Annotated in this window: 52 protein-coding genes (1 of these 52 cut by a window edge); 24 read left to right on the forward strand and 28 right to left on the reverse strand. The window is 64.9% G+C overall.

The genetic code is table 11. The features are described from left to right. Window positions 1-317 precede the first annotated feature (317 nt). Entirely contained in the window at window positions 318-1442 is a 1125-nt protein-coding gene (locus AB4Z51_RS11825; protein ID WP_441497439.1) for a lysozyme inhibitor LprI family protein, read from the forward strand. 200 nt (window positions 1443-1642) lie between these two features. Here the strand turns inward: AB4Z51_RS11825 and AB4Z51_RS11830 are convergent, their stop codons facing one another. From AB4Z51_RS11830 to AB4Z51_RS11855, 6 genes are all read right to left on the reverse strand, one after another. Further along, complete coding sequence (locus AB4Z51_RS11830; RefSeq protein WP_085398855.1) at window positions 1643-2842, reverse strand: ABC transporter substrate-binding protein; 1200 nt, start codon at window positions 2840-2842, stop codon at window positions 1643-1645. Between the two features lie 81 nt (window positions 2843-2923). After that, a complete protein-coding gene (locus AB4Z51_RS11835) occupies window positions 2924-4762 on the reverse strand; it encodes an AMP-dependent synthetase/ligase (RefSeq protein ID WP_085398865.1) in 1839 nt (612 codons plus the stop codon). Window positions 4763-4880: 118 nt separating this feature from the next. Beyond that, window positions 4881-5669, reverse strand: coding sequence for an ABC transporter ATP-binding protein (locus AB4Z51_RS11840; RefSeq protein WP_085398854.1), 789 nt, complete (start codon window positions 5667-5669; stop codon window positions 4881-4883). 3 nt (window positions 5670-5672) lie between these two features. Continuing rightward, window positions 5673-6431: an ABC transporter ATP-binding protein gene (locus AB4Z51_RS11845; RefSeq protein WP_085398853.1), complete on the reverse strand. Its 759-nt coding sequence runs from the start codon at window positions 6429-6431 to the stop codon at window positions 5673-5675. After that, window positions 6428-7579, reverse strand: a complete 1152-nt coding sequence (locus AB4Z51_RS11850; RefSeq protein ID WP_441497440.1) for a branched-chain amino acid ABC transporter permease — start codon at window positions 7577-7579, stop codon at window positions 6428-6430. Before AB4Z51_RS11850 ends, AB4Z51_RS11845 begins: the two co-directional genes overlap by 4 nt. 5 nt (window positions 7580-7584) lie before the next feature. Further along, the gene (locus AB4Z51_RS11855; RefSeq protein ID WP_085398851.1) at window positions 7585-8460 is read right to left on the reverse strand and encodes a branched-chain amino acid ABC transporter permease; all 876 of its coding nucleotides are present in this window, start codon (window positions 8458-8460) and stop codon (window positions 7585-7587) included. A 263-nt stretch (window positions 8461-8723) separates the two neighbouring features. On the opposite strand from AB4Z51_RS11855, the gene AB4Z51_RS11860 reads away from it, so the two are divergent. The 5 genes from AB4Z51_RS11860 to AB4Z51_RS11880 all read left to right on the forward strand — a co-directional run bounded on the left by AB4Z51_RS11860 (window position 8724) and on the right by AB4Z51_RS11880 (window position 13669). Continuing rightward, window positions 8724-9473, forward strand: coding sequence for an ABC transporter ATP-binding protein (locus AB4Z51_RS11860; protein WP_085398864.1), 750 nt, complete (start codon window positions 8724-8726; stop codon window positions 9471-9473). After that, entirely contained in the window at window positions 9470-10996 is a 1527-nt protein-coding gene (locus tag AB4Z51_RS11865) for a permease (protein WP_085398850.1), read from the forward strand. Before AB4Z51_RS11860 ends, AB4Z51_RS11865 begins: the two co-directional genes overlap by 4 nt. 105 nt (window positions 10997-11101) lie before the next feature. Further along, a complete protein-coding gene (locus AB4Z51_RS11870; RefSeq protein ID WP_071916860.1) occupies window positions 11102-11917 on the forward strand; it encodes an MBL fold metallo-hydrolase in 816 nt (271 codons plus the stop codon). A 65-nt stretch (window positions 11918-11982) separates the two neighbouring features. Continuing rightward, window positions 11983-12504, forward strand: coding sequence for a hypothetical protein (locus tag AB4Z51_RS11875; protein ID WP_085398863.1), 522 nt, complete (start codon window positions 11983-11985; stop codon window positions 12502-12504). A 112-nt stretch (window positions 12505-12616) separates the two neighbouring features. After that, window positions 12617-13669 (forward strand): amidohydrolase family protein, encoded by a 1053-nt coding sequence (locus tag AB4Z51_RS11880; RefSeq protein WP_085398848.1) that lies wholly within the window; start codon window positions 12617-12619, stop codon window positions 13667-13669. Window positions 13670-13749: 80 nt separating this feature from the next. Here the strand turns inward: AB4Z51_RS11880 and AB4Z51_RS11885 are convergent, their stop codons facing one another. Next, the gene (locus AB4Z51_RS11885; RefSeq protein ID WP_028157215.1) at window positions 13750-14205 is read right to left on the reverse strand and encodes a cupin domain-containing protein; all 456 of its coding nucleotides are present in this window, start codon (window positions 14203-14205) and stop codon (window positions 13750-13752) included. 238 nt (window positions 14206-14443) lie between these two features. Here AB4Z51_RS11885 and AB4Z51_RS11890 point away from each other — a divergent pair, with 238 nt between their 5' ends. After that, a complete protein-coding gene (locus tag AB4Z51_RS11890; RefSeq protein WP_135215603.1) occupies window positions 14444-14998 on the forward strand; it encodes a hypothetical protein in 555 nt (184 codons plus the stop codon). A gap of 13 nt (window positions 14999-15011) precedes the next feature. On the opposite strand, the gene AB4Z51_RS11895 is transcribed toward AB4Z51_RS11890, so the two are convergent. Beyond that, window positions 15012-16268 (reverse strand): aminopeptidase, encoded by a 1257-nt coding sequence (locus AB4Z51_RS11895; protein WP_085398846.1) that lies wholly within the window; start codon window positions 16266-16268, stop codon window positions 15012-15014. 112 nt (window positions 16269-16380) lie between these two features. Next, window positions 16381-17742 (reverse strand): 3-carboxy-cis,cis-muconate cycloisomerase, encoded by a 1362-nt coding sequence (pcaB, locus tag AB4Z51_RS11900; protein ID WP_085398845.1) that lies wholly within the window; start codon window positions 17740-17742, stop codon window positions 16381-16383. Between the two features lie 492 nt (window positions 17743-18234). Here pcaB and AB4Z51_RS11905 point away from each other — a divergent pair, with 492 nt between their 5' ends. Continuing rightward, window positions 18235-19794, forward strand: coding sequence for a winged helix-turn-helix domain-containing protein (locus AB4Z51_RS11905; RefSeq protein WP_085398843.1), 1560 nt, complete (start codon window positions 18235-18237; stop codon window positions 19792-19794). 202 nt (window positions 19795-19996) lie between these two features. Here the strand turns inward: AB4Z51_RS11905 and AB4Z51_RS11910 are convergent, their stop codons facing one another. Together AB4Z51_RS11910 and mddA are read right to left on the reverse strand one after the other, a co-directional pair. Next, a complete protein-coding gene (locus tag AB4Z51_RS11910) occupies window positions 19997-20419 on the reverse strand; it encodes a GFA family protein (RefSeq protein WP_085398345.1) in 423 nt (140 codons plus the stop codon). Window positions 20420-20626: 207 nt separating this feature from the next. Further along, window positions 20627-21415, reverse strand: coding sequence for a methanethiol S-methyltransferase (gene mddA, locus AB4Z51_RS11915; protein ID WP_085398346.1), 789 nt, complete (start codon window positions 21413-21415; stop codon window positions 20627-20629). 133 nt (window positions 21416-21548) lie between these two features. On the opposite strand from mddA, the gene AB4Z51_RS11920 reads away from it, so the two are divergent. After that, window positions 21549-23099: a winged helix-turn-helix domain-containing tetratricopeptide repeat protein gene (locus tag AB4Z51_RS11920; protein ID WP_135215604.1), complete on the forward strand. Its 1551-nt coding sequence runs from the start codon at window positions 21549-21551 to the stop codon at window positions 23097-23099. Window positions 23100-23154: 55 nt separating this feature from the next. On the opposite strand, the gene AB4Z51_RS11925 is transcribed toward AB4Z51_RS11920, so the two are convergent. From AB4Z51_RS11925 to AB4Z51_RS11945, 5 genes are all read right to left on the reverse strand, one after another. Beyond that, window positions 23155-24399 carry an acyl-CoA dehydrogenase family protein gene (locus tag AB4Z51_RS11925; RefSeq protein ID WP_085398347.1) on the reverse strand — a complete coding sequence of 415 codons (1245 nt, stop codon included), beginning with the start codon at window positions 24397-24399 and terminating at the stop codon, window positions 23155-23157. Window positions 24400-24494: 95 nt separating this feature from the next. Continuing rightward, window positions 24495-25427: a helix-turn-helix domain-containing protein gene (locus tag AB4Z51_RS11930; RefSeq protein WP_085398348.1), complete on the reverse strand. Its 933-nt coding sequence runs from the start codon at window positions 25425-25427 to the stop codon at window positions 24495-24497. 193 nt (window positions 25428-25620) lie between these two features. Then, on the reverse strand, window positions 25621-26190 hold the full coding sequence (locus tag AB4Z51_RS11935; RefSeq protein WP_085398352.1) for a DUF2147 domain-containing protein: 570 nt from the start codon (window positions 26188-26190) through the stop codon (window positions 25621-25623). Window positions 26191-26222: 32 nt separating this feature from the next. After that, window positions 26223-26885 carry a DUF3313 domain-containing protein gene (locus AB4Z51_RS11940; RefSeq protein ID WP_441497441.1) on the reverse strand — a complete coding sequence of 221 codons (663 nt, stop codon included), beginning with the start codon at window positions 26883-26885 and terminating at the stop codon, window positions 26223-26225. A gap of 253 nt (window positions 26886-27138) precedes the next feature. Next, window positions 27139-27777, reverse strand: coding sequence for a TetR/AcrR family transcriptional regulator (locus AB4Z51_RS11945; RefSeq protein WP_085398350.1), 639 nt, complete (start codon window positions 27775-27777; stop codon window positions 27139-27141). A 215-nt stretch (window positions 27778-27992) separates the two neighbouring features. Between AB4Z51_RS11945 and AB4Z51_RS11950 the strand changes: the two genes are divergently transcribed. The 4 genes from AB4Z51_RS11950 (at window position 27993) to AB4Z51_RS11965 (ending at window position 33210) form a co-directional block, all read left to right on the forward strand. Then, on the forward strand, window positions 27993-29543 hold the full coding sequence (locus tag AB4Z51_RS11950; RefSeq protein ID WP_085398351.1) for an ABC transporter substrate-binding protein: 1551 nt from the start codon (window positions 27993-27995) through the stop codon (window positions 29541-29543). Between the two features lie 237 nt (window positions 29544-29780). Then, a complete protein-coding gene (locus AB4Z51_RS11955; RefSeq protein ID WP_085402596.1) occupies window positions 29781-30752 on the forward strand; it encodes an ABC transporter permease in 972 nt (323 codons plus the stop codon). Next, window positions 30749-31588: an ABC transporter permease gene (locus tag AB4Z51_RS11960; RefSeq protein WP_028148686.1), complete on the forward strand. Its 840-nt coding sequence runs from the start codon at window positions 30749-30751 to the stop codon at window positions 31586-31588. The genes AB4Z51_RS11955 and AB4Z51_RS11960 overlap by 4 nt, the downstream gene beginning before the upstream one ends. A 2-nt stretch (window positions 31589-31590) precedes the next feature. Next, window positions 31591-33210 carry an ABC transporter ATP-binding protein gene (locus AB4Z51_RS11965; RefSeq protein WP_208089591.1) on the forward strand — a complete coding sequence of 540 codons (1620 nt, stop codon included), beginning with the start codon at window positions 31591-31593 and terminating at the stop codon, window positions 33208-33210. Between the two features lie 18 nt (window positions 33211-33228). Here AB4Z51_RS11965 and AB4Z51_RS11970 read toward each other — a convergent pair whose 3' ends face one another. Then, entirely contained in the window at window positions 33229-33501 is a 273-nt protein-coding gene (locus AB4Z51_RS11970) for a hypothetical protein (protein ID WP_441497442.1), read from the reverse strand. A 448-nt stretch (window positions 33502-33949) separates the two neighbouring features. Here AB4Z51_RS11970 and AB4Z51_RS11975 point away from each other — a divergent pair, with 448 nt between their 5' ends. From AB4Z51_RS11975 to AB4Z51_RS11985, 3 genes are all read left to right on the forward strand, one after another. Further along, window positions 33950-34123, forward strand: a complete 174-nt coding sequence (locus AB4Z51_RS11975) for a hypothetical protein (protein WP_167768152.1) — start codon at window positions 33950-33952, stop codon at window positions 34121-34123. Further along, on the forward strand, window positions 34120-34329 hold the full coding sequence (locus AB4Z51_RS11980) for a hypothetical protein (RefSeq protein ID WP_028148688.1): 210 nt from the start codon (window positions 34120-34122) through the stop codon (window positions 34327-34329). The genes AB4Z51_RS11975 and AB4Z51_RS11980 overlap by 4 nt, the downstream gene beginning before the upstream one ends. Window positions 34330-34432: 103 nt before the next feature. Beyond that, complete coding sequence (locus tag AB4Z51_RS11985) at window positions 34433-35368, forward strand: AEC family transporter (protein ID WP_441497443.1); 936 nt, start codon at window positions 34433-34435, stop codon at window positions 35366-35368. A gap of 30 nt (window positions 35369-35398) precedes the next feature. On the opposite strand, the gene AB4Z51_RS11990 is transcribed toward AB4Z51_RS11985, so the two are convergent. Further along, entirely contained in the window at window positions 35399-35686 is a 288-nt protein-coding gene (locus tag AB4Z51_RS11990; protein ID WP_063986056.1) for a hypothetical protein, read from the reverse strand. 124 nt (window positions 35687-35810) lie between these two features. Continuing rightward, window positions 35811-36152 carry a hypothetical protein gene (locus AB4Z51_RS11995; protein WP_282520443.1) on the reverse strand — a complete coding sequence of 114 codons (342 nt, stop codon included), beginning with the start codon at window positions 36150-36152 and terminating at the stop codon, window positions 35811-35813. Window positions 36153-36272: 120 nt separating this feature from the next. Here AB4Z51_RS11995 and AB4Z51_RS12000 point away from each other — a divergent pair, with 120 nt between their 5' ends. From AB4Z51_RS12000 to AB4Z51_RS12015, 4 genes are all read left to right on the forward strand, one after another. Further along, the gene (locus AB4Z51_RS12000; RefSeq protein ID WP_071916874.1) at window positions 36273-36593 is read left to right on the forward strand and encodes a hypothetical protein; all 321 of its coding nucleotides are present in this window, start codon (window positions 36273-36275) and stop codon (window positions 36591-36593) included. A 224-nt stretch (window positions 36594-36817) separates the two neighbouring features. Further along, window positions 36818-37543 carry an outer membrane protein gene (locus tag AB4Z51_RS12005; RefSeq protein ID WP_441497444.1) on the forward strand — a complete coding sequence of 242 codons (726 nt, stop codon included), beginning with the start codon at window positions 36818-36820 and terminating at the stop codon, window positions 37541-37543. Between the two features lie 167 nt (window positions 37544-37710). Then, window positions 37711-39867, forward strand: a complete 2157-nt coding sequence (locus tag AB4Z51_RS12010) for a methyl-accepting chemotaxis protein (protein ID WP_441497445.1) — start codon at window positions 37711-37713, stop codon at window positions 39865-39867. A gap of 135 nt (window positions 39868-40002) precedes the next feature. Then, window positions 40003-41064 (forward strand): MBL fold metallo-hydrolase, encoded by a 1062-nt coding sequence (locus tag AB4Z51_RS12015; RefSeq protein WP_441497446.1) that lies wholly within the window; start codon window positions 40003-40005, stop codon window positions 41062-41064. A 109-nt stretch (window positions 41065-41173) separates the two neighbouring features. Here AB4Z51_RS12015 and aroQ read toward each other — a convergent pair whose 3' ends face one another. The 4 genes from aroQ to AB4Z51_RS12035 are packed head-to-tail and all read right to left on the reverse strand — an operon-like array spanning window position 41174 to window position 44504. After that, window positions 41174-41605 (reverse strand): type II 3-dehydroquinate dehydratase, encoded by a 432-nt coding sequence (aroQ, locus tag AB4Z51_RS12020; RefSeq protein WP_441497447.1) that lies wholly within the window; start codon window positions 41603-41605, stop codon window positions 41174-41176. Window positions 41606-41624: 19 nt separating this feature from the next. Then, the gene (locus AB4Z51_RS12025; protein WP_441497448.1) at window positions 41625-42905 is read right to left on the reverse strand and encodes a TRAP transporter large permease; all 1281 of its coding nucleotides are present in this window, start codon (window positions 42903-42905) and stop codon (window positions 41625-41627) included. Further along, complete coding sequence (locus AB4Z51_RS12030) at window positions 42902-43450, reverse strand: TRAP transporter small permease (RefSeq protein WP_441497480.1); 549 nt, start codon at window positions 43448-43450, stop codon at window positions 42902-42904. Before AB4Z51_RS12030 ends, AB4Z51_RS12025 begins: the two co-directional genes overlap by 4 nt. Window positions 43451-43475: 25 nt before the next feature. Continuing rightward, window positions 43476-44504: a TRAP transporter substrate-binding protein gene (locus AB4Z51_RS12035; RefSeq protein WP_441497449.1), complete on the reverse strand. Its 1029-nt coding sequence runs from the start codon at window positions 44502-44504 to the stop codon at window positions 43476-43478. A 158-nt stretch (window positions 44505-44662) separates the two neighbouring features. Between AB4Z51_RS12035 and AB4Z51_RS12040 the strand changes: the two genes are divergently transcribed. The 3 genes from AB4Z51_RS12040 (at window position 44663) to AB4Z51_RS12050 (ending at window position 50619) form a co-directional block, all read left to right on the forward strand. Then, on the forward strand, window positions 44663-45397 hold the full coding sequence (locus tag AB4Z51_RS12040) for a GntR family transcriptional regulator (RefSeq protein ID WP_441497450.1): 735 nt from the start codon (window positions 44663-44665) through the stop codon (window positions 45395-45397). Window positions 45398-45595: 198 nt separating this feature from the next. Then, the gene (gene hemA, locus AB4Z51_RS12045; RefSeq protein ID WP_071916882.1) at window positions 45596-46825 is read left to right on the forward strand and encodes a 5-aminolevulinate synthase; all 1230 of its coding nucleotides are present in this window, start codon (window positions 45596-45598) and stop codon (window positions 46823-46825) included. A 284-nt stretch (window positions 46826-47109) separates the two neighbouring features. Beyond that, window positions 47110-50619 (forward strand): PAS domain-containing hybrid sensor histidine kinase/response regulator, encoded by a 3510-nt coding sequence (locus tag AB4Z51_RS12050; RefSeq protein WP_441497451.1) that lies wholly within the window; start codon window positions 47110-47112, stop codon window positions 50617-50619. Window positions 50620-50626: 7 nt separating this feature from the next. Here AB4Z51_RS12050 and AB4Z51_RS12055 read toward each other — a convergent pair whose 3' ends face one another. The 4 genes from AB4Z51_RS12055 to AB4Z51_RS12070 form a co-directional block, all read right to left on the reverse strand. Further along, on the reverse strand, window positions 50627-51451 hold the full coding sequence (locus AB4Z51_RS12055) for an SDR family NAD(P)-dependent oxidoreductase (protein ID WP_441497452.1): 825 nt from the start codon (window positions 51449-51451) through the stop codon (window positions 50627-50629). A 17-nt stretch (window positions 51452-51468) separates the two neighbouring features. Then, on the reverse strand, window positions 51469-52032 hold the full coding sequence (locus tag AB4Z51_RS12060) for a cytochrome P460 family protein (protein WP_247316307.1): 564 nt from the start codon (window positions 52030-52032) through the stop codon (window positions 51469-51471). 72 nt (window positions 52033-52104) lie between these two features. Next, window positions 52105-53133, reverse strand: coding sequence for an alpha/beta fold hydrolase (locus tag AB4Z51_RS12065; RefSeq protein ID WP_441497453.1), 1029 nt, complete (start codon window positions 53131-53133; stop codon window positions 52105-52107). Window positions 53134-53173: 40 nt separating this feature from the next. Continuing rightward, window positions 53174-53593 (reverse strand): organic hydroperoxide resistance protein, encoded by a 420-nt coding sequence (locus tag AB4Z51_RS12070; RefSeq protein ID WP_441497454.1) that lies wholly within the window; start codon window positions 53591-53593, stop codon window positions 53174-53176. A gap of 200 nt (window positions 53594-53793) precedes the next feature. On the opposite strand from AB4Z51_RS12070, the gene AB4Z51_RS12075 reads away from it, so the two are divergent. Then, the gene (locus AB4Z51_RS12075) at window positions 53794-56628 is read left to right on the forward strand and encodes an ATP-binding protein (RefSeq protein ID WP_441497455.1); all 2835 of its coding nucleotides are present in this window, start codon (window positions 53794-53796) and stop codon (window positions 56626-56628) included. A 30-nt stretch (window positions 56629-56658) separates the two neighbouring features. Here AB4Z51_RS12075 and AB4Z51_RS12080 read toward each other — a convergent pair whose 3' ends face one another. Then, window positions 56659-56722: the end of a response regulator gene (locus AB4Z51_RS12080; protein WP_071917775.1), read on the reverse strand. Its footprint extends 608 nt past the window's final position; 64 of the gene's 672 nt are visible here — the last part of the coding sequence; the start codon falls outside the window, past its right edge; it ends in the stop codon at window positions 56659-56661.

Genomic DNA, 56722 nt, shown 5'->3' on the forward strand with positions numbered 1-56722 from the left:
AACGGGCCTCCGCCCCAGCCAACCATGCCCGCCGTACGTCACGCCATCGTCGATCTCATCCTTCGGCCGCCGTCTCAGCAGTGCCCATATTGCCGAAAGCAAATCCTTGAAAAACAGGGGCGCAAACACATTCTGCCAAAGTAGTGCTAACCACTAGCACCGGCCCCGGATTACGCGGAGCCTGTCATCGGGCGGCGCTTTGCGCCGACCCGTTGGCTCCATCCGGGCTACGGGTCTCGCGTAAACCGTCACGCCACAAAGCCGTTTCGCCGCGCGATCCGGGGCGCTAGCATGGCGCCTTTGCGGGGGCGTCTGGAATGCGGTTCATCTTGCTGTCTGTGCTTGCGCTGCTGGTATTGCCGGCGGCACCAGGCTCCGCGCAATCGGGCCCGTCTGACCGCTCCATCGCCGACAGGCTGCCGCTATTTGCCCGAAACAACTGCCAGCAGATCCGCGATCCCGGCAATCAATTGTTCTGCGGTGACGCCGAGCTGGCCGCCGCCGCCGAGAAGCTCGGCACGGCGATCGAGGCGCGGCTCGCCCGCCTGCCCGATCGCCTCCCCGCGATCGAGGAGAATGCGATCTGGATCCGACAGCGCAACCTCGGCTGCGGCATCGTTGGCCAGACCGCGATCCGCGCCGACGATTTCGACCGCGTGAAGGCGTGCCTTCTCAAGGTCACCGAAGAGCGCGCCGCAATAGTGCGTGATCCGGATTTCGATTGTCTCGCGGCCAACACGGCCGCGGGCGCGCTGATCTGCGCGGACCCGTCGCTGGCGCTCGCCGAAACCGAGCTCAACAGCCAGGTACTGGGCCTGATCGGCAGGCTGGACCCGACCGCGGCCCGCTTTGCCTTCGCCGAATACGGCCGATGGACGAGAGAGCGCGATCGCAAGTGCAATCTCGTCGGCAAGGAGAACGTGCCGCTTGCCGAGCTTTCGTCCGCGGAAGATTGTCTCGCCGAGCATCTGAAGCGCAAGACCGAGGAGATCGCCGCCGCCAAGGGCGATCCGAAGAAAGTGTTCGGCCGGCAGGTCGCGGCGCGCTCGCCCGACACCGACGCCGTCGATTTCTGCGCCGCACGGATTCACGCCGCCAATTCGTGCGGCAATTTCCTCCGCATCAACCGCGTCTACGCGCTCGACAGCCAGGTGACCGACCAGGAGGCGCAGGTCACGGGCGAGATCGAGATGGTCGTGCTGGCGCCCTTCACCATGTGCAGCAAGGTCGCTTCCACCTGCACCGGCACCTGCTGGGACCCCAGGACGGGCCGTCCGCAGCCCGGCCTCGGCAGCAAGGAGCGATCCGGCGAAGCCTTCAACGTCACGCGCCGCCTGAGAATCCAGCGGACCTTCGCCTTCGTCAAAGCCGCCGACGGCTGGCGCTGCCGGGAAGACGAGCTCGCGCCGGTGAATTCGGGCRCGGCGGGTGGGGGATCGTAGGTTCTCCCCGTGGCGTGCTTTCTTCCTTCTCCCCTTGTGGGAGAAGGTGGCGCGCACATCGTGCGCGCCGGATGAGGGGTTCTCTCCACTCGCACGACCATTCATGAGGATAGAGACCCCTCACCCGGCTTCGCTCACGCGAAGCCACCCTCTCCCGCAAGGGGAGAGGGTGCACCGTCAGCGCCGCAAGAGCGAAGCCATCAAAACATCAGATTGTCCTTCACCAGCACCCAGCGGCCGTTCTTCACCTGCTGCACCTGGGTGACGGTGGTGGCGAGATGGTTGGTCTTCGAGAACACCGTCGGCGGCGAATTAAAGATATCCTGGAACTTGTCGCCGGACTCCAGCGCGTCGAGCATCTTCTGGCCAGTGAGATCCTTGCCGGCCTTGTTGGCATAATGCGCGAACGTCATCACCGCATTGTAGCCGATGATCGCCTGGGTGTTGGCGTCGGCGTTGAACATCTTCTTGTAATTGACGAGCCAGTCCTTCACCTTTCCCTTCGCGGTGTCTTCGTAGGGAATTTCGAAGTTCGAGGCGGAATACAAGCCTTCCACCACTTCCTTGCCGAGCGCCGGCACTTCGAGCACGTTAACGGGCGTGGCGCCGAGGAAGGTGACGTCCCATCCGAGCTTCTTCGCTTCACCCATCGTGCCGATCGGCTCACGGAGGACCGCGCCGAGCACGACGAGGTCGCAACCGTCGGACTTCATCTTGGCGACCTGCGCGCTGAAATCGGAGGCGCCGCGCTTGTAGCTCGTGATCGAGGCCGGCTGCAGCTTCATGGCGGTGAGCTGCTGGTTGAAGCCGTCGAGCACGTTTTTGCCGTACTCGTCGTCCTGATGCAGGATGCACGGCTTCTTGAAATTCTTTGCCTCTATCATGTATTTGAGCGCTGCGCGTGTGCTCTCGACATAGGGCAGGAGGTTGTTGAACTTCAGCCGCTCCTGCGGCTTGGCCGGATCGAACTTGAAGGTGAACTCGGCCGCCGTCAGCGGGAAGAGCTGAAGCACGCCGGCGTCGAGCAGGATATCCTGCGCAGCGAGCACGGTCGGCGATCCCATTGGTCCCACCATCGCGAAAATCTTGTCGCGCTCGATCAGCTTTTGCGAAGCCAGCACCGCTTTCTTCGGATCGTAGCCCGAGTCCTCGACAACCAGCTTGATCTTGCGGCCCTGGACACCGCCGGCCGCGTTGATCTCCTCGACCGCCATCTTCATGCCGTTGGAGACCGGGACGCCCCAGCCCTTGATCGGCCCCGACAGGTCCTGATGGGTGCCGATGACGATCTCGGATGCCGAGATGCCATCGTTGGTGACCTTGGTTTGCGCCGCGGCCGGCAGACAGGTGAGCACCACGGCGCTCACAGCAAGGCCGAGCGTGCTGAACGATTTCGACATTGACGTCTCCTCTCCTTTGGGCCCGTATGGTGCGAAGGGCGGGGGCCACAGCTCCTTCGCTTTCTCGAACTGGCAGGCTCGTCACGCCACCGCGCGCTGGCGATACATCGCCTCGATCTCGGCAGCGTAACGCTTGTTCACGAAGCCGCGCTTCAGCTTCATGGTCGGCGTCAGCTCCTCGTCCTCCGGGGTCAGCTGGCGCTCGATCAGGTAAAATCTCTTGATGGTCTCGACGCGGGCGAAATTGCCGTTGACGCCTTCGATCTCGCGCCAGATCAGGTCCTGGATCTCCGCCGCGCGGCACAGGCTCGCATAATTGGTGAAGGGGATGTCGTGGTCCTGGGCGAATTTCTCGACATTCTCCTGGTCGATCATCACGAGGCAGGTGAGATAAGGCCGCTTGTCGCCGATCACCACGGCATCCGAGATGTAGGGCGAGAATTTGAGCTGGTTCTCGATCTCGGACGGCGTGACGTTCTTTCCGCCGGAGGTGATGATGATGTCCTTCATCCGGTCGGTGACGCGGACAAAGCCTTCGTTATCGATGGTGCCGACGTCGCCGGTGTGCAGCCAGCCGCGATGGTCGATGGTCTCGGCGGTCTTCTCGGGCTGATTCAGATAGCCCATGAACAGGAAGTCGCCCTTGATCAGGATCTCGCCATCGGGCGACAGCGCGACCTCGCCCCAGGACACGGCAGTGCCGACCGAGCCGAACTTGATGCGTTCCGCCGGCATCATAGTCGCGACGCCGCAGTTCTCGGTCTGGCCATAGACCTCGTGCATGTCGATGCCGAGCGCGAGATACCAGCGGATCAGCTCTGGTGCGATCGGCGCAGCGCCGGTGAACGCGATGCGGCAGCGGTCGAGCCCCATCATGCGGCGGATGTTGCGGAACGCGAGCCGGTAGGCGATGCCGTTGGCGATGCGCAGCGAGAGCGGGGGCGCCCTGCCCTCGATCCGGCAATCGACCATGCGATAGCCGACCTTGATGGCGCGGCGATAGACCCATTGCTGGAGCGGCGTCGCGTCCTTCAGCGCGATCGTGACGGAGGAATAGAACTTCTCCCAGATGCGAGGCACCGCAAAGAAGACGGTCGGCTGCACCTCGCGCAGATTGTCCGGCACCGTCTCCGGGCTCTCGGCGAAATTCATCACCGAGCCGAGTGCGACCGAGATGTAGTAGCCGGCGACCCGCTCGGCGACGTGGCAGAGCGGAAGGAAGATCAGCCGGTCTTCGTCCTCCCGCGCCGAGATGAAATCGTTGGCATGCCGCATCTGGTGCGTCACGCTGCGGTTCGCGTGCATCGCGCCCTTGGGCGGACCGGTGGTGCCCGAGGTGTAGACGAGGATGACAAGGTCGTCCGCGCTGCGGCTGTCGATCATCTCCTGCCACAGCGCCTCGCGGCCGACCATGTGGTTGCGGCCGAGCGCACGGAACTCGTCGAGCGACATCACCATGTCGTCGAAGAAGCCGCTGAGGCCCTCCATGTCGAACACGATGACCTTTTGCAGGGACGGACAGCGCGCGCGGCAGGCGAGCACCTTGTCGAGTTGCTCCTCGTCCTCGGCGAAGATCACCTTGGTCCGGGAATCGTTGACCAGGTATTCGACCTGGGAGGATGCATCGGTCGGATAGATTCCAGAGGAAACACCGCCGGCGCACAAAATCCCCATGTCGGCATGAACCCATTCCGGCACGGCATTGGCGATGACGGAGGCGACGTCGCCGGGCAGAAAGCCGGAGGCGCGAAGCGCGTAGGCGATCTCCTTCGAGATCTCCAGCCACTCGCGCCAGCTGGTCGGCTGCCAGATGCCGAATTTCTTCTCGCGAATAGCCGGCCTGTCGCCCCGCGTCTCGGCGGCGCGCAAGAAGCTCTTCGCGATCGTATCAGCGACCGTCAGCACCGCCGGTCGGGCCATGCGCGTCTCCTCCTTGTCGCTCTCCCCTCCGCTGCCTGCCTTGCCGGCGGTCTGTCGTTGCGGATGGGCCAATCCATTTAACGCCTTCCCCTAGCGCCAAGTCTTCGGCGCCAAATCTTCAGCGCCAGGTCTTCTTCTTTTTCCAGCGGCGCTCGCCTCGCGCGCCCGCCTCCTTGGCGCCGAGGTAGAATTCCTGGATGTCCTGGGAATGCATCAAGCGGTCGCAGGTGTCATTCATCACGACGCGGCCGATCTCGAGCACGTAGCCGTAATGCGCCGTCTCCAGCGCCACCTTGGCGTTCTGCTCGACCAGCAGGATCGACATGCCCTGCTCCTCGTTGACGCGGCGGATGATGGTGAAAATCTCCTTCATCAGCAGCGGCGACAGGCCGAGCGAGGGCTCGTCGAGCAGCAGCAAGGTCGGCCGGTTCATCAGCGCACGCCCGATCGCGAGCATCTGCTGCTCGCCGCCGGAAAGCTGGCCGGCCGGCTGGTTGATGCGCTCCTTCAGACGCGGGAAATAGCCGTAGACGCGCTCCAGATCCTCCGCGACGCCATCACGATCCCGGCGCGGATACGCCCCCATCATCAGGTTCTCACGCACCGAGAGGAACGGGAACACCTCGCGCCCCTCCGGCACATGGCTGAGACCCAGCCGCACGATCCGGTCCGCCTCCATACGCTGGATCGACTTGCCCATGAATTCGATCGTGCCCTTCTGCGGATCCAGAATGCCCGAGATCGTCTTCAGCACCGTCGTCTTGCCGGCGCCGTTGGCGCCGAGCAGGGTGACGATGCGGCCGCGCGGCACCTCCAGCGAGATGCCGCGGATCGCCATGATCGGCCCGTAATAGCTCTCGATGTTGGAGAGCTTCAGGATGATGTCGGGCGTGACGGCGGCATCCATGCGTCAGGCTCCCAGATACGCGGCGACGACATCGGGATGCTGCTGCACCTCGGCAGGCGAGCCCATCGCCAGCACGCGGCCATAGTTCAGCGCGATGACGCGATCGGAGACGCGGTTGACCAGCGACATGTCGTGTTCGACCATCAGCACGGTGACGCCGAGCTCGTTCTTCATGTCGCGGATCCAGAAAGACATGTCGCCGGTCTCCTCGACATTCAGTCCGGAGGACGGCTCGTCGAGCAGGATCAGTTTCGGCTCCGAGCAAAGTGCGCGCGCCAGCTCGATCACCTTGCGCACGCCGTAGGGCAGGCCGGAGATCAGCTTGTCGCGATAGGGTTCGAGATCGAGGAACTCGATCACCTGCTCGACCCTGCGGCGATGCACCTTCTCGTTCGCCCGCACGCTCGGCAGGAACAGCAGCTCCTGCCAGAGCTGGGTGGTCGAGTGACGGTGGCGGCCGACCAGGAGGTTGGCGAGCACGGTCGCGTTCTCGAACAGCTCGATGTTCTGGAAGGTTCGCGCGATGCCGAGCCTGGCGATGTCGTAGGGCGGCTGCTCCGTGATGTCCTGGTCTTCGAAGAAGATGCGGCCCGTGGTCGGCCGGTAGATCCGCGAGATCAGGTTGAAGATCGAGCTCTTGCCGGCACCGTTCGGCCCGATGATCGAGAGGATCTCGCCCTTCTCGACCGCGAAGGATACCGCATCGACCGCCTTCAGCCCTCCGAAATGCAGCGACAGGTTCTCCGCGCGAAAATAGCTCATCGGTTGCGCTCCGACTTCACGTAGATCTTCTGCCGCTTGAAGGTCGCGCGCTTGTAGAGCGGGAACAGCTGGAAGAAGAGCTTGATCTTGAGCCAGCGGCCGTAGAGCCCGAGCGGCTCGAACAGCACGAACAGCACGATGATGATGCCGTAGATCGCGCCCTTCAGCCCGTTGAGCGAGGCGAAGGCCGCGACTTTCGACTGGATATTGCCCGCAGTCGCCGCGCCCGCCCCGAACGTCGCGGCAATGCCGGCGATGATGCCGGGCAAGTCGTCCTTCAGATAGGTCAGGAACGGGTCGATCATCACGATGAAGATCGCGCCCAGCACCGCGCCGTGCAGGCTGAAGGTGCCGCCGATCAGGATCACGATGATGAACTCGATCGAGAGCTGGAGCGTGAACATCTCCGGCGAGATGAAGGAGAGCTTGTGCGCGAACAGCACGCCGGCAAAGCCGGTGATCGCCGCCGAGATCGCAAAGGACTTCACCTTGTACAGCGCGACGTTGACGCCCATGCTGCGCGCCGCGGTCTCGCTGTCGCGGATCGCGACGAACGCGCGCCCTGTCGGCGAGYGCAGCAGATTGAGCGTGCCGACGATGGTCAACACCAGCACGGCCAGGCAGAGGAAATAGAAGGTCGGGCTGTCGCGCGGGACGGTGACGCCGAGCAGCGACAATGTCTTGACCCGCATGCCCTCGTTGCCGTTGGTGACGCTCTCCCAGCGCGCCAGGATCTCCTCGACGATCAGGGCAAAGGAGATGGTGGCGATGACGAGGTAGATGCCGGTCAGGCGCAGGGCGGGAAAGCCGACCATCGCGCCGATCAACCCGGTCAGGGCACCGGCGGCGAGGAAATAGACCGGGAACGGCACGTTGTATTTCTGCAAGTATGCCGCCGTGTAAGCGCCGATCGCGAGGAACGCGGCGTGGCCCAGCGAGGCTTGCCCGGTAAAACCGGTCAGGATCAGAAGGCCGACACCGACCGTCGCGTAGATGCAGACGAAGACGAGCTGGCTCATCAGATAGCTGGAGAGCACATAGGGCGCGATCAGCAGCAGCGCGAGCAGGATGCCGTAGGAGACGACGTAGCCCGAATGCGGGAACAGCTTGATGTCGTCCTCATAGTCGGTCTTGAACAGGAAGCGCATGGCGTTCAGACCTTCTTGCGGACGTGAAGGCCGAACAGGCCTTCAGGCTTGAGCAAGAGCACGGCGAGCAGCACGAGATAGGGCGCGACGTCCTTCCAGCCCTCCGCCAGATAGAAGCCGGCCATGCTCTCGATCACGCCGATCAGCACGCCGCCGACGACCGCGCCGGGGATCGAGCCGAAGCCGCCGAGGACTGCGGCGGGAAACGCCTTGAGGCCGAGCACGAGGCCGACATTGGAATGGATGAACGTGATCGGCGCCAGCAGCACGCCGGCGCAGGTCGCRACCGCCGCGCTGATCGCCCAGACCACCGACACTACGCGCTTGACCGGGATGCCCATGTAATAGGCCGCCAGCATATTCTCGGAACTGGCGCGCATCGCGGTGCCGAGCGTGGTCCTGTTGAAGAACAGCCAGAGCAGCGCGCACAGGATCATCGTCGCGGCGATCACCGAGAGCTTGTCATAGGCCAGCACCAGCGAGCCGACGCGCAGCACGCCATGGCTGAACGGCGTCTCGATCTTCAGATCGTCGGTGCCCCAGATCATCCCGGCGACCGAGCGCAAGAAATAGCCGAGGCCGATGGTGGCCATGATGATGGAGAATTGCGGATAGCCGAGGATCGGCCGCACCACCACGCGCTCTGCCAGCATGCCGAACAACGCCATGGCAGCCACCGCACCGGCAAAGCCGATCCAGTAGTTCAGTCCCATCATGCCGATGAAGGTGAAGGCGAAGAAGCCGCCCAGCATCATCAAATCGCCCTGGGCGAAATTGACGACCTCGGTGGCCTTGTAGACGAGCACGAAGCCGAGCGCGATCAGGCCGTAGACGCAGCCGAGCGCAACACCGCTGACCAGCTGCTGAACGAAATCCAGCATCGCCGCGCTTCCTCCCGATACAACCGGCGGCTCTTCGCGACCGCCTTGCTGCATCTTGTGTCCAGTCGCTACGCGGTCGTTTCGCCGCGTTAGCGCCATTTGTCCCGACGCCAATTCAGCCTGAACCGTCCAGCGCTGTCAACAAACGGTGACTTGCCATTAGTAGCAACCGGATGGCGGAATTTGTGGGCCGTAGATTCACGGTGCCGAAACATCTTGGGATCATGGTCGCGAGCGATGCAAAACCGGATGGTATGGCCGTCATGAAGCCGGACAGATCGGCGCTGGAAGTCCTGGGGTTAACGAAGCGTTTTGACCGTCTGGCGGTCGACAGCCTCGATCTCACTATTCACGCCGGCGAATTCTATGCGCTGGTCGGCCCCAACGGCGCCGGCAAGACCACCACTTTGCGCATGGTTGCGGGCCTGTTGCGGCCCGATGCCGGCGCGGTCACGATCTTCGGCATCGATGCGCTCGCAAATCCCGTCGCCGCCAAGCAGGTGATGGCGTGGGTGTCCGATGAGCCCATGATCTACGACAAGCTGACGCCGCTTGAGTACCTCGAATTCGTCGCCGGGCTCTGGGGCATCGCGCCGTCGGTCTCGGAACCGGTCGCGCAGGACCTCCTGACCTCGCTCGGGCTCGAGCCGCACCGGCACGAACGCTGCGAAGGCTTTTCCAAGGGCATGCGCCAGAAGGTCGCTCTCGCCGGCGCGCTGGTGCACGATCCCCGCCTCATCATCCTCGACGAACCGCTGACCGGCCTCGATGCCGTTTCCGCCCGCCACGTGAAGGGGCTGCTGAGCGAGCGCGTCCGCGCCGGCTGCACGGTCATCATGACCACGCATATTCTCGAGGTGGCCGAACGCATGGCCGACCGCATCGGCGTGATCGCCTCGGGCCGTCTGGTCGCCGAGGGCACGCTGACCGAGCTGCGCCAGCAGAACGGCCATGCCGACACCAGCCTGGAAGATCTCTTCATCGCGCTGGTCACGCTTCCGGAAGCCGCATGAGCTCGGCAACCGCACTGTCCTGGTTTGCCCGCCACGAGCTCCGGCTCGCCTGGCGCGAATGGTTCGCCATGATGACCGGCGGGCGGCGCAAGCGGGCGCGCGCCGCAATGATCGGCCTGCTGTTCTTCGCGGCCCTCCTACACGTACCGGCCTGGGCTGTGATCGGCCGCTTCGCCGACCTGCAGCTGCCGCTCGACAAATCCTCGCTGATCGTGATCTCGGCGACGATCTTTCTCGCCTGGACGCTGATGCTGTCGCAGGCGATCGAATCGGTGACGCGGGTGTTTTACGCCCGCGCCGATCTCGACCTGATCATGTCCTCGCCCGCGATGCTGGCCAATCTGTTCTCGGTGCGCATCGCCGCGATCGCACTGGCCGTCACCGTGATGGCGCTGCTGTTCTCGACGCCGTTCATCGACGTGCTGGTGATCGGCGGCGGCGCGCGCTGGCTCGCGGCGTTCGGCGTCGTCGTCGCCATGGGCCTCTCGGCCGCGGCGATCGCGATCGCCATCACCATCCTGCTGTTCCGCCTGATCGGCCCGGCGCGCACGCGCTTCGTCGCCCAGGTCCTCGCCGCGATGATCGGCGCCGGTTTCGTGATCGCGCTCCAGGTCGCCGCGATCATGTCCTATGGCACGCTGTCGCGCTTCACCATCCTGACCTCGGGCAGCTTCGCCGCCTACGCGCCCGACGTCGACAGCATCTGGTGGTGGCCGGCGCGGGCGGCCATGGGCGACAGCGAGGCGCTGCTGCTGCTCCTGGCGCTCGGGCTCGTGCTGCTCGGCAGCGTGATGGCGGTCTTCTCGCACCGCTTTGCCGATACCGCAATCGATGCCGCCGCTTACGGCGCCTCCGGCAGCAAGGCCGCGAAACAGCGCCCGTTCCGCGGCGGATCGCGGCAACAGGCGCTGCGGCGCAAGGAATTTTCGCTGCTCTGGCGCGATCCCTGGCTGATCTCGCAGACGCTGATGCAGCTGCTCTATTTGGTGCCGCCGGCGCTGCTGCTCTGGCGCAATTTTGCCGACAGCTCCGCGGCGCTGACGCTGATCACACCTGTCATCGTGATGGCGGCGGGACAGCTCGCGGGCGGGCTCGCCTGGCTGACGATCTCGGGCGAGGACGCGCCCGACCTGGTCGCGACCGCGCCGCTGACGCCGTCCAGCGTCATCCGCGCCAAGATCGAGGTGGTGCTGATCGCCATCGCCGCCATCTTCTGCCCGCTGATCGCGGCACTCGCTTTCGCCTCGCCGTTCCAGGCCGCGGTCAGTGCCGGTGCTGTCATCATCAGCGCGGCCTCCGCCACCGCAATCCAGCTCTGGTTCCGCGTGCAGGCCCGGCGCAGCCAATTCCGCCGCCGCCAGACCTCGTCGCGGCTCGCGACCTTCGCCGAAGCCTTCTCCTCGATCGGCTGGGCCGCCAGCGCAGCGCTGCTGCTCGCCCTCCCCATCGCCGGCCTCATCAGCGGCCTGATCACCGCGGGCCTCATCGCCATCACCTGGAAGTTCAGCCCAAGGCGCAACTAAAAGCCGGGAGTAAGGCTGCGACACTGACGCGCTGTTGATCGCTGCCTATTGGCCACGCGCTGCATTGCACGCTAGACTTCTTCCGAAGTCATCGGGGACGGATTCATGCGGCGACTGGTTTCAGCGGCTCTGGCGCTGTTCGGCGCATTCCTCTCTCCTGCTCTCGCCCAGCAGCCACCTCAGCGGAGCGAATGCCTGGCGATGGCAAACGCCATGCCCCGCGCAATGCCGGCCGCCTTCCGGCAGGCCGCAGGCTCGGCTGAAGTCCAGATCACCTATGCCGGCCATTCCACCTATTTCATCGACACGCCCGGCGGCTTGCGCATCGCGACCGACTACAGCGGCGCCTACCAGGTCGGACGTCTGCCCGATGTCGTCACCATGAACCGGGCGCACAGCACCCACTACTCTTTATTTCCCGACAAGCGCATTCCCCATGTGCTGCATGGCTGGGGCGAGGACGGCAAGCCGGCCGTCGTGTCGGAGCGCATCGGCGACACCTTCATCCGCAACGTCACGACCGACATCCGCCGCTATTTCGGTGACGATTCCGGCACCGATATGATCCGCGACGGCAATTCGATCTTCATCTTCGAGGTCGCCGGCCTCTGCATCGGCCATCTCGGCCATCTCCACCACAAGCTCGACGAAACCCATTTCGCCCAGATCGGGCGGCTCGACATCGTGATGGTGCCGATCGACGGCACCTACACCATGTCGCTCGACGGCGTCTCCGAGATCACCAAGCGGCTGCGCGCCTCTGTGGTGCTGCCGATGCACCGCTTCGCCACCCCGCTCGACGAGTTCATGCACCTCATCGGCCGCCAGTTCGAGATCGACCGGCGCAGCGAGCGCTCCTTCCGGATGTCGCGGGACGCGCTGCCGACGACGCCGACAGTGATCATCCTCGACGGCGTCTGACGCGCAATTTTCTCCAAGTCGATTGGCGTTCGTTCGTGCTGATCTCCTCACGACAGGAGATCGACATGACCGACTTTGCCAGACTTTTGCACGCGGACGGACCGAACCCCGAGCACGCGGCAGCGCTCCAGCTTTACGGCCGCTTCGTCGGCGACTGGGATGCCGGGATCACCGCTCATGGCCCCGACGGAACCAAGCACACCGCGCCCGGCGAAATCCATTTCGGCTGGGTGCTGGAAGGCCGCGCCGTTCAGGATGTCTGGATCATCCCTCGCCCAGCGGCTGCGCCGGCGTTTGCGATCGCCGGCAATTGGTACGGCACGACGCTGCGGGTCTACGACCCCTCCATTTCCGCGTGGCGGATTTCCTGGTTCGATCCCGGTCGTAGCGTGTTCCGCCAGCAGGTCGGCCACCCGCGCGGCGCGGACATCGTGCAGGAAGGCACGACCGATGCGGGCGACCTGACACGCTGGAGTTTCACGGAGATTACCGATGATTCCTTCCATTGGCTCGGCGAAGTGAAGCCGGCAGCCGCCGTCGATTGGCGGCTTGTGGTCGATGTGAGGGCGAAGCGGCGCAAGGGCTAACGACGGCGTCGCTGTGCTCGCGATGACGGGTGCGGTTGCGCAGCACGCGCAGCTGGATGCGGAGACGAGGTGCTAGGCTCCCCCCACAAAAAACATAAGGGAGCGAATGCCGATGGCTGCAAGCGGTGTGCCCGCCAACACGAGCGGGCTATTCGTCGAGCCGCGCGAGGACTGGCTCGCGCAATATCAGGAGGAGATCATCGATCCCTTGCGGCCGATCGTCGATCCTCATCACCATCTCTGGAATCGCGGGCATCGCTATCTGATCGAGGAGATGGCGGCCGATATCGCCTCCGGGCACAACATCATCGCCACCGTCTATGTCGACTGCCGTTCGATGTATCGCGCGCACGGGCCCGAGGCATTCCGGCCGGTCGGCGAAGTCGAGTTCGCCAACGGCGTCGCCGCCATGAGCGCAAGCGGCGGCTACGGCACGGCCGCGATCTGCGCCGGCATCGTCAGCCACGTGAACCTGCTGCTGGGCGATGCCGCCAAGCCGGTGCTGGAAGCCGAGATCGCGGCGGGCAACGGCCGCTTCCGCGGCATCAGGCATTCCTCGGCCTGGGACGAAGACCCTGTCGTCGCCGGCATGTATGCCAACCGGCCGAAGGGGTTGTTGCGGGATCCGACTTTCCGCAAAGGCTTTGCCTGCCTCGCACCGCTGAACCTGAGCTTCGATGCCTGGCTGTTTCACCCGCAGATCGGCGAGCTGACCGAGCTCGCGCGCGCCTTTCCCGACACCAAAATCGTGCTCGACCATTGCGGCGGCCCGGCCGGCGTCGGTCGCTTTGCCGGGCGGCGCGAAGAGGTGTTTCCGCAATGGCGCGCCTCGATCCAGGAGATCGCGAAGTGCGGGAACGTCTCGGTGAAACTCGGTGGGCTCGCGATGTGCCTGCTCGGCTATGACTTCCATCTGCGCGCGAAGCCGCCGTCATCCGAGGAGCTTGCCGCGGCCTGGCGGCCCTATGTCGAGACCTGCATCGAGGCGTTCGGCCCCAGGCGCGCGATGTTCGAGAGCAATTTCCCGCCGGACAAGGGCCAGTGCAGCTACCAGGTGATCTTCAACGCGTTCAAGCGTATCGCGGCGCCCTTGAGCGAGGCCGAGAAGACGGCGCTGTTCTCGCAGACGGCGACCGATGTCTACCGGCTCGAACTGCCGTCATGACGAGAAGAGGGGCCGGGATGTCGGTCCCGGCCCCTCTTCCGTCGTGGCCGCTGGGAAGCGTCCTTGGATATRCTTGAACTCTAGCCAGCCCCCAACAGCGAGGCGGGGCGGCGCTCGCCGGCGGAGACGAACATCCGCTTGAGCTTGTTGACGACGCGGATCAGGAATCCGATCATCACGGGATTGGTCTTGCGGCAGAAGGCGATCTTCTTGACGTGGCCTTCGACATGCCATTTGGCATGCGCGCCGTCGCGGAAGAAGATGACGTCGCCGGGCCCATAGCGCTTCGGCGGCATGCCGTCGCTTTCGAGCACGATCGATCCTTCCATGATCATGATCGTCTCGTCGATGTCGTAGTACCAGTTGAAGCGGCCTTCGGTGCACTGCCAGATGATGGTCGAGGCGGTGCCGTCTGCGCTGGTGGACAGGATGTGCGAGCGCGACACCGGATTGCCTTCGATAATCCAGGACGGCTCGATCGGCCGCAGCTCGAGATCCACGTTGCAACTGCTGATTTCAATCAATGACGGCGACATCTGCTTCCCCAGGGAATAAAATATGTATGGCCGGGTCTGGGCCCGGATTGTTTCCAAAGATGTTGGAACGCTAGTAGCCGGTTTTTAATTCTTTCTTACGCAGGCGCCGACAATCAGCCGCAAGTTGCAGTGCGAAGAGGTTAACGTCGGGATTTGCCTGCAAATTCGCGCACATGAACCCATTTTTTCCGGGGTGCGACAAAGTGCGCGAAAGTGACCAGCGAAGGAGCCCACACCGATGCCCCTCACCCCGGAGGTTCTGACAGCCCAAGGCGAGGTCGTCGCGTGGCTCGGCAGCCTCGATGTTTCCTTCGCAACCGAAGATGAGCCCTGGTTCACCATCGACGGCGTCGAAAACCCCCGGCAGATCGGCAGCGACGGCTGCGGCGGCACCTTCGTGCTGCTGCCGTCGCGGAATGTGCTCTACGTCTCATCGGAGGGCCGCGCAGGAATTATCGCCGGCACGTTCGAGGCCTTCATCCAGCTCGTTGTCGCCCGCCCCTACTGGCTGGACATCCTCAAATTCTCCGCCGGCGGCGATCTCGCGGAGATGCGGCGCGCGGCGGATGCGCTGGAGGCGACACTGGACGAGGAGGATGACGTCAACGCGGCCCGCGAGGAAATTCGCGGCGGCCTCGACCTGCCCGAGGCGGACGATCCCATCGGTGCGCTTTACGAGGCGGTCGCCACGTCCGACGCCATCGTGCGGGCCACCGACGGCAGCCCGTTCACGACGCTGTTCAACCGCTTCAGCATCGACAACAACCGGATGCTGCGCAACGCGGCGGCGTAAGAGAACGAACGGACTACTTCGCCCACTCGCCCTTGCGGAACACCGGCACCTTGCTTCCGTCGGCGAGAATGCCGTCGATGTCGGTCTCGGCAGAACCGATCATCCAGTCGATATGGATCAGGCTCTGGTTGCCGCCTTGCGCGGCGATCTGCTGCGGCGTCAGCTGCGCGCCGTTGACGAAGCATTTCGAATAGCACTGGCCGAGCGCGATGTGCGAGGCCGCGTTCTCGTCGAACAGCGTGTTGTAGAACAACAGCCCGCTCTGCGAGATCGGCGAGGAATGCGGCACCAGCGCCACCTCGCCGAGACGCCGCGCGCCTTCGTCGGTGTCGAGCACCTTGTTCAGCACCTCCGCGCCGCGCGATGCCTTTGCGTCGACGATCTTGCCGTCCTCGAAGCGCACCGCGATGTTGTCGATCAGCGTGCCCTGGTAGGACAGCGGCTTCGAGCTCACGACATGGCCAAAGACGCGCCGGCAATGCGGCGTGGTGAAAACCTCTTCGGTCGGGATATTGGCGTTGCAACTGATGCCGTTCTTGGACAGCGAGGCGCCGCCCTCCCACTCGTGTCCGTCGGCAAGCCCGATGGAGAGGTCGATGCCGGGACCTGAATATTGCAGCGCGCGAAAACGCTGGCCGTTGAGCCAGTTGGTACGCTCGCGCAACACCGCGTTGTGGCTCGCCCAATTGCCCATCGCATCCTCGCGGTCGACGCGGGAGGCCGCGAAGATCGCGTCTGCCAGCTTGCCGATCGCAACGTCCTCGGGATCATCTGGGAAGACCTGTTTGGCCCATGACGGGCTCGGATAGGCGATGATGTTCCAGTTGGTGTCGAAATTGACGATTTTTTCCAGCGCCGGCTGATAGGCTATCGAATTGGCCTTGCTGGCGCGCGCCACCTTGGAAGGATCTTCGCCGGACAGCAGCATCGGATTGTCGCCGACGATGGCGAGCCGCGCGGTGTTGTCGGAGAACGCCTTGGCCATGCCCTCATAGAGCCAGTTGGCGGCACGATCGAAGCTGTTGTCCTGGCCGTGGCGGTAGCGCGCCAGCGTCATCTCCTCATCCGACAGGATCGGCGTCACGATACCGGCGCCGGCCTTGTAGGCGTGCACGGCGATCCGCCGCACCAGCGGCAGCGCGATCGCGGGCGCCGTCAAGAGCAGATCCTGTCCCGGCCGCAAGCCCAGGCCCACCTTCACCGCCACCTCGGCCAGCCGGTCGAGTTTCACGGGATCGATGGGAACGGCGGAATTGCGGTGATCAATCATGCGGGGTCCTCTGCCGAAGCTCTCTCGTTCAATCTAAGTCTAGCATCGCAAGGCGCAAGTGCGCGAGCGCCTTGCGACACGGAGAGATACGGAGTTTCGCGCATTTTGGTTTTCAACGCGTTGCCGATTTCAGCACCCGGTCGACCATGGCAGGCGCAAGGCCGAGGTAATTTTTCGGTGAAGTCAGCGCTTCGATCGTGGCACGGTCGATCCTGACGGAGACGCGGGCGTCGGACGAGAGCGCGTCCGCCAATGTCAGACCCTTCTCATTGGCGAGCCGGCAGGCATCATAGACCACGTCATGCGCCTCCTGCCGCCCGATCTGCGGCGCCAGCCCCATCATGACCGCTTCGGCCACGATCAGGCCGCGGCTGATGGAGAGATTGTCGTTCATCTTCCTTTCATCGACGATGAGGCCTGCTAGCGCAAACTTCGCCTGGTGCAGCGCGCCGGCGGTCAGCACGAAGCTTTCCGGGATCGCCATCCATTCGGCATGCCAGGGCCCGGTGGCGCGCTCGAAATCCTGCACCATCGCATCCAGCATCAGACCGGCATGCTGGCGCACCGCCTTGGACGCCGCGAGCATCAGCTCCGAGGAGATCGGGTTGCGCTTCTGCGGCATGGTCGAGGAGGCGCCGCGGCCCTTGACGAAGGGCTCGTAGACCTCGGCGAACTCGGTCGAGGCCATGATCATGATGTCGAGTGCGATCTTGCCGAGCGAGCCTGTGACCAGCGCGAGGAAATTCACGGCCTCGGCAAAGCCGTCGCGCGCGACGTGCCAGGTCGAGGCGGGAACGCCGAGCCCGAGCTCGGCGCAGAGCGCCTCCTGCACCTCGAACCCCTTGCCGCCGAGCGAGGCCAGCGTTCCGGCGGCGCCGGCGAACTGTCCGACCAGCACGCGCGGCTTCAATTGCACGAGCCGCTCGGCGTGGCGGTCGAACATCGCGAGCCAGATCGCGGTCTTGTAGCCGAACGTCACCGGCAGCGCCTGCTGGAGATGGGTACGCCCGGCCATCGGCGTGTCGCGGTAGCGCTTCGAGAGGTCCGCGAGGATGTTTCGCAGCTCGGCGATGTCGCGCTCGACGATCCCGAGCGCGGCGCGCAATTGCAGCACCACCGCGGTATCCATGATGTCCTGCGTGGTCGCGCCCCAATGCACATAGCGGCCGGCCTCGCCGCACTGCTTCACCATCTGATGAACCAGCGGCAGGATCGGATAGCCGACGATGTCGGTCTCCTGTCGCAGCAGATCGAAATCGAATGCGGCGACGTCGGTCAGCGCCGCGATCTGGTCGGCGGCTTCCTGCGGGATCACGCCGCACTTCGCCTCCGCCTTCGCCAGCGCCACCTCGACCTCGGCATAGCGCGCCACCAGCGCGACATCGGAAAACACCTCGCGCATCTCGGGCGTGCCGAAGGCGTCGCGGAACAGCATGGAATCGAGCACGGTCGTCGAGGCGGGAAAAGCGGGCATGGGCGTTTCTTTATGGTTTGCGTTTGTGTGAGAGCAGCTTACGCGGGCCGCGCTGTTCGGCAATGGACATTCATGGCTCGCCACCCATTCGATGCCGTACGACGACATTACGACGGCGCATCGCTCCATCACCCCCGCCATCCTGAGATGCGAAGCGTGCGACGCGCGGCGGCGCACGAAGCGCCTCGAAATGATGAGCGGCCGCGATGCAGCCGGGCCGTCGCCCTTCGACGGCCGTGACAAGGCGGCCACTTCAGGGGAACGGGGATAAATTGTGCGCGCGGCAAGATCGGGCTATGTGCGCAGCCCGCGACAGTCCACCAGACCCGCCACATTCTCATTCAAGTTGCATTCCTATCCGAAAACGGCATAGCAGCCATCACGCGATCGTGGTGAACCCGGCAGGCCGCTCAGCGGACTCACAGTCTTAGAGTCGAAATCCATTCTGATTTCATCATTGCCTGATGTCATTGCGAGGGTTGAGTTTTCGACGTGCAGTTTATGTTCCGGGACCACCTTCTCGACACCGACCGGCGCGAGCTGAGCCGCGAGCAGGTTCCCGTGGCCGTGGAGCCGCAGGTCTTCGACCTCGTCGTCCACCTCATGGAGAACCGCGACCGGGTGGTCAGCAAGGATGAGCTGATCGACAAGATCTGGCACGGGCGCAGCGTCTCCGAATCCACCCTGACCAGCCGGATCAACGCGGCGCGCAAGGCGATCGGCGACAGCGGAGCCAACCAGGCGCTGATCCGCACCATCGCGCGCAAGGGCTTTCGTTTCGTCGGCGCTGTCCAGACGCAGCGCGGCGCGGCCTTGCCGGAGCTGGGCCGTGTCGCCCAGGCGCCGCAGGCGGCGCTCGCGCTGCCCGACCGTCCCGCGATCGCCGTTCTGCCCTTCACCAATATGAGCGGCGACCGCGAGCAGGACTATTTCTCCGACGGCATCAGCGAGGACATCATCACGGCGCTGTCGAAGCTGCGCTGGTTCTTCGTCGTCGCCCGTAACTCTTCCTTCGTCTACAAGGGCCGCGCCGTGCACATGCACGAAGTCGCGCGCGAGCTCGGCGTACGCTATGTGCTCGAAGGCAGCGTGCGGCGCAGCGGCGATCGCCTGCGCATCTCGGCGCAGCTCAACGACGTCTCGACCGGCAGCCATCTCTGGGCCGAGCGTTACGACCGCGAGCTTGCCGACATCTTCGCCGTGCAGGACGAGATCACCGAGGCGATCGTCGCCGCGATCGAGCCGCAGCTCTATACCGCCGAAAGCTTTCGTGCCCAGCAGAAGCCACCGGGCAGCCTCGACGCCTGGGACCTCGTGATGCGTGCGCTGTCGCATTACTGGCGCATCACGCGCGAGGACAACGCCGCCGCGCAAGGACTGCTGGAACAGGCGACCGCGATCGATCCCGCCTATGGCAAGGCGCTGGGCCTGCTCGCGACCAGCCATATCTTCGGCGCGCATATGGGTTGGGCCGACATGGCCATGACCGTGCCGGTCGCCGAACGCGCGGCGCTCGCGGCGGTGGAAGCCGATCGCGAGGACGCCTGGGCCCATCACGGTCTGGCTTACACTTATTTGTTCCGCCGCCGCTTCGACGACGCGCTGGCTGAGTTCGAGCTGACGCTGCAACTCAATCCGAATTTTGCGATGGCGCACGCTTTCTACGGCGTGACGCTGTGCTACGCCGGGAGATGGCGAGACGGCGATGCCGCCGCACGCCGCGCGCTGCGGCTGAGCCCGCGCGATCCGCTCGCGGCGATCTATTGCGGCGTAGCCGCCTATGCCCAGTTCATCGGCCGCAACTATGAGGGAGCCGTGCAGATGGCGCGGGAATCGATGCGACAGCGCGCCGATTTCGTCGGCGCCCATCGCGTGCTGACGGCAGCCGCCGGCATGTTGGGCGATCCTCAGCTCGCGGCGTACGCGTTGCGGGGCCTGCAACGCACCCAGCCCGGCATCTCGCTGGCCTGGCTCACGCGCGAGCTTCCGATGCGGCGGGCAGAGGATCGCGAGCACTATCTGCAGGGGTTTCGGCGCGCGGGAATGAGGTGATGCTGTTTACCCTCCCCTGGAGGGGTCCGGGACGAGCGTAGCTCGCCCGTGGGTCGGCTCGCATCTGAGCGCAGCGAAGATGAGAGACGGGGTGGGGTGACGGTCTCTCCACAACGAACACTGCCTGCGTGGAGAGATCACCCCACCCCGCTCGCGCTTCGCGCGATCGACCCTCCCCCTCCAAGGGAGGGTAAGAGCACCTCTACTCCTGCATCATCTCGCCGCTGCCGCCGAACTCGGCCGGAAAGTCCTTCAGCTTCGGCAGGCCGTCGCGCATCGGCAGCACCGTCTCCGAATAGTTGACGTGGACGCCGGGCGTGAAGGCGAGCGTGGGGATGGTGGCGGTGAAGACGTCGATCAAGTCGAGCGGCGGGTGGTTGGTCATGAGATGACCGCCGCACTTCTTGCAATATTTGCGCTGGCTGAGCGGCGTCTTGGCAAAGGTCTCGACGTTCTGGGCGCCTTCGGTGATGCGCACGGCTTCCGGCTTCCACAGGCTGAAGGCATTCACCGGTCCGCCCGACCACGAGCGGCAGGAGCGGCAATGGCAATAGCCCATCGCCGCCGGCTCGCCTGTGACCTCGATTGTGACCGCGCCACAGAAGCAGTTTCCGACATGTTTCATTGGGTCGTCTCCGTTGGATGAAGGTTGAAATTCCTCTCCCCGCTCCGGCTCGCCGATAAACCGGCAAAGGCGGATGCGGGGAGAGGCGTCGGAGCGGAGGGAATCACCCCGAGGGACGTTGAAGGCTGGAGGCCGGCAACGTCCGTTACGCGCTTCGGTTCCGCCGCGCGTCCTCCTTTCGGTGGACGCGGCGGAAAGATGCTACGGCTATACCGATCTGCGCCAGGGAATAAGCATCGACACCCGTTGTTTGTACTGCCGGTATTCGTCGCCGAAGAGATCGACGAGGTCGTGCTCCTCCAGCGCGATGCCGACGAAGATGTAGAGCGTGGTCACGGCCGCGAACAGCAGATGGCCCGCCGTCATGACCGGCGCCGCCCAGAACGCGATGATGAAGCCGAGATAGATCGGATGACGAACGAACTTGTAGAACAACGGCGTCTTGAAGCGCGGCGGCGCCGCCTCATTGCCCACGAGATGGTTGGTCACCTGGTGCAACCCGAACAATTCGAAGTGATTGATGATGAAGGTCGAGGCGAACACCAGCACCCAGCCCGCGAGGGACAGCGTGACCAGCGTCACGGCGAGATCCGGGTTTCCGACATCCCATACGACCGTAGGCATCGGACGCCACTGCCAGAACAGGAGCAGCAATGACAGGCTCGCGAACAGCACGTAGGTCGAGCGCTCGACCGGCTTGGGGACGAACTGCGTCCACCACGCCTTGAACTGCTTGCGCGCCATCACGCTGTGCTGAAGGGCGAACAGCGTCATCAGCAGTAGATTGATGATGACGGCTTCGGCCGTCGGCGTGTCGGTTCCGGTGTCGATGGTCTTCGGCACCACCAGCCCCATGACGAAGCCGATGGCATAGAGAATGGTGACGAAAAACACGAGATATGCCGCAATTCCGTACAGAAAGCCGATGAATTTGAAAATGCGTGAGCCCGCAACCTCCGGGCCGATGGAATGAAGCTGGTGATCAAGTTGGGTCATAGAACGCTCCGTTGTGCCGAGGCATCGGCACTGTTTAGTGTTCGCACCATGCCGGATCGGACACCCCCTGACTTTCGCGGACGGTTGATTTTCGCCTGAGACCACTTTGATTTTTGCTTGAGACGACAGAAACGTGCGATTTCTCTTTGAAAACAACGTGCTCGACGGCGACCTGCGGGAACTGACCTGCAGCGGCGCGGCCGTGCCGCTGCAGCCGCAGGTGTTCGATCTGCTGCTCTATCTGGTCGCGCAACGCGCCCGTGTGGTCAGCAAGGATGACCTGATCAGCCAGATCTGGAGCGACCGCATCGTCTCGGATTCCGCCCTGAACAGCCGAATCAATGCCGCACGCAAGGCGCTTGGCGACGACGGCGCGACGCAGCGGCTGATCAAGACGATCCCGCGCAAAGGCTTTCGCTTCGTCGGCGACGTCCGGGAAGATGTGGCAGCGACGCTTGCGCCGGTGGAACCCGGCCCTGCCCCGGTGCGCGCCGTGACGGACCGCCCGGCGATCGCGGTGCTCGCCTTCGAGAACATGAGCGGCGATCCCGCGCAGGAATATTTCGGCGACGGGATCAGCGAGGACATTCTCACCGCGCTGTCGAAGCAGCGCTGGTTCATGGTGATCGCCCGCAATTCGTCCTTCACCTACAAGGGGCGCTCGGTTCATATCAGGCAGATCGCCGAAGAGCTCGGCGTCCGCTACATCGTCGAAGGCAGCGTGCGCAAGGTCGACAACCGTGTGCGCATCACCGCGCAGCTCAACGACGCCACCACCGGCAGCCATCTCTGGGCCGAGCGCTACGACCGCGAGCTTGTCGACGTCTTCGCCGTGCAGGACGACATCACCAACGCGATCGTCGCGGCGATCGAGCCGCAGATCCATGCGGCAGAGAATTTTCGCGCCGACCGCAAGCCGCCCGCGAGCCTCGATGCCTGGGACCTGTTGATGCGCGCGCTGTCGCATTACTGGCGGGTGACGCAGCAGGACCACAAGGCTGCGCAGGCGTTGCTCGAACGCGCCATTTCGATCGACTCGAACTACGGTCAGGCGCTGTCGGTGCTCGCGGCAAGCCACATGTTCGGCGTCCATCTCGGCTGGGCGGAGCTTGCCACGACGGTGCCGATCGCGGAGGCCGCCGCGCTCGCCGCGGTGCGCCATGACCACGAGGATGCCTGGGCGCATGCCGCGCTCGGCAGCGTCTTCTTCTCGACGCGCAGGCTTTCCGACGCGCTGTCCGAGTTCGAGCAGGCGCTCGCGCTCAACCCGAACTTCTCGCTGGCGCAGGGTTATTACGCGCTGGCGCTGTCCTACGCCGGCCGCTCCGGGGAATCGTTCGATGCGGCGCAGAGGGCGATCCGGCTCTCGCCGCGCGATCCGTCACTGGCGATCTATTACGGCATTGCCGGCTATGCGCGCTTCACCGAACGGCATTACGACGAGGCGATCGCGCTGGCGCGCGAGGCGATCCGCCATCGCGGCGACCTCACCGGCGCCTACCGCGTGCTCGCGGTGTCCGCCGGCATGACCGGCGACGGCGCGCTCGCCGAGATGGCGCTGGGTGAACTCCGACGTACCCAGCCCAACATCTCGCTGCACTGGATCGCGACGCAGCTGCCTTGGGCCAGTGACGCCGATCGCGAGCACTATCTGGAGGGATTCCGGCGCGCGGGGTTGGGGTAGAGACTCCCTCTCCCCGCAAATGCGCAAAGGGCGGATGCAGATACGACGCGTCGTCTCAGGCTCCTCCGCACGCGGTCAGTGGATCGTAATCGGGCCGCATCAGCATCGCGTGGAGCTGGCGCCGCCGAACGCCCATGTTGCCACCGTCGAAGATCGGCAGCGCCAACGCGTCCTGCAACAAGCGGCCGAACGGCGCCGCGTGATCATAGCTGTCGATGCCGACCACGCGCATCAGGTCGGTGATGACCCGCACCGCGGCTTCGGAGCCGAAAATCTTGGCCTGGACCGCGAGCTCGTCGGCGCCCGGTGATTGCGTATCGAGCGCATGGCAGGCCCGCCAGCTCAGGTAACGCGCGGCTTCGATAGTGGTCTTGGCATCGGCGAGTGCATAGCCGACCGCCTGATGCTCGATGATCGCCTGTACCCCGCCGCGTTTCTCGGTGCGGGCAAAATGCAGTGCGAAGTCGAAGGCGGCCCGCATCAGGGCGACACCGAAGATGCCGACCAGCGCCGCCGTGCCGGTGAAGGCGGCGGACGCCAGCATCAAGCCGCCCCCCTCCTGCCCGAGCAGATTGCCGTGCGGCGCGGTGACGGCACGCAGGCTGAATTCCGGCACGAGGTGAGCGCGGTGGCCGATCGAATCAATGGCGCGTTCGAACACGATGCCATGCACCGGGCCTTCGACCGCAATGATGGAGACACCCTGCTCCGGTGGCGCGGCGGGATTGGTCCGGCACACCACGCACAACACGTCGGCGCCATTGCGGTCCCACCCGGTGGCGGACGACACCCATTTCTTGCGGCCGTTGATGATCCAATTGCCGAGCTCGCGTTTTGCGGTGGTGCGCACGCCCTCGCCCGGCGGCGGTGCGGCAGCATTGGCGCTGCCGCCGGGTTCCGAGGAGCAGAAGCCCGCAAGCGGAGCGCCGCTCGTCTTCAGGAACGGTGCAAGCAGGCGGGCGCATTGCTCCGCGGTGCCACCAAGCAGAATTGGCAGCAGACCGAGCACCGTGCCGAGCATGGTCAGCGTCACGCTCGGATTCACAGCGTAGAATTCTTCCGCCAGGATCGCCATGTCGATGAGTCCGGCATTGTCGCCGCCCGCCGGCGCCGGAATGCATTTGCGCAGATAACCAGCAGCGACCATCGCCTCATAGGTCGGCTTCGTCGCGAGGAAGCGCTCTTCCGGCGTCGCCAGCAACTCGGCCTTGCCGGCGCCGGCCAAGACCTCCGCCGCGAATTTTCGCGATTGAAGCTGCAACGCGCGCTGCGCAGGTGAAAGCGTGAAATCAATCGCCATCGAACATCTCCCTCGCTCCGGCAGGTCACCAGGGTGAGCCGAGCGAGGGCGGAAAATCTTGGTCGGCAGCGACCTAATTCTTGGCTGGAGGTGAACTACTCGCCCTTCCCCTTCGTCCTCCGAAATTCGCGCGGGGCGAGGCCGTGGCTGCGCTTGAAGAGGCGGTTGAAGTGCGAGATGTCGGAAAAGCCGGCCTCATACGCGATCGTGGAGATGGCCTTGTGACGATGCTGCGCGTCGAGCAGGTCGCGGGCGCAGATCAGGATCCGCCGATCGCTGACATGCTCGCCGACGGAGCGGCCGGTCGCGACGAACAACCGGTGCACATAGCGCTCCGAGCAGCGGAACTTCCGGGCAAGCAATTCGGCATCGAGACCGGGATCGTCGCTGTGGCGGTCGATATGGTCGAGCATCATCGACAGCAGCACGGGCGCATTCACGCGCGCAACCGGCATTTCACCCAGCATCTCCGGTGCATGCGCGATCAGCTCGACCACATGCGTGCCGCTGCTTGCCGCAACGGCGGGTGCTGCCAGGCAAAGCTCGGCATAGCCTGCGAGCGTGCGCGACAACGCGCGGCCATTTTCCGTCCTCGACAACGCAAGCCGCGGAGAATCCGCAAAGCTCTTTGGCAGGTGCCGCCGCGGCACGGCAAAGCAAAAGAGGCGGAAGTCGCGGCCGTTGGCAATCTCGAACGGCTCGGTCGTATCGGCGACCGCGAGGTCGCCGGGCGCACAGACCTGCTCGTGTCCCCGCTGCGTCGTGCGGCCCAGACCCTCGAGCTGGAGATTGACGAAGCAGAGATCGTCCGTGCTTCGCGCAATATGGGGCCGCAGCCGGAGAACGCAGTGCCCTGTGGCTTTCACCAGCGAAATCTGGACCGACGCAGCGTCGGTACGCGCGATCGAACCTTCGAAGGGACGGTCGGCGATTTTACGCGGCTCGAGCCGGACAAAGGCCGCAGCGAGATCGTCGGCCCAACTGCCGAAGGGCTGATCGGCGCGAGATGGCTTGGCTGACCATTCCATAGGTGCGCCCCCGGAACGAGGAATTCGCGCGTGCAAATTCAGATTGGACGACCCAGCGGGACGGAAGGATAGCTTTTGGCGAACAACCGGTCAAATCTCGAAGGCGCGCAATATGCGACCGTCATCACGTCGTCATTGCGAGCGCAGCCGTCGGCGCACCGGAAACCAAGTGAGTGGTTAGAGGAGCAATCCGCTACCTGGCTTTCGCCTGCATCGGCTTCGGTGCCGGCACGGCGGCCCATTCCTTGTCGGCGCGGGGGCCGTTGAGATCGCCGGTGAGGCCGACGAGCTGGCCGGGCAGCACGTCGAGGGTCTGTTGCCAGGTCTGGGTCTGGCACAGGAACTTGATCAGGCAACCCCTGAGCTTGAGGCGATCGGCGGAGTCGCGCCACAGCGAGACCGAATAGGATTTGCCGTCCTCGGCATTGTAGATCTCGCCGGCGAACTGTCCCTCCGGCGTCGCCTGCAAACCCATGATGAGCTGATGGCCGAGCAGCGCGCGGGCGCGCTTGTCGGGATCGGGATTCTCCTTGTCGCGATAGGGCTGGCCGCGCTTGTCGGCCGGCTCCTTCATCCAGATGATGAAGCCGCAGATGCGGTCGCGCGACGGCCCGCAACGCTCGAGCCTGATGCGCGCGCGGCCGTCCTGGACGAGCCAGGTGCCGCTGGGATCGGGCGGCGCCGCGGCGCCGGCGCGGCCGCCAAACACCATCATCAGGATCGTGATCGCAACGCGCAACACGAAGCGAAGGACAATGTTCATCAGCGGCACCTTTCGTTGGATGGGTCGCGGCGTCAGTTCAATTGCGCCATCAAGGCGTCGGCGCCCTTGTCGAGGCCGGCGGTGGCGGCGGCGAGCGCGCCGGCGGTGGCCTTGATGTCGTAGGCAGCCGGGTATTGCTTGGTGACGTAAGCGGAGAGCAGGCGCGCGGTCGCGGCGTCGAAGATCTCGACGCCGTAGATCACCGAGCCGGTCATGGTGCCCTCGCCGTCGCGCGCGGCCTGCACGCCGTTGTAGACGGCGCCGGCGACGTCGAAGCGGGAGAGCGTGCCGAGCACCGGCGTGTTGGCGACGGCGCCGGTGAGTGTCAGCCTGATCCGCAGTGTCTCCGGCCCACGCTCGCGCACCAGCGCGAAGCGGCCGCGCAGACCCTCGGCGAAACGGGTCTRCATGTAGGCGGCAAGCGTCGCCTTGTCCTTGTCGGACATGTCGCCGAACTGGTGATCCCTGCCGCGATAGACCACGACCGGTTCGAGGATGACTCTATTATAAGCGCGCCAGTCGACCGGCGTGGAATAGCGGTAGGGCACGCGGCCGGAGGCGTCCGACTTGTCCGGAGCCATGTAGGCTGAGGACGCCATCCCGGAATACGGCACGGGCGCGACGGTGGCGCAGCCCGCGACGGCTGCGCCGAGCAGGAGCGTTCCCAGACCGCGCAGGGCGATCGAGCGATTCATTCCAGACTCCTCTAGCGGCTTGCTGCCCAGGCAGTGGCGACCGCAGCCGCGTACGGGACCAGACGCGGCTGCGGCGCTCACCAGTGCCAACCCGAGGCTTCGTCCGGGGCCATCTCGGAAGCCTTGGGCCGTCTCAGTGTGTCCATTTGTAAAACCGACTAGGCGGTTTGTAAAGTTCAAAAACACGGGCCTGGCGCATTTGGCCGCAGGCGCGGCTTTGGGCAGCTATCGGCGGGAAATCGTTAACGATGAATCAGGCGCGCTTGCGCGGCGTTGCGGCCTTCGTAGCCGATGGCGCGCGGGATTTGGCGGTGCCTTTGGCGGCCGGCCGTTCGAGGCCGGTCCACTGCGCGTCGTCGAGCAGACGCGCGAACAGCCGCTGATGCTCGTCCTTGCTGAGCGGCGACATGCCGAACAACGAGCTCAACAACAGCCCCATCGCGCCGGCCCAGCGCAGCATCGCGAGATCGGGATCAGTGGCCTCTTCCCTGATCGCCGCCATCCTCTCCATCTCGCGCTCGCGCGGCAGCGCCATCAGGCTGGGATTCTCGACCATGGCCGCAACCAGCGCCAGCGCGGCAGAATTCGGCGAGGTGGCCGCTTCGCGCACGGTCGCGAGCTGGGTCGCCAGGTTGGGATTCGCGGAGGTCGCGCTCACCTTTGCCATGGTGCTGGTGGCGAACTCCTCGAAATGCGCCATCTGCCGGTCGAGCAACGCCTTCAGCACCGCTTCCTTGGTGCGGAACTGATGCATCACGCCGCCCTTGCTGAGTCCGCTCTCGCGCGCGATCGCATCCAGCGTCAGCCGGCCCGGCCCGTCGCGCGCGATGATCGCGATGGCCGCTTCGAGTGCGGCGTTACGGGATCGTTCGGAGCGGCTGGCATTGTCCATGGCCGACTTGTCTCCGTGACAAGACAATGAATCAAGTGAAAACAGGACGCGCTGTACATTTTTTGTGCGAACACTGTCGAGACTTTCATCTTGCGGCCCCGAATGAGACTGTGTGAGCCTCGATATCGGATGGGGACTGGGATGGGCCGGCCGGAGCTTCGCGCGCCATGACGTGCGAAGCGTTTTCGGCCGGTCTCGCTTGAGAAAGATACGACATGCCAAAACGAGTGTTGCTTGGTGCCCTCCTGGCTTGCGGCCTCACGGCCTCGGCGCTGGCGCAAGAGCCGAGGACGGGGGGCGTGATCAACGCCGTGATCCAGCCCGAGCCGCCCGGCCTGATGCTTGCGCAGGTCCAGAACGGCCCGACTCAAATGGTCTCGGGCAACATCTTCGAGGGCCTGCTGCGCTACAGCCCCAAGCTCGAGCCGCTGCCGGAGCTTGCCGAAAGCTGGAGCGTCAGCGAGGACGCCAAGACCTACACCTTCAAGCTCAAGAAGGGCGTGACCTGGCATGACGGCAAGCCCTTCACCGCCGCCGACGTCCTGTTCTCGATGGAGATGCTGAAGCAGACGCATGCGCGTGCCCGCACCAATCTGGCGCAGGTCGACAAGATCGAGACGCCGGACGACTATACGGTGGTGTTCACGCTGAAGCAGCCGTTCGGACCGTTCCTCGGCATCTTCGAGGTCGGCTCGATGCCGATGGTGCCGAAGCATCTCTATGAAGGCACCGACTGGAAGACCAACCCCTACAACAACGCGCCGGTCGGCACCGGCCCCTTCATGTTCAAGGAGTGGCAGAAGGGCTCGTTCATCCGCCTGGTCAAGAACCCGAACTACCACGAAAAGGGCAAGCCCTATCTCGACGAGATCTACTGGCAGATCATTCCCGACGCCGCCGCGCGCTCGGTGGCGTACGAGACCGGCAAGGTCGACGTGCTGCCCGGCGGCTCGGTCGAGAATTTCGACGTGCCGCGGCTGTCCAAGCTGAAGGACACCTGCGTCACCGGCGCCGGCTGGGAGTTCTTCTCGCCGCTGGCCTGGCTGTGGCTCAACAACCGCCAGGGTCCGCTCGCCGACAAGCGGGTGCGGCAGGCGATCATGTTCGCGATCGACCGCGACTTCGCCAAGGACGTGATCTGGAACGGGCTCGGCAAGGTCGCGACCGGCCCGTCCGCCTCGACCATCAAGTACTACACCGACGACGTGCCGAAATACCCTTACGATCCTGCCAAGGCCAAGGCGCTGCTGAAGGAAGCCGGCTACAAGGGCGAGAAGATCCGCCTGCTGCCGCTCGCCTATGGCGAGACCTGGCAGCGCTGGGGTGAAGCCGTGAAGCAGAACCTCCAGGACGTCGGCATGAACATCGAGACGATCGCCACCGACGTTGCCGGCGGCAACCAGAAGATCGGCGACTGGGACTACGACATCGCCTTCACCTATCTCTACCAGTATGGCGATCCCGCGCTCGGCGTCGGCCGCAATTATATCTCCAGCAACATCGCCAAGGGGCAGGTCTTCAACAACGTCGAGGGCTACTCCAACCCGGAGATCGACAAGCTCTTCGCCGACGGCGCGACCGCGACGCCGGACTCGAAGCGCAAGGAGATCTACGAGAAGGCGCAAAAAATCCTGGTCGAGGACGTGCCGGTGGCCTGGATGCTGGAATTGCAATTCCCGACCATCACCCGCTGCAAGGTCAAGAACCTGATCACCACGGGCATCGGGGTCAATGACGGCTTCAAGGACGCATGGCTGGACAAGTGATGGCTGCCCTCTTCACCTCTCCCCGCTCGCGGGGAGAGGTCGAATGTGCGCATAGCGCACATTCGGGTGAGGGGGAGTCTCCGCGAGCCCAACTATCACCGTCCCCGCGGAGAGTCCCCCTCACCCCAACCCTCTCCCCGCATCCGCCTTCGCCGAGGCTTCGGCGGACAAGAGCGGGGCGAGGGAGCCCACTGTCTCCGTGGCTCCAGGTCACGCTACAAGAGATGACTCTCTAATATGCTCTCCTTCGTCGCTCAGCGTGTCCTGAAGGGCGTGATCGTCCTGCTCGCGATCGTCGTCCTCAATTTCTTCCTGATCCGGCTTGCGCCCGGCGACCCCGCGGTCGTGATGGCGGGCGAGGCCGGCGCCAGTGACCAGGTCTTCGTCAAGCAGCTCCGGGAAAAGTTCGGCCTCGACAAGCCGCTGCCCGAGCAGCTCTTCATCTACGTCAAGGGCGTCGTCACGCTCGACCTCGGCTTCTCCTTCCGCCAGCAGGCGCCGGTCGTGAAGCTGATCGGCGAGCGGCTGCCGGCGACGCTGCTGCTGACACTGACCGCATTCGCGATCTCGCTCATGCTCGGCGTTCTCTTCGGCACCTTCGCCGCGCGCTTTGCCGGAACCTTCCTCGACACGGCCATCACCGTGTTCGCGCTGATCTTCTACGCCATGCCGATCTTCTGGGTGGCGCTGATGGGAATCCTCCTGTTCTCGGTCACCATGGATTGGCTGCCGAGCTTCGGTTACGAGACGGTCGGCGCCAACCTCACCGGCCTTGCCCACGCAGTCGACGTCGCAAAGCACCTGATCATGCCGGCGATGACGCTCGGCCTGTTCTTCATGGCGACCTACACCCGCATGACGCGCGCTTCGATGCTGGAAGTGAAACGCCTCGACTTCGTCAAGACCGCGCGCGCAAAGGGCCTCTCCGACGCCGTGATCCAGCGCCGCCACGTGCTGCGCAACGCGCTGCTGCCGGTCGTGACGCTGGCCGGTGTGCATTCCGGCACGCTGATCGGCGGCGCCGTCATCACCGAGACCGTGTTCGCATGGCCCGGCATCGGGCGTCTGATGTACGACGCGCTGCTCCAGCGCGATTACAACCTCCTGCTCGGCGTCTTCGTGATCTGCTCCGCCATGGTGCTGATCTTCAACCTCATCACCGACCTCGTCTACCGACTGGTCGACCCGCGCATCGAATTCGCCTCATGAAACAGTTCTGGAAATCGATGCTGAAGAGCCCGAGCGGCGTCGTCGGGCTCGTCATCCTTGTCCTTGCGATCTCGATCGCGGTGTTCGGGCCGATGCTGTTCCCGAATTCACCCTGGCGCATGGTGCAGCGGCCGTTCCTGCCACCCTTCACGCTCTCGACCGTGCCGCTCGGCACCGACGCGCTCGGCCGCGACGTGTTCGCCGGCATGATCTTTGGCGCGCGCGTCTCGCTGCTGGTGGGTCTCGTCTCCACGCTGGTCGCGCTGGTCGTCGGCGTTCCCATTGGCGCCATGGCCGGCTATTTCGGCGGCAAGGTCGACGACGCCCTGATGCGCTTCACCGAGTTCTTCCAGACCATTCCGAGCTTCGCGCTCGCGATCGTGCTGGTCGCGATCCTGCAGCCCTCGATCTACTCGATCGTGGCCTCGATCGCGGTGGTGAGCTGGCCGCCGGTCGCCCGCCTCGTGCGTGGCGAGGTGCTGTCGCTGCGCACGCGCGAATATGTCCAGGCCGCCGTCGTCACCGGCCAGAGCAACACCTGGATCATCCTGCGCGAGATCCTGCCGAACGCGCTGTCGCCGGTGATCGTGCTGGCTTCGCTGATGGTGGCGACCGCCATCCTGTTGGAATCCTCGCTAGCATTCCTCGGGCTCGGCGATCCCAATCTGATCTCCTGGGGCTACATGGTCGGCGCCGGCCGTACCGTGATCCGCCAGGCCTGGTGGATCACCGTGTTTCCCGGCGTCGCCATCCTGATCTCGGTGCTCGGGCTGAACCTGATCGGCGAAGGCCTCAACGACGCGCTCAATCCGCGCCTGTCGCGGGAGGGCCGGTGATGATGACCGCCCCGCCCGCCGTCTCGATCAAGAATCTGCGGATCGCGCTGCCCAAGGGCGCCGAGCGTCCGTTCGCCGTCGACGGCGTCTCGCTGGATTTGCGGCCCGGCAAGATCGTCTGCGTCGTCGGCGAATCCGGTTCCGGCAAGTCGATGTGCGCGCATGCGCTGATGGGGCTTCTGCCTGATACGGTCACCGTCACCTCCGGCGAGATCCAGTTCGAAGGCCGCGACCTGCTCGAGCTCGATGACGACGGCTGGCGCGATTTGCGCGGCCGCCGGCTCGCGATGATTTTTCAGGAGCCGATGACCGCGCTCAATCCGTTGATGCGGATCGGCGACCAGATGGCGGAGATGTTCGAGGCCCACGGCCTGCTGACGCCGAAGGAGCGGCGCGCCAAGGCCCTGTCGCTGGCGCGCGAGGTCGGCCTGCCCGACCCCGAGCGCATTGTCCGCGCCTATCCGCACCAGCTCTCCGGCGGCCAGCGCCAGCGCGCCATGATCGCGATGGCGCTCGCGCTCGAGCCCGCAGTGCTGGTCGCGGACGAACCGACCACCGCGCTCGACGTCACCACGCAGGCGCAGATCCTGAAGCTGATCCGCAACCTCCAGCGCAACCGCAACATGGCGGTGATGTTCATCACCCATGATTTCGGCGTGGTCGCCGACATCGCCGACCAGGTCGTGGTGCTCAGGCATGGCAAGGTCGTCGAGGAAGGCCCCGCTAGCTCCGTTTTCAACAATCCGCAGCATGACTACACCAAGGCGCTGCTCGCCGCCGTGCCGTCGATGGACCCGCCGGCGCGTGAGCCGCTCGACGACCAGGCCAGGGCCGTCGAGGTGATCGGGCTGGACAAGACCTATGTCACCTCAGGCGGCTGGTTTCGCGAGGACCGCCGCGTCGATGCTGCGCGCGAAGTCAACTTCAACATCCTCAAGGGCGAGACGCTCGGCCTCGTTGGCGAATCCGGCTCCGGCAAATCGTCGGTGGCGCGGCTGGTGATGCGACTGATCGAAGCCGACCGTGGCACGGTGCGGATCGGCGAGACCGATCTCACGCAGCTCTCGGGCAAGGCGCTCCGCGCCGAGCGCCATCGCATCCAGATGATCTTTCAAGATCCGTTCGCCTCGCTCAATCCGCGCCGCAAGGTCGGGCACATCATCGCCGACGGTCCGATCGCAGCCGGCATCGATCCGAAGGTGGCGTTCGGCCGCGCCCGCGATCTCCTCAAGATGGTCGGGCTGGACGCCGGCGCGCTCGACCGCTACCCGCATGAATTCTCCGGCGGCCAGCGTCAGCGCATCGGCATCGCGCGCGCGCTCGCGCTCGAACCCGAGATCATCGTCGCCGACGAAGCCGTTTCCGCGCTCGACGTCTCCGTGCAGGCGCAGGTGCTGCGACTGCTCGAAGACCTCAAGGCGCGCCTTGGCCTCTCGATGCTGTTCATCACCCACGATCTGCGCGTCGCAGCGCAAATCTGCGACCGCATCGCGGTGATGCAGCGCGGCGCCATCGTCGAGTTGAAGCCGACCGCGCAACTGTTCGCCGCGCCGGAGCACGCCTATACGCGCGAACTGCTGGCGGCGGTGCCCGGGCGGAAAGAGCGCGCGCCGGCGGCGTGAGGCGGCCGATCGCGGTTGCTACCTGGCCGGAGGATTAGTGTTTTTCCAGGTGGGGACTGAGTTGGTCACGCCGACCGATGGTTGATTGGACGTTCCGACCGACGGTGCCGTGACGGTCCCGACGGTCTGTCCGGAGCTTCCATAGGTCGTGCCTTGCGTTGCCGGTGCTCCGGAGCCACCGCTCGTGTTGCCTTGTGTACCCGCCGCAGACGTCTGTGCGCCTGCAGCGAGTGGCGATGCCGCAAATCCGACCGCGATAAGCACCGCAATCGAGCGTCTCGTTCTTGTCATGGCTAATCCTTTCGGGCGCGGTCTCTCAGTCGCGTCGGCCGTTCGCTCGTCGAACCACTCGTGCACTGAGCCATCTTACAACTCCACGCGCGTGAAAATGTGCCGCAATACGATCACACTGCAGGGCCTGACGCTCCATCACGATGGCGCGACGAGCAGCTCCAGCCGAACAGGGGCGCACTCCCGGCCCCTTGGCTCGCCGCCGCACCGGAGGATGCCCGCATGTGTGCCGTGCTTGCAGCGGTCCCGGGACACAAGCAGCGCGCGCCGGCAACGTCAGGCCAGCTCATGACTAAGGTATTCCGCTCCTCTTCGGGCGACGGAACACTCACGGGCTTTTTATCCCTCGTGACCGTCCGCACAGATGCGAAACAGAGGCCGGCACCCCAGATTCGCATGGAATGATTTCCATCATCTTATGATGGATTTCCGATCCATTGGAGACGATATGGGCCAGGTTATTCAGTTTGTCTCGAAATCCGAACGCGAGCGCGTTCGCCTCATTCAGGAGGCACGGGCGATCTACGACAGCATTTTTCCGCCGGCTGATCCGAGCGGCGAGCCGCAGGGCAAGGCGACGATCGGCCGCGCGGCCAACGGCGACGCAGGAAATCTGGCGTGATCAAGATCATCGCGGTGCTGTGCAGCCTCTCCTCTCCGGCAAATTGTCACGAGCAGATCGTCACCACCTCGGACTTCGCCAACGTCTCGATGCAGTCCTGCCTGATGGGCGCGCCGCAGCTCGCCGAATGGATGAACCAGCATCCGGCCGAACGCCTGGCTGGATGGCGCTGCGTGTTCGGTCAACAGACCGGCAGGGGCGCCTGAGGCCACAGGCCGTCTGGTCGAGGACGGCGCCATCCAGTTGAACCGTGACGAGCATGCATCGCCAGGCTAGAATGGCGACGCTGCTTGGCAGAGGGGACGCCGGATGGAGGTCGCCAGCCTCGTTCTTCCCGTGTTCGCAATCATCGTCACCGGCTGGTTTGCCGGCGAACTCGGTTATCTCTCCCGCTCGCTTGCGGACGCGCTGGTGCATTTTGCCTACAACGTGGCGATGCCGGCGCTGCTGATCGTCACGATCGCCCAGGAGCCGGCGCGCAACCTGCTGGAATGGCGCTTCCTGCTCGCTTTCGGCGGCGGCTCCCTCCTCTGCTTCGCGCTGGTGTTCCTGGCCGTCCGCGCGGGCGGCAAGCACGACCTCGCCAGCAGCACGATCCATGGCATGGCGGCGGCCATGACCAATACCGGCTTCGTGGCGCTCCCGATCCTGCACGCGATCTACGGCCAGCCCGCCGTCTTGCCTGCCGCGGTGGCGACGGTGTTCGTCGCCGGCGTGATGTTTCCGCTCACGGTCATCCTGCTGGAAAGGGACGTGCGCGGCCCTGCGCATTCCGCCGGGCTGGTGAAGCAGATCCTGCTCAATCCGATGGTGCTGTCGACGCTGATCGGTCTCGTCTGGGCGATCACGGGCTTGCCGATTCCGGCGCCGGTCGCGGCCTATCTGAACATCATTGCCGCCGCGCTCACGCCCTGCGCACTGTTTGCCATCGGGCTTGGCCTGTCGGTCGACGGTCTGCGATCCAACCTGAAGGCCTCGTTCGCGCTCGCGACCGTCAAGCTGGTGGTGATGCCGCTGATCGTCTACGGGCTTTGCGTGGTCACCGGCCTCAATCCGCTCTACACGGTTGCCGCCGTCATATGCGCGGCCGTGCCGACGGCGAAGACCGTCTATGTGCTGGCACACGAGCACAAGGTCGAGGAGAAGCTGGTCGCGGCCACCGTCTCGGTCACGACGATGCTGTCGGTCGCGACATTGCTGGTCGCGCTCTACCTGCTCTCCGGCCTCGCGCCCGGCACGCGTTGACGATCACCGGCGCGCCTGGCGAGGTGTTCTCTATCTCGTGGTGTTGCTCCAGGTCGGCACCGAATTGGTCACGCCGACCGACGGCCAATTGTACGAGCCGATCGAGGGCGCCGTGACCGTCCCGACCGTCTGCCCGGACGACCCGTAGGAGGTCCTGGGCTGCGCGACCGGCAATGCGGCGGCGCCGTAGGTCGGGGCCACCACGCTCGTGCTGTAGTGATGCCGGCTCGGCCGGGCCTTCTTCGCTTCGGCTGCGAAGGGCGCGGCAAGCAGTCCGACGGTGATGAGTGCGGCAATGGCGGGTTTGATGCTTGTCATGGCGGTTCCCTTCATTGGCTGCGAGCCCAGTGTGCGATGTGTTCATTCAACGCAAGATTTCCATAGGCATCCGTTCATAACTTCGTGCACGCCCGAAGGTGCCTGACCCAGGCCGCCGCCGTGGTCATCGTCGCTTCGGGCGACACGCCTTGCGGCCGTGTCGCTCCTTAACTGTCGCGACAGAGTGCATCAGCTCCTTGAAGGCGGCGATCGCCGGATCGTCAGCGAGCGCGTGGTCGGGCCGCGACTCCAGATGCTCGACCACGGCCAGCAGCGCGTCCGCGATCTGTCCGATCTGCTTGCCGTAACCGGCGACATCCGACAGCACGTCCTTCTCGACATCTGGCGCCGAGGATTGCCCCACCGTGATATTGACGAGACCGAACTGGCCGCCGGTGGGACTGAAGAACGACGGATAAATGGACTGGACGACATCCCCCGACAGGGGCAGCTTGAACACAGGCATGCGATTTCGCCTCGCTGATGCTCGACCGGCACGGACACACTATCACGACCACCCGCCTTCGGATGGACCCGAATCAGCGCTAGTGCATCGCCTTCAGTGACTTCCCTGGACGCAAGCAGCATGACCGGCCCCGAACTGAAGCAGCTCCGCAACGACCTTTCCGATGCCCTCGAGCGCAAGCTCACCGCGGCCGACATGGCCAAGCTTTGCGGACTGCCGGAGAAGGGCGGCGCCGATACCATCCGGCGCTGGGAGGTCCGTGGCCCGACGCCGTCCGCGACCAAGGTGCTGCGCGTGCTCGCGATGGCGAGCGAGCGCTATCCGATCATGGAGAAGTTCGACGTCTTCGATCGCCACGACGTACGCGAGGAAGACCGGCCTGCAAGGCGCGCGGCCTTCCGCCAGCAGATGCGCGATGAGGTACGGCGGCGGCTTGGTTAACGAGAGACGCGCGCAAGTTACCCGAGACGTGCGACGTTAAGCCTTCCTTCACCACTTCTTAAGCCGGCATTAAGCACGAAAATCATTTACAGCCCAATAAGTTAGGTTGGCTGTCGCTGTGCCACGGATGTGACAGCATTTTCGTCAAAAGCGAGCTATCTGCAAAACCAACGACGGCGCGGACAGCGCGCCTGCCGGGGACCAAAGTGCTGGAGTTCAAGACGATGAAGAAGATTTTGTTTGCAACCGTTGCGCTGCTCGTGGTGAGCGCTGCCGCGCCGGCCGTCGGCGCCGATCTCGGCAACCGCAACTATTACAAGGCGCCCGCGCCGGCCTATGCCGCGCCGATCTACAACTGGACGGGCTTCTATATCGGCGGCCATGTCGGCGGCGCGTTCTCCAGCGACAACAATTTCAACGGCCTCTCCACCGGCAACAACGGCAACGGCCGTTTCCTCGGCGGCGTGCAGGTCGGTGCTGACTGGCAGTTCAACCCGAACTTCTTGGTCGGCGTCGAAGGCCAGTATTCCTGGCTCTCCGGCAGCGTCGGCGCGGCGTTCCCGGGCGGCGTCGCCTACAGCAACGACCAGCGTGGCCTCGGCTCCATCACCGGCCGCGTCGGCTACACCTGGGGTCCCGGCCTGCTCTACGTGAAGGGCGGCTACGCCTATTCGGACAACAACGAGAAGGTGACGATTGGCGGCGTGCCGACCGGCTTCATCATCGATGGCGATCACCGCAACGGCTACACCGTCGGCGCCGGCCTCGAATACATGTTCGCCCCGAACTGGTCGGCCAAGGCCGAGTACCAGTACTACAATTTCGGCGACGCCCACTTCACCGCGGGCCCGCTGGTGGGCACCGGCAACTTCACGACCGACGACCACACCTTCAAGGCGGGCGTCAACTACCGCTTCAACTGGGCCAACTCGGCGGTCGCGCGCTACTGATCGCGCCTCCAAAAAATCTCTTCGCAATCAAGGGCCGGCAACTCTGCCGGCTCTTTCTTTTTCGCTGTGCGGAACAGGCGCAACCGATTGTGCAACTTGCGATTTTTTAACCCGACCCAGGGATACTCCGCGGCGAAAATATAAAGATCACGCGTGGGGGAATTTCGATGGCGATCCGTCTGGGTGCTGGCCGTGTCCTTGGCCGTCTCAAGCCTCGTTTCAAGATGCCAAGGTGGGGCGTGCGCGGCAGCCTGTTCGCCGCCTTCGCATTGATCGCGGGCATGGGCCTCGTCATCGCAGCCGGCGCCGGCTTCGTCTTCAATCACCTCGGCGCGACCATGATGGATCTGAGCGGCCGCGACATCCCGCGCCTCTCCGCCAGCCTGCAGCTCGCCTCGCAGAGCGCGACGCTCGCCGCGCAAGGCCCGGGCCTGCTGGCATCGCCCTCCGACGAGGCGCTGAAGGAACGCACCAAGAGCGTGAAGGACATCCAGCAGCTCGCCATGGCCAAGCTCGGCGAGATCATCGAGCTCGGCGCCGACAAGCAGATCGCAACCGCGCTGCGCGACACCGCCAAGAGCATCGACGAGGCGACCCAGAGCCTGGTGTCGGCCGCGCGCGAGCGGCTCGAGACCGGCGCGCTGCATGACAAGCAGTATGACGCGCTGCGCAAGGCCCAGCTCACCTTCGTCGGCGCGGCCGGTCCTGCGATGCTGGACGCACAGACGCGCCTGAACGCGATCCTCGGCGCGGCGGAAGTTTCCGCCGATGATGCGACTGAGGCTGCCCGCACCGTCTCCCAGGTCGCGACAATCTCCGCCAACGGCAATCTGATGGCCGCCGACATGATGGCGGCGCTGTCGGCCAACAACAGCGACACGCTGGAGGCGATCGAGAAGGAGTTCAAGGCGACGCGCGACCGCGTCAAGTCGAACCTCGAGGACCTCCCGAACATGCCCTCGATGCAGACGGTGCGCGACGCCGTGCAGAAGCTGTTCGCCTTCGGCGAGGGCAAGACCGGCGTGTTCAAGATCCGCCAGAAGGAGCTCGACGCCATCGACTACGGCCAGACCATTCTGGACGAGACCCGCAAGCTCAATGTCGGTCTCGGCATCAGCGTGCAGCAGCTCGTCGACGGCGTGCAGAAGGAGACCAACGCGTCGACCTTCCAGGCGCGCCAGGAGATCTCGCTCGCCACCACCGCGATGCTGGCGCTGGGCGCGCTGATGCTGGTCGGCTCGGCGCTGTTCGTCTGGCTCTATGTCGGCCGCAACATCCTGCGGCGGATCGGCGCGCTGCATCAGTCGATGCAGCTGCTCGCGAACGGCGACCTCGAGACCGAGATCTACCGCTCGAAGCACCACAATGACGAAATCTCGGTGATGGCGAACACGCTGCAGGTGTTCCGCGAGAGCATGATCGAGGCCCGCGCGATGTCGAGCGAGCAGGACAAGGACCGTGCCGCCAAGGCCGAGCGTGCCGCGCGCATGGAAGCGAAGATCGCCGAGTTCGAGGGCGCGGTACGCAACGCGCTCGACAATCTCGCGCAATCGGCCAATTCGATGCAGTCCACCGCGCAGAGCATGTCGAACACCGCCGACCAGTCCAACGCGCTGGTGAACGCGGTTGCCTCCGCCGCGGAGGAAACCTCGGTCAACGTGCAGACCGTGTCATCAGGCACCGAGCAGCTGTCGTCCTCGATCGAGGAGATCAGCAAGCAGGTCGTCACCTCGGCCGCGATCGCCAGGAAGGCGGTCGACGAGGCCGGCGCCACCGACACCACGGTGCAGAGCCTTGCCGACAGCGCGAGCCGCATCAGCGTCGTGGTCGACCTGATCCAGACCATCGCCTCGCAAACCAACCTGCTCGCGCTCAACGCCACCATCGAGGCGGCGCGCGCGGGCGAAGCCGGCCGCGGCTTCGCAGTGGTCGCCTCCGAGGTGAAGAGCCTCGCGAGCCAGACCGCCAAGGCGACGGAAGAGATCCGCACCCAGATCGCCAGCATGCAGCAAGTCACCACCTCGGCGGTGGGCGCCATCCAGGGCATCGGCCGGATCATCGGCGAGATCAACGACGTGACGACGACGATCGCCGCCGCGGTCGAGGAACAGGGCGCAGCCACCCGCGAAATCGCCCGCAACATCCAGCATGCCGCCGGCGGCACCAGCGAGGTCTCCAGCAACATCATCGGCGTCTCCACGGCGTCCGCGGAAGCCGGCGCGGCGGCGAGCGAAGTGCTGGGCGCCTCCGACGCGCTCCGCCGCGAAGCCGACATGCTGCGCGGAGAGATCGACGCGTTCCTCAACAATATGCGGGCGGCGTAAGCCACCGGCCCGTGGCCCGGATGGAGCGCCGCGTAATCCGGGCTACGGAAAACTGCTGGTATGACCGCCATGCGGAGACCACGGCCCGGCCTTTTTCGGCTGGCGCCCCGCGCCCGGCGGGTTTAAGCCGGTAGCATGAACCCGAAAACCGACACCGTGCAGTCCTCGGCCGAGGCCCTGCGCTATCCCTGGGACCAGCATCCCGGCCCCGAAGAGATCGTCGAGGTGCGTCCCGGCGTGTTGTGGGCGCGGCTGAAACTGCCGTTCCGCCTCAACCACGTAAACATCTACCTGCTCGCCGACGGCGACGGCTATGCCATGGTCGATGCCGGCTTCGGCAACGAGGAGACGATCGAGGCCTGGACCAGACTGTTCGAGGGGCCGCTGAAAGGCGTCAACATCACGCGCCTGATCGTTACGCATTCGCACCCCGATCACGTCGGCCTCGCGGGCTGGATCGTCGAGCGGTTCAACTGCCCGCTGGTGATGACGCAGGTCGAATATCTGCAATCGGTCTACCACCAGAACCGCGGCACCGAGGAGCGGCGCGAAGCCCAGCGGCTGTTCTTCCGCCGCCACGGCATGGACGAGTCGCTCACCGAAAAGCTGCTCGGCCGCGGCCAGGATTATCTCAAGCGCGTCTCGGTGCTGCCGCCGTCCTACCGCCGCATCTCGCACGGCGACGAGATCGTGATCGGCACCCGCCGCTTCAAGGTCATCACCGGTGGCGGGCACGCGCTCGACCAGGTGATGCTGTATTGCGCCGACGACAAGCTGTTCCTCTCCGCCGACCAGGTGCTGAGCAAGATCTCGCCGAATGTCAGCGTCTGGGCGGTCGAACCCGACCAGAACTCGCTCGGCGAATATCTGGCCTCGCTCGCGAGCCTGACCACCACCCTGCCCTACGATCTGCTGGTGCTGCCCGGCCACGGCGTGCCGTTCTATGGTCTGAAGACCCGCATCAAGCAGCTCGCCGATCACCACGAGGAGCGCTGCCGCCTGATCGCGGAAGCCTGCAGCGAGGTGCCGCAGACCTCGCGCGCCCTGGTGCCTGTCGTGTTCAACAAGCACGTGCTGGACGAACACCAGATGGGTTTTGCCGCCGGCGAGCTCGTCGCCCACGTCAACTACATGATCGTCGAGGGCCGGCTGACGGCGGAGACGAAAGACGGCGTGCTCCAGTTCCGGACGACGTGAGCCACGGCGTCATGGCCGGGCTTGTCCCGGCCATCCACGTTCTTTCAAGTCGAAACGAGTTCGTGGATGCCCGGGACAAGCCCGGGCATGACGAGCTTGTGGAAGCAGCTCACTTCATATTCGCGATCGCGTGCAGCGCCGCGACGTAGCCGAACGGGCCCAGCCCGCAGATCACACCGGTCGCCACGAACGAGATCTTGGAGTGGCGGTGATATTCGTCGCGGGCGTGGATGTTGGAGATGTGAACCTCCAGCACCGGGCCTTCGAAGGTCTTGATCGCGTCCATGATCGAGACCGAGGTGAAGGAAAGACCGGCCGGATTGATGATGATCGCATCGGCATCCTGCCGCGCCGACTGGATCAGATCGACCAGCACGCCTTCATGGTTGGACTGGTGGAAGRCGAGCTTGAGCCCGAGCTTGGCGGCTGCTTCCTCGCAGCTCGCATTGACCTGATCGAGCGTCGTGGTGCCGTAGATGTGCGGCTCGCGGATGCCGAGCATGTTGAGGTTGGGCCCGTTGAGGATCATCACGCGCTTCATGGACAGGTCCTTCTGGAAGTTAGCCACCGAACCACTTGGCCGGGCCGGTGACGAGAACGGGAAACAGCGTCAGCAAGGCTAGCACGACGAGCTGCGCGATCATGAAGGGCCAGACGCCGCGGATCAGATCATCCATCGAGACGCGGGCAACGCCACAGACGACGTTGAGCACGACGCCGACCGGCGGCGTGATCAGGCCGATCGCATTGTTGATGATGAAGAGCACGCCGAAATAGACGGGGTCGATGCCGGCCTGCTTGACGATCGCCATCAGGATCGGCGTCAGGATCAGGATCGTCGGCGTCATGTCCAGCGCGGTGCCGACGATGACGACGATAATCATCAGAACGAAGGTGAGGAGGGTCTTGTTGCCCGCGAACGGTTGCACGAGCGCCACGATCTGGTCGGAGATCTCGGCAACCGTGATCAGCCAGGACGATACCAGCGCCGCGGCGACGAGGAACATCACGACAGCCGTGGTCTGCGCGGTCGAGACTAGCAGTGCCGGCAGTTGCGCGGGCCTGAGCTCGCGATAGACGCCCATCGCCACCACCAGCGAGTAGACGGCGACGACGACGGCCGCTTCCGTCGGCGTGAAGATACCGAAGCGCAGGCCGAAAATAATGATCATCGGCAGCATCAGGGCCCAGAAGCCGTCGATCAGCGCGCGCCAGATCTCGGCGATGCTCTTGCGCGGCAGGCGCGCCGGGTTCTCCTTGCGCACCACCCACCACCAGGCAAAGCATAGGCCGACGCCGAGCAGCAGGCCCGGCACGATGCCGGCCAGAAACAGCTTCGAGATCGAGACATTGGCGGCGACGCCGAAGATGACGAAGCCGATCGACGGAGGAATGACGGGCGCGATGATCCCGCCGGCAGCGACGAGGCCAGCCGCACTGGCGCGATTGTGGCCGGCGGCGGCCATCATCGGCACCAGCAGCGCACCGAGCGCCGCGGCGTCCGCGACCGCCGAGCCCGAGAGCGAGGCCAGGATGCATGACGTCAGGATCGCGACATAGCCGAGCCCGCCGCGGAAATGGCCGACCAGCGCGATCGCGAAGTTGAGGATACGGCGCGCAAGGCCACCGGTGTTCATGACTTCGCCGGCAAGGATGAAGAACGGCACCGCCATCAACGGAAAGGAATCGACGCCGTTGATGACGTTCTGCGCGATGATCTGGGAATCGAACATCGCGAGATAGGTCATCAACGCGATGCCGCAGATGATCAGCGCAAACGCGATCGGCATGCCGATCGCCATGGCGCCGAGCAGCGAGAAGGTGAAGACGGCGACAGTCATGCCTGCTGCTTTCCGCTCGCGGCGCCAGGAGAATGCGGGAGCTCCTCGGATTCGCTGATGGCGATCAGATCGGCATCGGCGACCTGCCCGGTCACGAGCCGATAGAGCTCGTGCACGATGATCACGCAGGAGGAAGCGCCGAATACGATCCCGGCAGCATAGAACAGGCCGACTGAGAGCCCCGAGGCGGGCGCCACCGTATCCCAGTTCAACACCGTCTGCTTCCAGGAGCCTTCCGTCAGCAGCACGGAGGCGTAGAGCATCAGCGCGTGGCTGAGGCCGTAGCAGACCTTGCGGCCGAACGGCGACAGCACCTTGACGAGGCTGTCGACGCCGAGATGGGCATGCTCCTTCAGGCCGATGATCGCGCCCAGAAACACCATCCACACGAACAGCCAGCGCGACAGCTCTTCCGAGATCGCGATACCGGAATTGAAGCCGTAGCGCAGCACGACGTTGCCGAACACCAGCACCACCATGGCGGCGAGCAGCACCGCGATCACCGCGCGGAGCAGCCAGAAATAGGCGTTGACCATCGTTTTCATCATGTCCGTCCTGCTGCGCGTCGGCTTACGGCTTCAAAGCGTGCACGCGGTCGAGCTCACTGTTGAACAGCTTGACGATGGCGGGGTCGTAGTCGGCCGAGAATTTTTCCGCGATCGGCTTTGTCTTCTCGCGCATGCGATCGAGCTCGGCGGGTGCGATCTCGTTGACCGCCATGCCCTTGGACTTGAGCTCGTCGATCGCGGCAGCGGCCTGCTCGCGGCTGACCTTGCGCTGGTAGTCGCGCGCCTCGATGGCCGCGTCCTGCAAGATCTTCTGCTCGTCGGGCGAAAGCCCGTCCCAGAACTTCTTGCTGATCAGGATGATGTTGGTCGAGTAGGTATGGTTGGTGACGCTGAGATACTTTTGCACCTCGAAGAACTTGTTCGACAGGATCACGGAGAACGGGTTCTCCTGGCCGTCGACGGTGCCCGTCTCCAGCGCGCTATAGAGCTCCGAGAAACTCATCGGCACCGGGTTGGCGTTGAAGGCCTTGAAGGTCTCCAGATAGACCGGGTTCGGGATCACACGGATCTTGATGCCGCCGAGGTCCTCGCCCTTGGTGATGGCACGCTTGCTGTTGGTGACGTTGCGGAAGCCGAGATCCCAATAAGCGAGACCAACCAGCCCCTTCTCAGACAGCTTTGCCAGCAGCGCTGCGCCGAGCGGACCATCGAGCAAGGCGTCGGCCTGCTGCGGCGTCGAGACGATGAAGGGGAAATCGATCAGGCCGTAATCCTTGACGATGCCGACCAGCGACGTCGTCGCCGGCGACTGCATCTCCTGGGTGCCGGCGCGCAGCGCCGATTGCTGCTGCATCTCGCTGCCCAGCTGATTGGCCGGATATTCGCGCACCTTGATCTTGCCGCCGCTCTTCGCCGCGACGATCTCGGCGAATTTCTGCACGCCTTTGCTGACGGGATGGTCGGTGTTGTTGAGGTGCCCCCAGCGGATGGTGCGCTCCTGAATGGCCTGCGCCGAGGCCGGCCCCATCGCGCCCAAGGCGACCGCGCCGATCGCCGCCACCAAAGCCAGACCTTTGAACCGAACGGGCATCGCTCCCTCCCCTGTTGATCTCGTTCTTAGGGACAGGAACGTCTTATATGACGAATTATAAATCAACCTATATTTTTGATTTTGTCTGATATTACATGAAACACTTGATAAAGTTTCGAAATTTGGCAAAACGCACGTCCAACGCGCTAGAATGAGGCATGGACACCCTTCCCGACACGACAGCCGAGACGGTGGGCGACAGCGCCTACCGCCGCATCCGCACCGACCTGATCTTCGGCAAGCTGACGCCGGGGCAGAAGCTGAAGCTCGAGCGGATGAGCGGCGCCTATGGCACCAGCATCTCGACGCTGCGCGAGACGCTGAACCGGCTGTGCTCGGAAGGTTTTGTCGTCGCCGAAGGCCAGCGCGGCTTCGAGGTCGCGCCGATCTCGGCAACCGAATTCCAGGAGATCGCGGAGCTGCGCGAGCTGCTCGAGAGCCACATGATCGAGAAGTCGTTTGCGGCCGGCGATCTCGACTGGGAGGCGCACATCGTCTCGGCGCATCACAAGCTCGCGGCGATGGAGCGGATGCTGCTGTCAGGCGAGCGGTCCGATGCGGAAAGCTGGAAACAGTGCGATTTCCAGTTTCATCGCGCGCTCGTCGCGGCCTGCGGCTCGAAGGTGCTGCTCGATGCGCATGCCGCGGTCTATGACCGCTATCTGCGCTACCAGATGATCGCCGTGGTGTTCCGCGGCGAGATGGCTGCTTCCGAGCATCGCGAGCTGAAAGAGCTGGCGCTGAAGCGCGACGCCAAGGGCGCGAACAAGGTGCTGCACACCCACATCCATGATTGCGTGGCGCATGCCTTGCGCAATTCGGATTGGTTAAAGCCGGTGGCCGCCRTCAAGGACGCGCGGAGCGAGCCGCGCAAGAAGGCCAAGGCCGGGTAGACCCGCAGCGCCGCCGATGGTGCAAAGCAACATTGCCTCTCGCGCGAACTTGATCGGGATCAAGTTTCAAATCGCACGATAGGGCATTTTGCCCAAATGCTCCCCATGCCCAAATGTGGGATAGCGCATAGACTCTAGAGCTGGAAAAGCTCTAAGAAGATGCGCCCTTTTTGGTCAGTTCCGTCTTAGGTTTTGCCGATGGATTACGCCCAGTTCTTCAATACCGCCCTCGATCGTCTCCACACCGAGCGGCGCTACCGCGTGTTCGCCGATCTCGAACGCATCGCCGGCCGGTTCCCGCATGCGCTGTGGCACTCGCCGAAGGGCAAACGCGACGTCGTGATCTGGTGCTCCAACGATTATCTCGGCATGGGCCAGCACCCGAAGGTGGTCGGCGCCATGGTCGAAACCGCGACCCGCGTCGGCACCGGCGCAGGCGGCACCCGCAACATCGCCGGCACCCATCATCCGCTGGTGCAGCTCGAGGCCGAGCTCGCCGATCTCCACGGCAAGGAAGCGTCGCTGCTGTTCACCTCGGGCTATGTCTCGAACCAGACCGGCATCGCGACCATCGCGAAGCTCATTCCGAACTGCCTGATCCTGTCGGACGAGCTCAACCACAATTCGATGATCGAGGGCATCCGCCAGTCCGCCTGCGAGCGCGTCGTGTTCCGCCACAACGACCTCGCCGACCTCGAAGAGAAGTTGAAGGCCGCAGGTCCGAACCGGCCGAAGCTGATCGCCTGCGAAAGCCTCTATTCGATGGACGGCGACGTCGCCCCGCTCGCCAAGATCTGCGATCTCGCCGAGAAATATGGCGCGATGACCTATGTCGACGAGGTCCATGCCGTCGGCATGTACGGCCCGCGCGGCGGCGGCATCGCCGAGCGTGACGGCGTCATGCATCGCATCGACATTCTCGAAGGTACGCTGGCCAAGGCGTTCGGCTGCCTCGGCGGCTACATCGCCGCCAACGGCCAGATCATCGACGCCGTGCGCTCCTACGCGCCGGGCTTCATCTTCACCACCGCGCTGCCGCCGGCGATCTGCTCGGCCGCGACCGCCGCGATCAAGCATCTGAAGACCTCGAACTGGGAGCGCGAGCGCCACCAGGACCGCGCCGCCCGCGTCAAGGCGATCCTCAATGCTGCCGGCCTGCCTGTGATGTCGAGCGACACCCATATTGTGCCACTGTTCATCGGCGATGCCGAGAAGTGCAAGCAGGCGTCCGACCTGCTGCTAGAACAGCACGGCATCTACATTCAGCCGATCAACTATCCGACGGTGGCCAAGGGCACCGAACGCCTGCGCATCACACCCTCGCCCTATCACGACGACGGCTTGATCGATCAGCTCGCCGAAGCGCTCTTGCAGGTGTGGGACCGCCTGGGTCTGCCGCTCAAGCAAAAGTCGCTGGCGGCGGAGTAGGTCTGCTTCCACCCTCCCTTGGAGGGAGACGGGGTGGGGTGACAGTCTCTCCACCTCTGACGCTGCTCGTGTGGAAAGATGACCCCACCCCGATCGCGCTTCGCGCGATCGACCCTCCCCCTCCAGGGAGGGTAAGCGGGATCCGCGTCCGCTCGCACCTTAACGACAACCCCAGTTCCCGCCCCGGTACGGCATTTCGCTGTCGCTTGCGACCGCCCAACGCGCTAGATTTGCAGGGAAAATGAGTTCGGGCGCCCCCGCGCCCAGGGAGAAGCGCGCTCGCCATGCTGCACGACTGGGGCGTGATCGCTGCCGCCTTCGGCTATATCGGCTTCCTGTTCCTGGTGGCGAGCCACGGCGACCGCCGCTCGCCGGCCGGGCGCGGCCGCGCGTCCGGGCTGATCTATCCGCTGTCGTTGGCGATCTATTGCACCTCCTGGACCTTCTTCGGCTCGGTCGGCTTCGCCACCCGCGCCTCGACCGACTTCCTCGCCATCTATGTCGGCCCGATCCTGATGATCGGGCTCGGCGCCGGCGTCCTGCGCCGCGTGATCCAGCTCGCGAAAGCGCACAACATCACCTCGATCGCCGACTTCATCGGCGCGCGCTACGGCAAGAGCCAGGCGRTGGCGGCGACGGTGGCGCTGATCGCGATCATCGGCTCGGTGCCCTACATCGCGCTCCAGCTCAAGGCGGTCGCCTCCTCGCTCGAAACGATCCTGAGCGAGGACCAGGCGTTCTCCCACATCCCGATCCTCGGCGACATGGCGCTGATGGTGACGCTGGCGATGGCCGCCTTTGCCGTGCTGTTCGGCACGCGGCAGACCGACGCCACCGAGCACCAGCACGGACTGATGCTGGCGGTCGCAACCGAATCCATCATCAAGCTGATCGCCTYCCTTGCCGCCGGCATCTTCGTCACCTTCTGGATGTTCTCGCCACACGAATTGATCGAGCGCGCGATGAGGACGCCGGAGGCGGTGCGCGCCATCAACTATTCGCCGTCGATCGGCAACTTCCTCACCATGACGCTGCTGTCGCTCTGCGCGATCATGCTGCTGCCCCGCCAGTTCCACGTCAGCGTGGTCGAAAACTCCTCGGATGCCGAGGTCAGCCGCGCGCGCTGGCTGTTCCCGTTCTATCTCGTCGCCATCAATTTGTTCGTGATCCCGATCGCGCTCGCTGGCCTCGTCACCTTTCCGTTCGGCGCGGTCGAACCGGACATGTATGTGCTGGCGCTGCCGATGGAGGGCGGCGCGGGACTTCTCAGCGTCGCCGTCTTCGTCGGGGGGCTGTCGGCGGCGACCGCGATGGTGATCGTCGAATGCGTCGCGCTCTCCATCATGGTCTCGAACGACCTCGTGGTGCCATTGGTGCTGCAGCGGCGGCCGGAGGGGCGCACCGGCGGCGCCGATTTCAGCGACTTCCTGCTGCGCTCGCGGCGCCTTGCGATCTTCGCCATCATGGTGATGGCCTATTTCTACTACCGCGCACTCGGCAACACCCAGCTTGCGGCGATCGGCCTGCTCTCCTTTGCCGCCATCGCCCAGCTCGCGCCCAGCTTCTTCGGCGGGCTGTTGTGGCGGCGCGCCACCGCGCGCGGCGCCATCGGCGGCATGCTGGTCGGCTTCGCGGTGTGGCTCTACACGCTGTTCATCCCGAGCTTCATGGATTCCTCGACGGCGGGAATCCTGCTGCTCCAGCACGGCCCGTTCGGCATCGAGGTCTTGCGGCCGCAGGCGCTGTTCGGCGCCGACCTGCCGCCGCTGATGCACGGCGTGATCTGGTCGCTGTCGCTCAACATCCTGACCTATGTGCTGTTGTCGCTGGCGCGGCGGCCGTCTTCGATCGAGCTGGTGCAAGCCGATCTGTTCGTACCGAACACGCTCGCGCCGATCTCCCCGAACTTCCGCCGCTGGCGTACCACCGTTACGGTGCAGGACATCCAGACCACGGTCGCGCAATATCTCGGACCCGACCGCGCCCGGCATTCGTTCGAGGCATTTTCGGTGYGGCGCAATGTACGCCTGGAATCCGGGGCGCCCGCCGATTTCGAGCTGCTGCAGCACGCCGAGCACCTGATCGCCTCTTCGATCGGCGCGGCCTCCTCGCGGCTCGTGATGTCGCTGCTGCTGCGCAAGCGGACGGTCTCGGCGAAAGCGGCGCTGAAACTGCTCGACGATTCCCACGCGGCGCTGCATTTCAATCGCGAGATCCTCCAGACCGCGCTCAACCATGTCCGCCAGGGCATCGCCGTGTTCGACGCCGATCTGCAACTGATCTGCTCCAACCGGCAGTTCGGCGATCTCCTGAACGTGCCGCCGCATTTCATCCAGTTCGGCACGCCATTGCGTGAAATCCTGGAATTCATGGGCGTGAGCGAGCCGGACAATCCGGTCGAGCGCGAAGCCATGCTGGAGCGGCGGCTCGCGGCTTACACCACCGACGGCGAGCCTTATCTCGAGCGCCTGCCCGACCGCCACATGGTGATCGAGATTTTGACCAACCGCATGCCCGGCGGTGGCTTCGTCATCACCTTCACCGATGTCACCCCCACGTTCGAGGCCGCCGAAGCACTGGAGCGCGCCAACGCGACGCTCGAAAAGCGGGTGCGCGACCGCACCGAGGAGCTGACCCGGCTGAATTCCGAGCTGGCGCTGGCCAAGAGCGCGGCCGAGGACGCCAGCATCTCCAAGACGCGATTCCTGGCGGCAGCCAGCCACGACATCCTCCAGCCCCTGAACGCGGCGCGGCTGTATGTCACCAGCCTGGTCGAACGCCAGCACAGCGGCGAGGAGACGCGGCTGGTCGAGAACATCGACGAATCGCTCCAGGCGATCGAGGAGATCCTCGGTGCACTGCTCGACATATCGCGGCTGGATGCCGGCGCGATGACGACCTCGATCTCGAGCTTCAAGATGGCCGATTTGATGCGCTCGCTGGAGATCGAGTTTGCACCGATCGCACGTGCCAAGAACCTCGAGCTCGCCTTCGTGCCCTGCTCGCTGCCGGTCGAGTCCGACCGGCTGTTGCTGCGGCGCCTGCTCCAGAACCTGATCTCCAACGCGATCAAATACACCCCGCGCGGACGCGTGCTGGTCGGCTGCCGCCGCCAGGGCCCTTCGCTGAAAATCTGCGTCTACGACACCGGCGTCGGCATCCCGCCGGTCAAGCGCGGCGAGATCTTCAAGGAATTCCACCGCCTCGAACAGGGCGCGCGGATCGCCCGCGGCCTTGGACTCGGCCTCTCGATCGTCGAGCGTCTTGCACGCGTGCTCAAGCACGGCATCGCCATCGACGGCAACAAGAGCGGCGGCTCGGTCTTCTCCGTGACAGTGCCGACAGCCAAGGCGATCACCCACACCGCGGCCGTCACCAGCGCGACGCCGCTGGCGCGTAGGCCGATCTCGGGCGCCCTCATCGTCTGCATCGAGAACGATGCGGCGATCCTCGACGGCATGCGCACGCTGCTGAAGGCCTGGGACGCCGAGGTGATCGCGGTCGCCGACCCCGAGGGCGCGATCGCCGCGATCGAAGGCGCGGGCCGCCGCGTCACCGGCCTGCTGGTCGATTATCACCTCGATCGCGGCAACGGCATTGCCGCCATCCGCGACATCCGCCGCCGCTTCGGCGACGGCATCCCCGCGATCCTGATCACCGCCGACCGCAGCCCCGCGGTGCAGGTCGCCGCGCGCGAGGAAAACGTCGCGGTGCTCAACAAGCCGGTGAAGCCGGCCTCGCTGCGCGCCCTGCTGGGACAGTGGCGCACGCAGCAGATGGTGGCGGCGGAGTGAGACGCGGTCAGTAGTCGGTCGAGACGCTGAGCGCGCGCCACCTCTCGAGCTCTTCGAGGCGTTGCCGGTCCGTCGCCGCGATGGCGTTCACGGCGTCGCTGCCGAACGCGATCCGCAGCGGCGGGCTGTCCATGTCGACGAGCTCCAGCACGACGGCGGCGGCCTTCGCCGGATCGCCCGGCTGGCGGCCATCATAATCGCGCTGCATCCTGACGGCCGCTCCAACGACGGCGTCGTACTCCGCCCGCCCTTCGCCGGTCGCATGCGCGGACTGCGCAAAGCCCGTACGGAAGCCGCCGGGTTCGACGATCGTCACGTGCACGCCGATCAACGCCATCTCGCGTGCCAGCGATTCCGAAAAGCCCTCGATGCCCCATTTCGCGGCCGAATAGGCCGCGCGTGCGGGGGCTCCGATCCGTCCGCCGACGGATGAGAATTGCACGATATGCCCGCGGCGCTGCCGGCGCAGCACGGGGATCGCCGCCTTGGTGACGATGATGGTGCCGAGCAGATTGACCTCGATCTGCTGACGGAACGAGGCCAGGCTCGTGTCCTCGACCGATCCGAGATCGCCATAGCCGGCATTGTTCACGACCACATCGACGCCGCCGAACGCCTCCACGGCGAGGCCGATGGCCACTTGCGCGGCCGCCTCGTCAGTCACGTCGAGCGTTGCGAGCCGCAGTCTTTCCCCAAAGCGTTCCCGCAGCGATTCGAGCGGACCGAGATTCCGGGCAGTGGCAACCACCCGGTGGCCCGCCGCAAGCGCGGCTTCCGTGATCGCACGCCCGAGCCCGCGCGAGCTGCCGCTGATGAACCAGATCTTTGACACGGTGGGCTCCTGACCGCTCAAGGCGCAAGCCGGGTGAAGACGTAGTCGTGGCTCTTCGCGCGGGCGTCATGGCAGGCGAAGCAGGTGCGGTGCTGGGCCTCGTCGACCGGCTTGCCATTGATGAAACGGCCAAAGCCCCAACCGCCGGTGGACGCATATTTCCTGGAATCCTTGACCATCACCTGCACCGTGGTGGCCGCGCCGGGGATCGTCGCGGATGCGAATTCCGGTGACTGTTTCCGTTTCCAGGCGCGCTTGACCAGAATGGTGCCATCGGGGAACGGAAGTTTTCCGGCCTGATAAGCATCGATCGCGGTCTGGTTGCCGACAACGGCGCGAAGCTCATCGAGCGGTGCCGCCTCTTCGGCCGGCGCGATCAGCTCCCACTGCTTGTAACCCGCAGGAATCGTGACGCCGAAGATCGGCGAAGCGTCTGCCGTGTTGCCTTGTGCCGGTCCCTCGGCAAGAGCAATCGAGACCAGATAGGGCACGCAAGTCAGGAGAACGACGAGAAGGAGCGCGGCAAGCGTGAGAGCCGTCGCGTAAGAGCGCTTTTTCTTGTCAGGTTCGATGGACGTCATGACGTTCCTTCATGCTGGGATCGCGGCATAGCCTCGGTCCAGCCGCGCTGGACCGAGGCATCGAATGAACGCTCAGGCGCCGTCGGCGTCGATGACGGCCTTGGCGAAGGCTTGCGGCGCTTCCTGCGGCAGATTGTGGCCGATGCCGCCGGTGATCAGGCGGAAGTCGTACCGGCCTGAGAACCTCTTGGCATAGGCGCTGGGGTCGGGATGCGGCGCACCGTTGGCGTCGCCTTCCATCGTGATCGTCGGGACGCTGATCACCGGAGCTGCAGCGAGCTTCTTTTCGAGCTCCTCGTATTTGGCTTCGCCCTGGGCGAGCCCGAGCCGCCAGCGGTAATTGTGGATCGTGATGGCGACATGATCCTTGTTATCTAGCGCCGCCGCGCTCCGGTTAAAGGTCGCGTCGTCGAATTTCCATTGCGGCGAGGCGAGCTTCCAGATCAGTTTTGCGAAATCATGCGTGTACTTCTCGTATCCGGCGCGGCCGCGCTCGGTCGCGAAATAGAACTGATACCACCATTGCAGCTCGGCCGACGGCGGCAGCGGCGCGTTGCCCGCGGCCTGGCTGGAGATCAGATAGCCGCTGACCGACACCAGCGCGCGGCAGCGATCCGGCCACAACGCAGCGATGATATCGGCGGTGCGCGCGCCCCAGTCGAACCCGGCGATAACAGCCTTCTTGATGTCGAGCTTGTCCATCAGCGCGATGATGTCGACGGCCATGGCCGCGGGCTCGCCGTTGCGCGGCGTCTCGCTGGAAAGGAAATGCGTCGAGCCGTAGCCGCGCAGATAAGGGATGATCACGCGATAGCCGGCCTTTGCCAGGATCGGCGCGACATCGACGAAGGCGTGAATGTCGTAAGGCCAGCCGTGCAGCAGGATCGCCACGGGACCGTTCGAGGGACCTGCCTCCGCATAGCCGACATTGAGGACGCCGGCGTCGATCTGCTTGATCGGACCGAACGACGCATTCGATGCGGACGACTTCGGCGCGTCCGTTTCGGCACGGGCGAGGTCGATCACGCCGAGACCGACGGCGACGGTTCCCGCGGCGACGCCGAAAAATTTGCGGCGGTGCTGGTCGATGATCTGTTTCATGGTGGTGCTACCTTGTGGATGGATGGTTGGTGATGGTGCGTCAGATCAGCGCGACCGTGACGTCAATATTGCCGCGGACGGCCTTGGAATAGGGGCAGGTCTGGTGCGCCTCATCGACGATGCCGCGCGCGATCTCGCGATCGAGGCCCGGCAGGCTGACGTTGAGGCGCGCGCTGAGGGCGTAAGTGCCCTCATCGAGAAGAAGGTCGATTTCCGCATCGATCGCGCTGTTTCTCGGAAGCACGATTTTCCGCTTGCGCGCGGCCATCTCCATGGCGCCTTCGAAGCAGGCCGACCAGCCGGCCGCGAACAATTGCTCGGGATTGGTGCCGATGCCCGCGCCGCCCGGTGGCGACAATTTGACATCCAGGCGGCCGTCGGAGCTGCGCGATATGCCGTCCTGTCGTCCACCGCTGGTGTGGGTCTTGCCCGTGTAAAGCAGGTTTGCCGCTTGCGTCATGAAGGTCTCCTTGCCGTCACGCAACTGACTAGCAGCGGCGTCGGCAGGACACCCGTTTGGACTTGTGAGAAGTTGTGAGGCCCCGGCGCGCAGCCCCGCCGCGAGGCCTGCATCAGCGGTCTGATGCCGATGCAGGTGCGGCCTTGCCGGATTGCGATCATCTGGCTATCCGGTCCGTTTGAAAGGACCAAGATTTCGCCATGACCGAGTCGGCCGGCACCGCAACGGGAACCCTATCGTTCGGGCCATTCACCGTGATATCGCAGGAAAGGCTCGTGATGCGCGACGGCGTCGCGCTGCCGCTCGGCGCGAAGGCCTTCGACACGCTGATCGCGCTGATGTCGCGACCGAACGATGTCGTCAGCAAATGGGATCTGATGGCGCTGGTGTGGCCCGGCCTGACCGTCGAAGAAGCCAATCTGCGCTTTCACGTCGCAGCCCTGCGCAAGGCGCTCGGCGACGGCAAGGACGGCGCCCGCTACATCACCACGCTCTCCGGCCGCGGCTATTGCTTCGTGGCGCCGATCTCGAAGGCGGAAATCGCGCCAGAGCGGCGTCCCGCGCAGCGAACGGAATTACCGCCCGTCAAGCTGCCGAACCGGCTGCAACGGATGGTCGGGCGCGACGATGCGGTCGCCGCGGTCTCCGACAAGCTCATCGGCTCGCGCTTCGTCACGATCGTCGGCCCGGGCGGCGTCGGCAAGACCGCCGTTGCGGTGGCAATCGCGCACGACCTGCTCGAGACTTTCTCCGACGCCGCGCATTTCGTCGACCTCGCCGCGCTCAGCGATCCCGATCTCGTGATCACCTCGATTCTGCTGATGCTGGGCTTGCCGGCGCAGACCGACGATCCCCTGCCTGCATTGCTCGCGCATCTCGGCGACAAGCGGATGCTGCTGATCCTGGACAATTGCGAGCATGTCATCGCCGCCGCGGCGCCGCTGGCAGCCGAAATCTTTCACGCCGCACCGCATGTCCATATCCTCGCCACGAGCCGCGAGGCCCTGCGCGTCGAGGGCGAGCAGGTCTACCGATTGGCGCCGCTCGCCGTTCCGCCTGACAATCCCGGGCTGACCGCGGCTGCCGCACAGACCTATCCCGCGCTTCAGCTCTTCCTCGAACGTGCCATGGCCGGCGGCGCGCAGATCGCGCTCGACGACGCCAATGCCGCGATCGTCGCCGGGATCTGCCGCAAGCTCGACGGCATGGCGCTGGCGATCGAGCTCGCCGCCGGCCGGGTCGAAGCCTACGGCCTGGAGCAGACGGCCGCACTGCTCGACGAACGCCTCAATCTGCTCTGGCAGGGCCAGCGCACCGCGCCGCCGCGGCAGAAGACGTTGCAAGCGACGCTGGACTGGAGCTACGGGCTCCTGTCCGACACCGAACGCCTCGTGCTGCGCCGGCTTGCCGTCTTCGCCGGTCACTTCACCATCGACGCCGCGCTCGAAATCGTGCCGGACGAGCGCGTCGACCGCTCGCGCCTGTTCGACGCCATCGACAGCCTGGTCGCCAAGTCGATGGTCGCGCCGCGACCGGTCGGCGCCATGATGCGCTACCGTCTGCTCGACACGACGCGCGCCTATCTGCTCGAGATCGAGCCGAACGAGACCGCGCTTGCCGCCCGCCACGCAACCTACTACCGGCGATGGCTGGAGCAGGCTGGCACGACATGGGCGACCGTGCCGAGCGCCGACGAACGCGCGATCCATTTCTCCGCGCTTCACAACGTGCGCGCGGCGCTGGACTGGTGCTTCGGCACGGGCGGCGATGTCGGCATCGGCATTGCGCTCGCCGCCGCAGCGGCTCCGATCTTTCTCGCGATGTCGCTGCTGATCGAATGCCGGCGCTGGTCGGAACGCGCGCTGCTGGCGATCGATCCGCCCTCGCGCGGCAGCGCCGAGGAAATGCACATCCAGGCCGCCCTCGGATTGACCTTGATGTTCACGCGTGGCGGCAGCGAAGCTGCGCGTGCCGCCCTGAGCAGGAGCCTGGCGATCGCCGAGGCGCGGGGCGACGCGCCGAACCAGCTCCAGCTGCTCGGCCGCATGCACATCTTCCACGAGCGGATGGGACAGTTCGACGCCGCGCTCGGTTACGCGCAGCAGAGCCTCACGGTCGCCGAGACGCTCGGCGATGCCGCCTCCATCGCCCTCGCCCATTCGCTGCTGGGTGTCTCCTTGCATCTGGCCGGCGAGCATCGCGACGCCCTGGGCATGCTGGAGGCCGCCTGGCACGGGCCGGGCACGGAGCGGATCAGCACGGTCAACGGCTTCGATCACCGCAACCGGGCCGGCATCTCTCTCGCGCGCGAGCTTTGGTTGCAGGGCCGGCCGGCGGATGCGCGGCAACTGGCGCGGCAGACGGTCACCGAGGCCGCGCAGATGGACCATCCGATCACGCTCTGCATCGCGCTGATCTGGGCGGTCTCGATCGATCTCTGGAGCGGGGATCTCGACGGCGCGGAAGAGAACATCGACCGCTTCATCGCACATGCCGAAACGCGCTCGATGGGCCCTTATCTCGCGGTCGGCCGCGGCGTCAAAGGCGAGCTGGCGATCCGGCGCGGCGACGCCGCAAGCGGCGTCGAGACGATACGGGCCTGTCTGCGCGAGCTCCACGACGCCGGCTACGAACTGCTCACCACGACCTTCAACATCGCGCTCGTGCATGGCTTGTTGGCGCTTGGACAGATCGAGCGGAGTGCGCGCCTGATCGACGACGCGATCGGCCTCGTCGAGCAAGGCGGCGATCATCTCTACATGCCCGAGCTGCTGCGCATGAAGGGCAATGTGTTGCTGACACTGCCGGAGCCGAACCGTGGAGATGCCGAAAGCCACCTGATGCAGTCGTTGGAGCTGGGCCGTCGCAACGGCGCAAAAGCCTGGGAGCTACGGGCTGCGATCGATCTCGCCGAGTTCCTTGCTGAACGTGGCCGGTGTGAGGAAGCGAAGCGGTTGCTGCAGTCGGCGCTCGAGGGCTTTGCCGAGGGCTCCGAGACTGCGGATATCAAGGCCGCCAAGAGGCTCCTGGGGTGACCCAGGTCGGCAGTGCGCACCGACGACGGCTTATCCCGTCGGGGTGCCCTGCTTCCACTGGCCGCCGGCGATCTTCGCCGCGGCAATCACCGCC

The organism is Bradyrhizobium sp. 2TAF36, from assembly GCF_052114925.1.
GTDB lineage: Bacteria > Pseudomonadota > Alphaproteobacteria > Rhizobiales > Xanthobacteraceae > Bradyrhizobium > Bradyrhizobium barranii.

Coding starts and splice junctions, on each gene's coding strand:
- AB4Z51_RS11830 (WP_085398855.1), bottom strand. CDS start 2,842: ATGTCGAAATCGTTCAGCACGCTCGGCCTTGCTGTGAGCGCCGTGGTG.
- AB4Z51_RS11835 (WP_085398865.1), bottom strand. CDS start 4,762: ATGGCCCGACCGGCGGTGCTGACGGTCGCTGATACGATCGCGAAGAGC.
- AB4Z51_RS11840 (WP_085398854.1), bottom strand. CDS start 5,669: ATGGATGCCGCCGTCACGCCCGACATCATCCTGAAGCTCTCCAACATC.
- AB4Z51_RS11845 (WP_085398853.1), bottom strand. CDS start 6,431: ATGAGCTATTTTCGCGCGGAGAACCTGTCGCTGCATTTCGGAGGGCTG.
- AB4Z51_RS11860 (WP_085398864.1), top strand. CDS start 8,724: ATGAAGCCGGACAGATCGGCGCTGGAAGTCCTGGGGTTAACGAAGCGT.
- AB4Z51_RS11865 (WP_085398850.1), top strand. CDS start 9,470: ATGAGCTCGGCAACCGCACTGTCCTGGTTTGCCCGCCACGAGCTCCGG.
- AB4Z51_RS11870 (WP_071916860.1), top strand. CDS start 11,102: ATGCGGCGACTGGTTTCAGCGGCTCTGGCGCTGTTCGGCGCATTCCTC.
- AB4Z51_RS11875 (WP_085398863.1), top strand. CDS start 11,983: ATGACCGACTTTGCCAGACTTTTGCACGCGGACGGACCGAACCCCGAG.
- AB4Z51_RS11880 (WP_085398848.1), top strand. CDS start 12,617: ATGGCTGCAAGCGGTGTGCCCGCCAACACGAGCGGGCTATTCGTCGAG.
- AB4Z51_RS11885 (WP_028157215.1), bottom strand. CDS start 14,205: ATGTCGCCGTCATTGATTGAAATCAGCAGTTGCAACGTGGATCTCGAG.
- AB4Z51_RS11890 (WP_135215603.1), top strand. CDS start 14,444: ATGCCCCTCACCCCGGAGGTTCTGACAGCCCAAGGCGAGGTCGTCGCG.
- AB4Z51_RS11895 (WP_085398846.1), bottom strand. CDS start 16,268: ATGATTGATCACCGCAATTCCGCCGTTCCCATCGATCCCGTGAAACTC.
- pcaB (WP_085398845.1), bottom strand. CDS start 17,742: ATGCCCGCTTTTCCCGCCTCGACGACCGTGCTCGATTCCATGCTGTTC.
- AB4Z51_RS11910 (WP_085398345.1), bottom strand. CDS start 20,419: ATGAAACATGTCGGAAACTGCTTCTGTGGCGCGGTCACAATCGAGGTC.
- mddA (WP_085398346.1), bottom strand. CDS start 21,415: ATGACCCAACTTGATCACCAGCTTCATTCCATCGGCCCGGAGGTTGCG.
- AB4Z51_RS11925 (WP_085398347.1), bottom strand. CDS start 24,399: ATGGCGATTGATTTCACGCTTTCACCTGCGCAGCGCGCGTTGCAGCTT.
- AB4Z51_RS11930 (WP_085398348.1), bottom strand. CDS start 25,427: ATGGAATGGTCAGCCAAGCCATCTCGCGCCGATCAGCCCTTCGGCAGT.
- AB4Z51_RS11935 (WP_085398352.1), bottom strand. CDS start 26,190: ATGAACATTGTCCTTCGCTTCGTGTTGCGCGTTGCGATCACGATCCTG.
- AB4Z51_RS11945 (WP_085398350.1), bottom strand. CDS start 27,777: ATGGACAATGCCAGCCGCTCCGAACGATCCCGTAACGCCGCACTCGAA.
- AB4Z51_RS11950 (WP_085398351.1), top strand. CDS start 27,993: ATGCCAAAACGAGTGTTGCTTGGTGCCCTCCTGGCTTGCGGCCTCACG.
- AB4Z51_RS11955 (WP_085402596.1), top strand. CDS start 29,781: ATGCTCTCCTTCGTCGCTCAGCGTGTCCTGAAGGGCGTGATCGTCCTG.
- AB4Z51_RS11960 (WP_028148686.1), top strand. CDS start 30,749: ATGAAACAGTTCTGGAAATCGATGCTGAAGAGCCCGAGCGGCGTCGTC.
- AB4Z51_RS11965 (WP_208089591.1), top strand. CDS start 31,591: ATGACCGCCCCGCCCGCCGTCTCGATCAAGAATCTGCGGATCGCGCTG.
- AB4Z51_RS11970 (WP_441497442.1), bottom strand. CDS start 33,501: ATGACAAGAACGAGACGCTCGATTGCGGTGCTTATCGCGGTCGGATTT.
- AB4Z51_RS11975 (WP_167768152.1), top strand. CDS start 33,950: ATGGGCCAGGTTATTCAGTTTGTCTCGAAATCCGAACGCGAGCGCGTT.
- AB4Z51_RS11985 (WP_441497443.1), top strand. CDS start 34,433: ATGGAGGTCGCCAGCCTCGTTCTTCCCGTGTTCGCAATCATCGTCACC.
- AB4Z51_RS11990 (WP_063986056.1), bottom strand. CDS start 35,686: ATGACAAGCATCAAACCCGCCATTGCCGCACTCATCACCGTCGGACTG.
- AB4Z51_RS11995 (WP_282520443.1), bottom strand. CDS start 36,152: ATGCCTGTGTTCAAGCTGCCCCTGTCGGGGGATGTCGTCCAGTCCATT.
- AB4Z51_RS12000 (WP_071916874.1), top strand. CDS start 36,273: ATGACCGGCCCCGAACTGAAGCAGCTCCGCAACGACCTTTCCGATGCC.
- AB4Z51_RS12005 (WP_441497444.1), top strand. CDS start 36,818: ATGAAGAAGATTTTGTTTGCAACCGTTGCGCTGCTCGTGGTGAGCGCT.
- AB4Z51_RS12010 (WP_441497445.1), top strand. CDS start 37,711: ATGGCGATCCGTCTGGGTGCTGGCCGTGTCCTTGGCCGTCTCAAGCCT.
- AB4Z51_RS12015 (WP_441497446.1), top strand. CDS start 40,003: ATGAACCCGAAAACCGACACCGTGCAGTCCTCGGCCGAGGCCCTGCGC.
- AB4Z51_RS12025 (WP_441497448.1), bottom strand. CDS start 42,905: ATGACTGTCGCCGTCTTCACCTTCTCGCTGCTCGGCGCCATGGCGATC.
- AB4Z51_RS12030 (WP_441497480.1), bottom strand. CDS start 43,450: ATGAAAACGATGGTCAACGCCTATTTCTGGCTGCTCCGCGCGGTGATC.
- AB4Z51_RS12035 (WP_441497449.1), bottom strand. CDS start 44,504: ATGCCCGTTCGGTTCAAAGGTCTGGCTTTGGTGGCGGCGATCGGCGCG.
- hemA (WP_071916882.1), top strand. CDS start 45,596: ATGGATTACGCCCAGTTCTTCAATACCGCCCTCGATCGTCTCCACACC.
- AB4Z51_RS12060 (WP_247316307.1), bottom strand. CDS start 52,032: ATGACGTCCATCGAACCTGACAAGAAAAAGCGCTCTTACGCGACGGCT.
- AB4Z51_RS12065 (WP_441497453.1), bottom strand. CDS start 53,133: ATGAAACAGATCATCGACCAGCACCGCCGCAAATTTTTCGGCGTCGCC.
- AB4Z51_RS12070 (WP_441497454.1), bottom strand. CDS start 53,593: ATGACGCAAGCGGCAAACCTGCTTTACACGGGCAAGACCCACACCAGC.
- AB4Z51_RS12075 (WP_441497455.1), top strand. CDS start 53,794: ATGACCGAGTCGGCCGGCACCGCAACGGGAACCCTATCGTTCGGGCCA.